This is a genomic window from Streptomyces sp. NPDC051286, assembly GCF_044455345.1.
Classification (GTDB): domain Bacteria; phylum Actinomycetota; class Actinomycetes; order Streptomycetales; family Streptomycetaceae; genus Streptomyces.
In genome coordinates this window covers 112,403-166,690 of the sequence record NZ_JBITER010000016.1, presented here as the reverse complement: position 1 = coordinate 166,690, position 54,288 = coordinate 112,403, and the positions used below count along the sequence as shown (strand labels likewise).

Sequence of the window (54,288 nt, the reverse complement as noted above, 5' to 3'; positions counted from 1 at the left end):
GTTTCGTACCGTCGCAAGTCGAAACGTAGCCGGGGTACGGCGTGTTCTGCATATCAGCCCAGGTCAACGACCCACGGAAGCGACAGGGGAGCCCCTTTTCCCACGCTGCCTGCAGCCGTGCCGCATGACGTACCAGCTGCGACGAGCCGCCGCGCGCGGCCAGAGCCGCCAGCCCGGGTATCGGCTCGGCCGCCATCGCATTGCAGCGTTCCGCGCATTCGGCGGCCACGGACAGCAGGTCGCTCAGCCCGCGCGGGGCCTGCTCGTACGCCAGCAGCGCGGGCAGCGCGGCGGCCAGCACAGTGAGCACCGTCCGGTATGCGCCGGTGGCCCGCGACGGTCGAAATGCCGTCCGCGGCCATCCCGGTCCAGTCGGCGACCCGCTGGCCCCGGACGGCTGTCCGGGGCCTCGCCCGACATCGGCTACGGGCGTCCGCTCACTGTCCGACGCGCCCCGGCTGCAGCACCGTGGTGAACAGCACCGAACCGCCCTGCGCCCGCAGCCGCACCGTCAACTCGCCGCTGTCCCCGTCGATGTCGACCTCACCGAAGAACTGAGGCGACTCCATTGGCGACACGTTCGCCCGGTCGGGCGCGCGCAGGAAGACCCGGTCGGGGCCGAAGGTGTTGTCGAGTGCGTTGGCGGGGAATCCACCGGCGGCCAGCGGACCCGACACGAACTCCCAGAACGGTGCGAAGTCCTTGAACGCCGCGCGTTCGGGGGCGTAGTGCTGCGCCGATGTGTAGTGCACGTCGGCGGTCAGCCAGACCGTGCCGGTGATCCGGCGGTGCTTGATGAATCGCAGCAGTTCGGCGATCTGCAGCTCACGGCCGAGCGGGGTACCGGGGTCGCCCTGCGCCACCGCCTCGAAGTTCGTCGGACCGTCCGTGACGACCAGTCCCAGCGGCATGTCTGCGGCGATCACCTTCCACACCGCGCGGGACCGCGAGAGCTCACGCTTGAGCCAGCGGAGCTGCTCGGCACCGAGGATGCCCGTGGTGTCGTCGGGCTGCCGGCCGGGGGAGTTGGCGTTCCGGAACGACCGCATGTCGAGGACGAACACATCGAGCAGCGGCCCGTGGCGCACCACCCGGTGCACCCGGCCGTCGCCGGACGATTCGTGCAGCGTGGAAACCGGGAAGTACTCGCGGAATGCCTGCATCGAGCGCGCTGCCAGCACATTCACGTTCTTCTCGGTGTACCGGGCGTCGTCCAGGATCTGCCCGGGATACCAGTTGTTGCGTACCTCGTGGTCGTCCCACTGGATGATCGACGGCACCTGCGCGTTGAACCTCTGCAGGTTGTCGTCGAGGAGGTTGTAGCGGAAGTTCCCGCGGTACTCGGCGAGCGTCTCGGCGACCTTCGCCTTCTCCTCGGTGGTGATGTTCCGCCAGACCCTGCCGTCGGGCAGCGTCACGCTCGGCTCGATCACACCGTCCGCATAGATGTTGTCGCCGCTGCACAGGAAGAAGTCCGGGTCGAGGCGGCGCATCTCGTCGTAGACCCGGTATCCGCCGATGTCCGGGTTGATGCCCCAGCCCTGTCCCGCGATGTCGCCGGACCACAGGAAGCGCACCCCGTCCCGGCGCCGGGCAGGCGCGGTACGGAACGTTCCGTACACCGGCTCACCCGTCCGGCGCGGATCGTCCGGGTCCGCGAGCGTCACCCGGTAGTGCACCTGCTCGCCCGCCGGAAGTCCGTACAGCGGCGTCGTCCCCGTGAAGTCCGTGCCCGGACCGACGAGCGGTCCGTACCAGGTGCGGGCCCGCCGGAACGACTCCGTCGCCGACGTCTCCACGATCATCCGGGCCGGCCGGTCCGCACGCACCCACACCAGGGCGGACGACGCCGTGACATCACCCACCTGAACGCCCCAGCCCGCGCGCGGACGGCCGGACAGGGCGAAGGCGGGGGCCGCCGCTCCCGCCACGGGAAGGGCGAGCGCGGCCGAAGCGGCGAGCGAACCGCGCAGCACGGTGCGGCGGTCGGGCGAAGGGACGCGCGGACGGTACGACATCGGGTGCCTCCGGGGGCAGCGGGGACAGGGGTACGGGTGGCCGGTCGACCGGCCCCACCTTTGTGCCCGTCGGCGGCGGGCACACCAACCTCAGATGAACACCGGGCCCCGACTCCCGTCGATGTCCTGCCCGTGCGTGTCCCGTTGGGCCCGCGCCAGCAGCCGTACGCCGCGCGCGATGTCCGGGGGCGCCAGATGCGCGTAACCGAGAACCAGGTTCACCGTACGGTCCCCAGGGCACGTGGTGCCGCAGTCGCTGAGCGGCCGCAGCGCGATGCCGCGACCGGCAGCGCGTTGAAGGAACACCGGCTCGGGACCGTACCGTTCGGGCAGGCGGGCGATGATATGAAGTCCGGCGGCGATCCCGCTGACCTCGGTGCCGGGAAAGTGTTCCGCCAGCGCCGCGGTCAGAGCGTCGCGCCGCTCGCGGTAGGCGCGCTGACAGCGGCGCAGCTGTCGGTCGTACCCGCCCCGGGTGACGAAGTCGGCCAGCACTGCCTGGTCGACGGCCGGATTACCCAGATCCATCGTGCGTTTACGGGCCGCGATGTCGTCCGTCAGTGTCGCCGGTGCGAGCAGCCAGCCCAGCCGCAACCCGGGTGCCAGCGACTTGCTCACCGAGCCGGTGTACGCGACATGCTCAGGGTCCAGACCCTGCAGTGCGCCGACGGGCGCCCGGTCGTAGCGGAAGTCACCGTCGTAGTCGTCCTCGATGATCAGCCCGTCCGTGGTCCGCGCCCAGTCGAGCAATGCACGGCGACGCGTGGCGGAGTAGGCGATTCCGGTGGGGAACTGGTGGGCGGGCGTGGTGATCACGGCGCGCACGCCGGAGTGCGTGAGCGGCGTGGGCGCCAGACCTTCCTCGTCCAGCGGCAGCGGGACGGTCGTCAGCCCCGCCGAAGCGAACAGTGAAGCATGTTCCGGGCTTCCGGGATCCTCGACGCCGACGGTCCGCAAGCCACGCCCGTGCAGAACAAACCCGAGCAGCGTCGTCGCCTGGGCAACGCCGGAGCACACCACCAGGCGCTCCGGATCAGCGACCACGCCGCGTCGCCTGGCCAGCAGCGCGGCCAAGGCCTCCCGCAGCTCGGGCAGTCCGCGCGGATCGGGGTAGCCGAGCGAGCTGTGCGGCAGCCGGCCCAGCACCGCGCGATGGGCGGTGGCCCAGGCGCTGCGCGGAAAAAGTGAAAGATCCGGCGTACCCGGCCGGAAGTCCACCGAGGCGCCAGGGGCGCGCGGAGCGAGATCGTGCGCCGCCCGCACAGCGCCGCGGACGGCACTGCTCACCCAGGTGCCCGCGCCCCGGCCGCTGCGCACGTAGCCCTCAGCGGTGAGCTGCTCGTATGCCTCGGTGACCAGACCGCGGGACACCCTCAGATCCGCGGCCAGTTCGCGGCTGGACGGCAGCCGGGTTCCCGGAACCAGGCGCCCGGAGCGGATTGCCTCGCGCAGCGCCTCCTGCAGCGCACGCCCGCGCCCCCGGGCCGGTGCGGCCGCGGCCGGAAGCAGTAACTCCCAGGCAGCAGATACGGACGCGCTCCGCTGCGCGCCACCCCACGGCGGATTGGTCCCCGAAGACGTCATGAAAGTGGACCTTAATCCGGACCGCCCCGCTGCCTAGCGTCGGTTCCATGAACGTGACTTCCGTGCGCGGGGCGCTGCTCGCGGCCTTCGCCTGCGTCCTCGTCGGCGCCTCCTTCACCGCCAACAGTGTCCTCGGCGCCTATCCGTACGCGGGCGGCCAGGCGTTGCGCTACGGACTTGCCGCGCTGTTGCTCCTGCCACTCCTCCGAAGCGGGGGACGCTCCGGCCTCGCTCCCCTCCGTACACTCACCCGCCGCTGGTGGATCCGGCTCGCGACGCTCGCAGCCATCGGCATGGTCGGCTTCAACCTGGCGGTCCTGGCCGCCGAACGGTCTGCGGAACCCGCTGTTCCGGGGGTATTCGTCGGCTGCGCCCCGATCCTTGTCGCCGTCCTCGTACCGCTGCTGGACGGCCGTCGTCCGACCCGCACCGTCCTGTGCGCGGCCTCCCTGGTCGCCGCTGGGGCCTTCACCGTCCAGGGCTGGGGCCGGACCGACGTGGCGGGCTTTCTCTGGTCGGTCGGCGCACTCGCGGGCGAGGTCGGCTTCGCCGTCCTGGCCGTACCGGTGCTGCGCCCGCTTGGGCCCAAACTGCTGTCGGCCGTGGTGTGCGCCATCGCTGCCGCCGAGTCCGCACTGCTCGGTGTCCTGCTCGACGGCAGCGGATTTCTGCGGATGCCCACACCCGCGGAGACGGCGGCGCTCCTGTGGCAGGCGGCCGTGGTCACGGTCGTCGGGTTCGTCTGCTGGTATATGGGCATGCAGCGCATCGGCGCCGAACGCGCCACGCTCTTCTCCGGGCTGATCCCGGTCTCAGCGGCACTCACCGCGCCGCTCGTCGGCACCGGTTCGTACGGGATCGCGCAGGCCGGCGGAAGCCTGCTGGTGGGTTCCGGCGTGGCGCTCGGTTCGGGTGTTCTGCGGCGCAGCAGGCGGCAGGGTTCTGCCGGTTCGATGAACGGCACCCGTTCAGCGGCTGGTGTCGAGGATGACGCGCGCCACGAGCGCGGGATCGTCGTTCATCGGCACATGACCGCAGCCGGGCAGTCGTACCAGCCTGGCACCGGGTATGGCGTGCTTGGCCCTGACCCCCTGCCGTCGCAGCAGCAGCCGGTCGCGGCTGCCCCAGGCGATGGTCACGGGCAGCCCCGGCACATCGTCGGTGAAGGCGACATTCCGTCCGACGGCGAGGGTCTCGTGGAAACCGGTCGCCTCGCGCAGGGCGACAGTCTCCGAGACGACGGCCTCGGGTGAACGGCGCCCGGGCCTTGCGTAGATGGTGCTCGTCAGCGCCGCACGCCCGGCCGTACTGCGCGAGAGCCGTTCGATCAGCGGCATCGGCAGAGCCAGTGCTCCGTGCCGTATCGCCCGCAGAGTGCCGAAGGCGTAGCGCCGCTCGCTCTCCGTCCAGAAGCCGGCGGGAGACAGCGCCGTCACTGACTGTACGAGCTTCTCGCGTCCCAGCTCCAGGGCCAGTAGTCCACCGAGCGAATTCCCTGCGACATGAGGCCGGTCCAGGCCGAGCGCCTCACAGAAGGAGCCGAGCACCGGGACCACGCTCGCCAGGTCGTACGGAACGCCGTCCGGGAGCGCCGCGGAGACGCCGAAACCAGGCAGATCAATGGCTATGACATCCCGCTCCGGTGCCAGCGCCGGCAGCACCGGATCCCAGGCCTGACGATGGTGGCCGATGCCGTGCAGCAGCAACAACGGCTCGCCGGAACCGGTGCGCTCGTACGCCACGGAGACGGGCCGCGGTCCTCCGGGTGAGTCGACGGTGAACGAGACCGAGGTGGCCATGCGGTTGCTCCCGGTGGTGTCCGGCACGAATGCGCCGTGCCTGAAGTGGCTCTGCGTGAACGGACTTAGACGTCCCGTAAATAACAATTACCGCTCAGTAGCCCGCAGTTCAAGTGGGCCGGGCGATTCGTGCTGGACACGACCCGGAGCGTCGGCTGAGATGGGACGGTGACAGCCGACACCGTTACCGACGTCTTCGAAGAACACCGCCCCGTACTGACCGGGGTCGCCTACCGCATGCTCGGCCGGATCGCCGACGCCGAGGATGTGGTGCAGGAGGCGTGGCTGCGCTGGTCGGCCGCGCCACGCGACGAGGTGCGGGAGCCGCGTGCGTTTCTCGTACGGACCACAACCCGCCTCGCCATCGACCGGCTGCGACAACTGCAGACCCGGCGCGAGGCCTACGTCGGACCATGGCTGCCCGAACCGCTTGTCACCGACTTCGGCCCTGCCGTGCCCGACACTGCCGAGCAGGCCGTCCTCGCAGACTCCGTGTCGGTCGCCGTTCTGGTCGTCCTCGAATCGCTCTCCCCGCTGGAGCGCGCCGTTTTCGTCCTGCGCGAGGCCTTCGGCTTCCCGTTCGGAGAGATCGCCACGACGCTCGACAGGACCGAGGCCGCGGTGCGCCAGCTCGCCGGGCGCGCGCGGCGGCACGTGGAGGAGCGCAAGCCGCGTTACGACGTCGACCCGGCCCAGCGCCGTGACCTCACCGAACGGTTTCTCGCCGCGGCGGCGGGCGGCGATATCGAGGAGCTGCTGATGCTCCTCGCCCCCGATGTGCGCCTGGTCGGCGACAGCGGCGGAAAGTCCAAGGCGCCGCTGCGGATCGTCGAGAGCCAGGACAAGGTCGGTCGCTTTCTCTTCGCCGTCGCGAAGGATCAGCCTGCCGGCTTCGAGATCCGGGTCGTGGAGCTCAACGGTGGCCCCGCCCTGGTGGTGCTTTCCGGCGGAAAGCCCGATTCTGTCTTCCAGGTCGACGTAAGGGATGGTGTCATCCAGTGCGTATATATCGTCCGCAACCCTGACAAGCTTGCCAACCTGGCCGTCGAATAGCCACCCGTCCCGACACCTGCCTGGCCGAAGCCCCACGGACCTTCCTTCCGGACGTGGGGCTTTGTGCTGCGCGCGCCGCACGGCACCACGAACGTCCTGTGAACGCTCTGCGACAGGGCCCCGATTCGCAGCGTGACGGAACAGGATTGGTCTTGACCAAGGGGGTGTGCCGCCCTATGGTCTCAACGTTAAGACAGGAACCTTTAATAAATAACGTCGCGGAAAAAGACGCTGGGTGATTGCGGAGGACAGGGTGGGGACCACGCAGCTGGAATCGGTGCAGGAGCCGAAGTACTGGCACCTCAAGACCGTTCTCAGTGAGGCACTCGACTCGGACTTTGCGGTGGGAGAGATCCTGCCCAACGAGCGCGAGCTCGCAGCCAGGTTCGGCGTCGCCCGGGCAACGCTCCGACAGGCTCTGGAGCAGCTCGAACTCGAAGGCAGGCTGCAGCGCCGCCGCGGCGTGGGGACCACTGTCGCCCCGCCGCGCGTGGGCGTCGCCGTCTCGACCGCACAGCACGACTGGACGGGCGGCGCCGACGAGGCCTGGCAGTCCATCGGCTGCACGACCGCGACAGTGCCCGCCCCCGTCCTCGCCATGCTCGATGTGGAGAGCGACGAGCCGGTGCACATCGTTCGCCGGATCCGGGTCACTCAGGGGCAGCCGGTCGCTGCGGAGTTGCTGTACGTGCCGTCGGCGTCCGTGCCCGAACTGTCCGCGATCGAGACCCCGTCGGGTGTCGCCTGCGCCCGCAGCGTCGTGCGGGAGCTGCACCGTCTCGGCCTCGACGGCCAGGACCGCTCGGTGGAGCTCGGCTCCGCGCGAGCGGACGACGCCAAGGAGCTCGACCGGCTCCCCGGCGCACCGGTCCTCGTCGTCACCACCCGTTACCTCGCGGCGGGCGGCACGGCTGCGGTCTCCGTCGCCACCTACCGGGCCGACACCTGCCGACTCACCTTCAGTGACTCCGGCGGCCTGGAGATCAGCCACTCCGGCCAGGAGCGCCACGCGTCGTGAGCCCGGCCGGGCCCACCGGCTTCGGACGCAACGAATGGCCCGTCGCGCTCAGCGGCGGGCCGTCACCGATCCCTCCACGGCGAAGAGCTGCTCCTCGACATGGTCGAGCGCCAGCCGCAGGGCACCCGTGGCCACTGCCGCCTCGCCCAGCAGCGACAGCGCGACCCGCGGCGGCCGGAGACAGTACCGGGCCAACTCACGGCGGAGCGGATCCAGCACTCCGTCCAGCCCGGCGGCCCAGCCGCCGATGACCACCAGCTCCGGGTCGAGCGCCAGCACCAGCGCCGCCACATCGTGCACCAGCCGCTGGATGAACCGCTCCACCGCAGCCTGAGCCCGCACATCGCCGTGCCGGGCCTCCGCGAACACCGCGGCGACCGCCTGCTCGTCCAACGGATCCAGCGGCGTGTCCGTCGTCGACAGCAGCTTTTCCGGTGTGGCCTCGCGGCCCAGCAGATGGAGTGCGCCGATCTCGCCCGCTGCACCGCCGTAACCACGATGCAGCCGCCCGCCGATCAGCGAACCGGCCCCCGGGCTCAGCCCCGCCAGGACGAACACGATGTCGTCCGAGTCGGTCGCGGCACCCTTCCAGTGCTCGGCCACCGCCGCGGCGTTTGCGTCGTTCTCCACGAGCACCGGACAGCGGAAGGAGCGCCGCAGCCGCTCACCGAGCGCGAGACCGGTCCAGCCAGGCAGCGCGGTGCCCAGGCGTACGGTCCCGTCGGCCTCCACGATCCCCGGACTGCCCACCCCGACCGCACGCAGACTGCTCCGAGCCACCCCGGAGCGCCGCAGCAGATCGGCGACGACGGCCCTCACCCGGTCGAGCCGGTCGTCCGCGGAAGCCGTCTCGGACACCTCGCGCGACCCGGCACCGATGATCCTGCCGTCCAGCCCCGACAGAAGTGCGGAGACGCGGTGCGGGCCGATCTCGATGCCGAGCAGATGTCCCGCCTCGGCGCGGAACCGGAACCTGCGGGCCGGCCTGCCCTGACGCCGGGCCTCACCCTCGTCGGGCGCCGATTCGACGACCAGACCGGCTTCGATAAGCCCCTCGACGACTCCCTCGACCGTTGGCCGGGACAGACCCGTGATACGAGTCAGGTCCGTGAGCGTGGGGGAGTGGGCGCCCCTGAGGGCATGAAGTACCACCGCGGAATTGATCCGTCTCAACAGCGACGGGTCCCCACCGGTCAACCGGCCCACGGTGTGTCCTTCCGGCTCGCGAGCATGTCAGGCGGATCGTACTCGCTGCCTGCAAGCGGAGCGACCGTGACCCGGAACACGGATCCGGGCGCCGTCGGCGTCAGCCCGGAGCCACGAATCCTGACTCGTACGCGGCGATCACCGCCTGCGTCCGGTCCCTGGCCCCCAACTTGGCCAGTACGGCGCTGACATGGGTCTTCACCGTCTCCACACCGACCACCAGCTTGGCGGCGATCTCCGCATTGGACAGTCCCCGGGCCATCAAACGGAGCACCGCCTCCTCCCGCTCGGTGAGCGCCGCGCGCTTCATGGCCGCCTTGGCCCTGCTCGTCCCGTACTCGGCGGCGAGCTGCCGGACCGCGGCCGGGAAGAGCAGCGACTCGCCCTCGGCGACCAGACGCACCGCGTGCACGATCTCCGAGGGCCGGGCCCGCTTGAGCAGAAAACCGTTCGCCCCGGCGCGCAGCGCCTCGTACACGTACTCGTCGTTCTCGAACGTCGTCACTACCAAGATCTTCGGCGGATCCGGCACCGTGCGCAGCACCACCCGGGTTGCCTCGATGCCGTCCATCAAGGGCATGCGCACGTCCATCGCCACCACATCGGGGCGCAGTCGGCGCAGCAGCGGGATCACTGCGGCACCGTCGGCGGCCTCGCCCACCACCTCGATATCGGGCTGGGCCTCAAGCACCGCACGCAGTCCCGCGCGCACGAGGGGTTCGTCGTCGACCAGAAGAACGGTAACCGGCATCCGGTCAGCGTAGGCCGTCCAGCGGGAGGCTCGCGTGCACCCTCCACTCGCCGTCGTAAGGACCGGTCTTGACCTTTCCGCCGAGGAGCGCGGCCCGCTCACGTATGCCCCGCAGTCCGCTGCCGCCGCCCGGGGTGCCTATCGCCCCGGTGAGCGGATTGGTCACCTCAAGCTCCAGCCAGCCGCCCGCGACCGTGATCCTCACCCGCACGGGGACGGACCCGGAGTGACGCAGCACATTGGTGAGGGACTCCTGCAGGATTCGGTACCCCTCGCGGGACACGGGGCCCGGCACCAGCTCCACCGGACCGGAGACTTCGGTGTCGACCTTCGCCCCCGAACCGCGCGCCGAGTCCAGCAGCCGGTCCGCCTCGGCGAGTGTCGGCCGCTGTCCCACCGGTGCTTCCGATTCCCGCAAGACCCGGAGTACCCGCTCCAGATCGTCCAGTGCCGCCCGGCCCGTCTCCTCGATCGCGGCCAGTGCCCGCTCGGTGAACGCCGGATCGTTCGCCGCCCGCGCCGCACCCGCCTGGACGACCGCCACGGTCAGGGCGTGCCCGATCGAGTCGTGCAGCTCGCGCGCAATGCGATTGCGCTCCAGCAACTGCTCGGTGCGCTCCTCCAACGCGGTCAAGCGCTCCACCGGTGACGGACCGAGCAGCTGCCGCGCCGCCGCCGTGATCACCTCACCGCATATCACGACAACTGCGAACAGCAGGAGAAGAGGCACGGGTGCAAGCAGCGCGTACCACCAGTGCGGCTCCACCCCGCGGAGCAGCCAGTCCTCGCTCGGGCCCGAACCCGACGCGGTGAGGACGAGGTCAACTGCCGTGGTGGACAACCACACCGTCGCGAACATCGTCACCACCGAGAGCAGGAGCCGCACCTCCAGCCAGACCACGGTCCGCCAGCGGGCCGCCCAGGTCTCCGCCGGGGCCACAGAGATCGCTGCGTCGGGTCTGCCGCGCTCCGACGGCGTCAGCAACAGCTGAGCCTGAACCCCCTCGGCGAGCCGCATACCGGGGACCAGGCCCGCAGGCACGGCAAAGATCGCGAGGGCCCATGGGGTGTCCATGGAGATGAACAGCCACACGCTGACGGCGGCCTGCGGAATGAGCATGTGCAGCCAGCGGGTGTAGGTGACCGGCTTGGTCAGCGGACGGAGAAGGCGACGCATGCCGCTATCGTGCCAGCCGTCTCGAAGGTGACGGCTCCCCCGAGCGAGGGAGATGAGCCCCTCCGCCGGGGGAGGGCGAGAGAGGGGCGCGGCCGCCAGGCTTGAGGACATGACCAGCATCGACGTTCATGAGCTCACCAAGGAATACGGCGCGACCCGCGCAGTGGACTGCCTCACGTTCAGTGTGCGACCCGGCCGGGTCACCGGTTTCCTCGGCCCGAACGGCGCCGGCAAGTCCACCACCATGCGACTCATCCTCGGCCTGGACCGGCCGACCGGTGGCACGGCCACTGTCGGCGGGCAGACCTACGCCGCACTCGACCATCCGCTGCGCCGGGTCGGCGCGTTGCTCGATGCCCAGGCCGCCCACGGTTCGCGGACCGCGCGGAACCATCTGCTGGCTCTCGCGACGAGCAACGGCCTTGCTGCCGGCAGGGTCGAGGCGGTTCTGGAGGAGGCGGGGCTCGGCCGGGTCGGCGGCAACCGGATCAAGACGTTCTCGCTGGGTATGCGACAGCGCCTCGGCATAGCGGCTGCTCTGCTCGGCGACCCGGATGTCGTCATGCTGGACGAACCGTCGAACGGGCTGGATCCGGAAGGCATCATCTGGATACGGGAGCTGATGAAACGGCTGGCCCGAGAGGGTCGCACGGTTCTTGTCTCCAGTCACCTGATGAACGAGACGTCGTCGTTCGCCGACCACCTCGTGGTCCTCGGCCAAGGCAGACTCCTTGTCGACCAGCCGATGCAGGAATTCCTCGACTCCCGCAGCCGTCCGCGCGTGCGCGTACGCACGACGGAGCCGGGTCGGCTCCGCGACGTGCTCGCAGGCAAGGGACACGAGCTAGTACAGAGCGACGACGGTCGCTGGATCGTCGAGGGCGCCAGAGCGGAGGAGGTCGGCGCCATCGCCGCCGTCGAGGGCATCCCCATTCTTGAACTCGTCGACGAACAGGCAACTTTGGAGCAGGCCTATCTCGATCTCACAGCCGAGGCGACGGAATTCGCGTCCGCAGCAGCGTCACCCGCTAGCCGTCAGGAGGCCTGACCATGTCGACCACCGACGTGCTCCGTTCCGAGTGGATCAAGATCAGATCGGTACGGTCCGTGGCCGGTTCCTTGATGGCGGTCTTCCTGGTGACAATCGCTGTCACCCTGCTCGCCTTCGCCACCGTTGGTCAGGCCGAGGCGGAGGGCTCGGCCACCGACCTGGTCTTCGGCGCCTTCTACGCACTGAACTTCGGCCAGATCGCTGCCATCAGCTTCGGCGCCACAGCGTTCTCCTCCGAGTATCTGAACGGTGCCTTGCGGATATCGCTCGCGGCAGTGCCACGCCGTGACCTCTTCTACGCGGCGAAGATGACCCTCATCGGCGCGCTCGCCCTGGTGGTCGGGCTCGCCACCAGCTTCACCGCGTTCCTCGCGGGCCAGCTGTTCATGGGGAAGTACGCGATCGGTCTGGGCGAACCCGGAGCTCTCCGAGCCGCCTTCGGCGGCGGGATATACCTCGCCCTCATGGCCCTGTTCGCCGCCGGCCTGACGGTGCTGCTGCGCAGTGCGGTCGCCGTACTCAGCCTGCTCATCCCGTTCGTCCTGATCGTCTCCTTCGTGGTCGGGGACATCGCGAGCGGCGTGGCGCTCTATCTGCCCGACCGGGCCGGACAGTTGGTACTGCACCAGCATCCGGAAGGCAGTCTGGGGCCATGGGCAGGGCTGGCCGTCACGGCCTGCTGGGCAGGCCTCGCGCTGCTCGCCGGCTGGTGGGCGATGAGGCGCAGGGACGCCTGAGGACCGATGTCCCGTGGCTTGGTGGGCGCATATCGGGAGGTGGTCGCGGAAGGGGCCGGGAACGGCGCCGGGCATGGGCGAGAGAGGCTGAAAGACCTTCAGTGCTCATGCCAGGGAACTTGTTGTCGGTGCCGGGCGGTAGACCGGCGGCATGGCCACCGACCATCACCTCCGCCGCATCGACGGGGCGCTCATCGAGCCTCGGATGTGAGGACGCGGGTGCGGCCGCCCCTGCGGCCCCCACCCCCTGACCTCAATTCCCCTGAGCCCCCGCAGACCTCTGGTGCTCGCTTCCGCAGTCCGGCTCAGTCCGAATGGCCGGGAGCGGTGAAGTCGGCTGCCGCGCGGAGGCGCCCGTACTCCTCGGCCATACTTTGAGCGGTCCAGTGCGCGTTGAGGCCGCTGGGGTTGGGCAAGGCCCAGACCCGGGCACCGCCGATCGTCCGGTCCTGCGGGCCGATCTGTGCGCGACGCTCGCCGAAGGCGGTGCGGTAGGCGGTGACCCCCACCACCGCCAGCCACTGCGGTCGCAGTTGCTCGACCTTGGCCGTGAGGATCAGTCCGCCCTCGCGGAACTCCTTGGCAGCCAGTTCGTCGGCTCTCGCCGTGGCCCGGGCGACCACATTGGTGATGCCCAGACCGTAGGCCAGCAGCTCGTGCTGTTCCGAGGGCTTCAACTGGCGGGGAGTGAAGCCGGACAGGTGCACAGTTATCTGCACTACGTCTTCTCGTTGGTCTCGGTGCTGGTACCCGAGATCAACGAGGAGAGCGCGAGTGGACCTGCGACATGAACTGATGGAGGGGCGAGCGGACGTCCCCCGCGTCGGGGCGGTAGTTCCGGCGAGGAGGGTGCATCCCCCGTACATCGTCCTCAACGGGTATGACGACGAGGTCGAGCCGGTCACTGCGTACCTGAGGGACCTGGCCCTGCACGACAGCAGCCCGCTGACGGTCCGCAGCTACGGGTACGGGTTGCTGCGCTGGTTCCGCCTGCTGTGGCTGCTCGGGGTCGGTTGGGAGAGGGCAACCGAGGCCGAGACCGCGGTGCTGGCCGGATGGCTGCGGACAGCGCCGAACCCTCAACGGCAGCGCAAGTCGGCTGGTGGCCTGGCCCCGGGCTCGGTGAACCTACGCACTGGGAAGCCGGTCCTGCGTGCTGGCTACGCGCCGCGGACGATCAACCACGCGCTGTCGGTGGTCAGCGGGTTCTACGAGTTCCACGCGCACCAGGGCAATGGGCCAGTCACCAACCCGGTCCCGGTCTCCCCGCAGCGGCGCCGGGCCCTGGCCCACCGCAGCCCGCTTGAGCCGATGGTGGTGCTGGGCCGGGCCCGGCTGCGCCAGAAGGTGGCAGACCGGCCGCCGCGGTCGATCCCCGATCACTTGTGGGACGAGCTGTTCGAGCGCATGGGATGCGAGCGCGACCGCGCCCTTCTGGAGTTCTACGTCACTAGTGGTGCCCGAGCGGAGGAATTGCTCGGCGTCGGCATCGGCGACCTGGACTGGGCTGGCCAGCGCGTCTACGTGATCTCGAAGGGGTCGCGGGAGCGTCAGCCTGTTCCGGCCTCTCCACAGGCGTTCGTACGGTTGGCCCGCTACCTCGACGAGGTCGGCACCCCGCCGGCGGACGAGCCTTTGTGGCGGACTCGTCGAGGGATGGACCGGCCTTTGTCCTACTGGGCGATGCGGCGAATCATGCAGCGCGCCAATGAGGCGCTGGGCACCAATTGGACGCTGCACGACCTGCGGCACACGGCTGCGAGCCGTATGGCCAACGGTGGCAAGCTCACGCTGCCCGAGGTGCAGTCCATCCTGCGGCACGCCAACATCCAGACCACCAGCCGTTACCTGACGGTGCGCGTCGAGGAGCTTTTCGACAAGCTCACCGAGCACTACAACGCTCCACGCATCGAACGGAGCTATCCCAGCGGCTATGACGCCGACGACATCGCGGCGGTGTTCGGTGCCTAAATCCCGTCTCAGCACCACCACGGGGGCCAGTCGACGGCATGGCCCGGTTGCCGAAGGTCTCGACTTCGCCAGCAGATTCGTCGGAGGAATCATCACGGCCGAACCAGCCGTCGCTGCGGCACCGCCCCGCCCGCACGGCGAGCTCGGCTCCGCCTCCTCCACTCACATCTCCCGACTTGCCGCCACAGTATGGATGGACGCGGACAAGGTGACCCGATACCAGCGAGCGCAGGCCACCGAATGCGTCCTGCAGTACCTGCGTGACTTTCCCGGTCAGACGTGGCAGGAGCGATGGGACGCCAGCCCCATCGGACAGGGGCTGGTCGCCGCCAACTCGCTAGGAACTCGACGTTCCACGGGCTTGGCCATTACCCCGGGGGTGCGGGCGCTCTACTGCCTGCGCGCCATCCAGCCGACCCTTGTTACCTTCCGGCGCAACGTGTTGCACAACTTCGCGCCGATGTTCGTCACCGGCCAGGACGACCCGCTCCTGGAGAAATACGCCGCGCAGGTTCAAGCGCAACCGATGCGGCACGTCCACCGTCGAGAGGCCATGGCCGAGCTGTGCACCCTCCTTGCGGTCCAGGGAGTGGCACTGAGCGATGTGACGCCGGAAGCGGTGGTGCACTTCACGCAAGAAAACCGCAGGGCTCGCAGTGTGTTGCAGCCCGGGAACAAGGTGGCGAACCGGCTGGTCGGCCAGGGGATGTGGAATGTCCTGCATGCCATGGGGCACTTCCCGCCCGCGACGCCCCTCACGCTCCGGGCCGCTCTAATGCGGGGTCAACGCACCGTCGAGGAGATGGTCACCCAATACCCCATCCGCAATCAGGCGGTGCGGGCTCTGCTGATCGACTACTTCACGCGGCGCCGGGCCGACACTGACTACTCCACGCTGAAGAACCTCGTCCTGCTGGTCGCCCATCACTTCTGGGAGAAGATCGAGCGCGTCAACCCCGACCAGGCTGATCTGCGGATCTCCCCTGAGCACTACGCGACCTGGCGGCAGATGATCACCGTCAAGGACAACGGCAAGCCTCGTGCCGGCCAAGACAGCATCGTCATCGCGGTCCGAAGTTTCTACTTCGACCTGCACACCTGGGCCGCGGAGGAACCAGAACGCTGGGCGGCGTGGGTCGCCCCTTGTCCTGTTCCGCCCAGCGAACTCCACGGCCTCGGGACTCGCCGACGCCGGATCAACGAACGCTCAGCCAACCGCACCCGTCAGCGCCAGCCCCTGCTGCCCGTCCTGGTCGACCACGTGGAGACGCGCTACGACCGTGCCCGTCTCCTGCTCGAACGGGCCAACAAGGCAGCGGAAGGAGAAGTCTTCACTCACGACGGGACCGACTACCGCCGCGTCATCACCGAAGCCGACCGCAAGCTCCTCCGCCACGGCGACGCGGTCCCCACCCGCGTCATCGAAGAGTCCAGCGGCCAGATCATTCATATCGGAACCGAGGAAGAAACAGCCTTCTGGGAGTGGGCCGCGGTCGAGACTCTGCGGCACTCCGGAGTGCGGGTGGAAGAACTCATTGAGCTCACCCATCTCAGCGGTCGGCAATACCAGCGGGCAAACGGAGAGGTCATCGCATTGCTGGTGATCGCCCCGTCGAAAACCGACCGCGAACGCGTGATTCCGATGTCCGCCGAGCTCTTCCACGTCATCGCTTCCATCATCCGCCGGCACACCCGCACAGGCCGCCCGATCCCCCTCATCAGTCGGTACGACCCACACGACAAGGAGTGGAGCGCCCCCATGCCGTTCCTCTTCCAACGGCAGAACGGCACCACGCCCGCCGTGTTCTGCACGGGCACCATCCAGGAGATGATCAGCCGACGCGGGCAGGCCCTTGCCGAAGCACATCCAGGGTTTCGCGGATTGAAGTTCACCCCGCACGACTTTCGAAGAATCTTCGCCACCGAACTCGTTAACAGCGGCCTACCGATCCACATCGGAGCGGCCCTGTTGGGCCACCTCAACATCCAGACCACCCGTGGTTACGTTGCGGTCTTCGACGAGGACGTCGTCCGGCACTACAAGGAGCATCTGCACCGACGGCGCGAGGTTCGGCCTGAGGGCGAATACCGTGACACGACGGACCAGGAATGGGGCGAATTCGAGGAGCACTTCGACCGCCGAAAGGTCGAACTCGGCTCCTGCGGACGACCCTACGGCACCCCCTGCCAACACGAACACGCCTGCATCCGCTGCCCGATGCTCCACATCAACCCGAAGATGCTCGACCGACTCGAAGAACTCGAAACCGATCTCCTCGCCCGCCTCCAGCGGGCCCAGGACGAGAACTGGATCGGCGAGGTCGAAGGCATCAACCTCACGCTCACCTTCCTCCGCGCCAAGCGCGAGGAAACCCAACGCCGGACACGGCGTCCCGCCGTCGATCTGGGCATCCCCAAGCCCCGAATCGTCCCCTCAACCCCGGAGGCACCGTGACGAGTCACATGCCCCCACATTCCCGTGAAGGCGAAGCAGAGGGAAGCCGGCAGGCGCCTCACCAGATGAGAACGCCCCCACCCATTTCCTCCGCGCGCCTGGCGGCATCCTCGATGTTCGCCAACCTCTCAGAGATCTGGCGCCGGAGTTCCTCGGCCGTCCTTACCGGGGAACCGCCGGCAACGATCTCCTCCAGGTTCTTGCGGAGCACGGCACACTCACGGCGGAACTCTGGCACCTGGCCGGCCTCGACCTGCAAGTCTGTGTCGGCCAGGACCGGAAAGAACTGGGCTCCCAGTGAACGGACCACCTCCGAACCCCACACGGTGGTACGCCAACTTTCGAATCCAGCCAGATCAGAGCATTCCTCCGGAACGTCCAGGACCTGCCTCTTGCCGTCCGCGCCAACGACGAAGACATCCACTGACAAACTCATGGTCGAAGTGGATCACAGTTGCCGAGTGAGGGTCCATACGATTCAGCACCCGGGGTCGGGGAGTCTGCGCGGACGACGTCACACCCGAACGGGTGAAGTGCAGAGAAGGAGCACTGGCCAGAAGCGGTTGCCGGGGCGGGCGAAATGGTGGCCCGTGGCGCCCGTCATCAGGCTCGGGTTGATTCCGCAGAACAGCACGCGCAAGCCGCCCGCAACCACATCGGGAACGATGCGATCGCGGGCGGCCTGGAGCTCTTCGGGTGTCATCCGGTCAGAGGATCGAGCCCGGTGTGTATCCCGCAGCCTCGGGGTGCTGCTTGGTGATCTCCTCGATCCGGGCGACGAGCGCGGTGACCTGGTCGCCGGCCGCTCCCGTGAAGGAGAGCTTGTCTGCCATCAGCGCGTCCAGCTGTTCCCGGTCCAGCGGGATGCGGCCGTCGGCGGCGAGCTTGTCGAGCAGCTCGTTGCGCTCCGTGCCCTGCTCGCGCATGGCCAGAGCGGCGGCGACCGCGTTCTCCTTGATGGCCTCGTGGGCGACCTCGCGGCCGACGCCGGCGCGCACCGCGCCCATCAGTACCTTGGTCGTGGCGAGGAACGGCAGGTACCGGTCCAGTTCGCGGGCCACGACCGCCGGGAACGCCCCGAACTCGTCGAGCACCGTGAGGAAGGTCTCCAGCAGACCGTCGAACGCGAAGAACGCGTCCGGCAGCGCCACCCGGCGGACGACGGAGCAGGACACGTCGCCCTCGTTCCACTGGTCGCCCGCCAGTTCGCCCGTCATCGAGGCGTAGCCGCGCAGGATCACCATCAGTCCGTTGACGCGTTCGCAGGACCGGGTGTTCATCTTGTGCGGCATCGCCGACGAGCCGACCTGACCCGGCTTGAACCCCTCGGTCACCAGCTCGTGCCCGGCCATCAGCCGGATCGTCTTCGCGACTGACGAGGGCGCGGCGGCCAGCTGCACCAGTGCGGTCACGACGTCGTAGTCGAGCGAGCGGGGGTAGACCTGGCCGACCGAGGTGAACGCCTGTCCGAAGCCGAGGTGGGCGGCGATGCGCTGCTCCAGGTCGGCGAGCTTGCCGGCGTCACCGCCCAGTAGGTCAAGCATGTCCTGCGCCGTGCCGACGGGACCCTTGATGCCCCGCAGCGGGTAGCGGCCCAGCAGGTCCTCCAGCCGGCCGTACGCCACCAGCAGCTCGTCCGCCGCGGTCGCGAAACGCTTGCCGAGCGTGGTCGCCTGGGCGGCGACATTGTGGGAGCGGCCGGCGATGACCAGCTCGCCGTATTCGCCCGCAAGCCTGCCGAGCCGGGCCAGGACGGCCACGGTGCGGTCGCGCATGAGCTCCAGCGAGAGCCGGATCTGCAGCTGCTCGACGTTCTCGGTGAGGTCCCGGGAGGTCATGCCCTTGTGGACCTGCTCGTGCCCGGCGAGAGCGTTGAACTCTTCGATCCGTGCCTTGACGTCGTGCCGGGTGACCTTCTCGCGTTCCGCGATGGAGGCGAGGTCGACCTGGTCGAGGACCCGCTCGTAATCGGTGAGGGCTGCGTCGGGTACCTCGATCCCGAGGTCCTTCTGAGCGCGCAGCACCGCCAGCCAGAGCTGGCGCTCCAGCTTCACCTTCTGCTCGGGGGACCAGAGGACGGCCAGCTCCGTGGAGGCATAGCGGCCGGCCAGGACATTGGGGATGCGAGGTTTCGCAGACACAGCAGTCACGTGTCCAGAGTTTACCTGTCGTCTTCAGTGGTTCGTGAGCGTCCACCAAGTCCATAAGGTCCAGGTCAGAGGCTCCTGGACCTCCGTCTCACACATCGCGTGCGAGACATGGGTGAGACGAAACGGCCCCGGGACGGTGACTCCAGCACCGCCGGGGCCTTGAGACGAAACCCCTTCCGATCAAGGGAGTCGAACCCGTGCAAGACCGTAGCCTCAGCGCCGAGGGGTACTGCCCCTGGGATGCTGCGGAGAAGGAGTCAGGCGGGCCGATGAGCGCGCCGCGCACCGTCATGGTGCCGACCCTTGACCACGGCCCGGTCACCTCACCTGCCCGGCTTGGTGCGCTGGCCACACCGGGCACCCGGTCGAGTGCCGGGTCGTCCTCGCTCACGCTGGCGCCGAGGGCGTCTTGACTCACGACGGCGAACCGCTCCACTTTGCCGAGCTGGTGAAGTATCCGTACGGTCGGTGCGCCCGCCGGCACGTGAGTGTCTATGTCGAATTGTCCGGGTTCGCCCGGACACTGGCGTCGGCCGAGCTGGACGCGCTGGCCGCGGCGCTCGTCGACCACGCCGCGCAACTGCGGGCCCTCGCTCGCCATCTCAGCACCCTCCGCGATGCCAAGGGAACCAGTGAAGCAGATCGACGCGGTCGCCGCTCTCACGGCCGCGGCTGTGAGCGTCCTTCTCACCGGTGCCGGATTCTGGAAGAACGCGTGAGACGACGAAGCCCCGCCGGATATCCGGCGGGACTTCGTGGCGCGGCGGGCTGCGATGGCGTGGCGCCGTTGTACTCAGGCTCTCCATTTTCGAGCACGCCGAGCGACGGGGTGGTGGCGATACGTGTCGTGCGGCTGATGCGCAGCACGCGGCACGGGAACTCCCCACGACGAACCAGGTCGTAGCCCTTCGTCCGCGAAAACCCCAACGCCCTGGAAGCGTCCTCCACGCTCCCGGTTCCGCCCCAGGTGGCACGGATGCGCGAAGGGCTGTACTGGACGCCCTGCGGTACCTGGACGGCGCTCCCGGCAGCCACGCCGGCTGCTTTCGCGCTCACGCTGTGGCTCCCTCAGGGTCGGGCGCGAGGCGAGGAACGAGGCGGCTGCCGCCCGCGCCGACGCCATCGCCGCGCTCCAGCCCCGCCGTCCGCTCGTCACCGGCCCGTCCCTCAGCTGAAGTGTGCCCCACCGTCGACCAGGAACGACTGGCCATTGATGAAGGCGGCGTCGTCCGAGAAGAGGAACGCCACCATCGCGGCCATGTCCTCCGGCTTGCCGAGACGCGGGGAACGTACCGATGCCAGGACTTGGTCCCGCCATTCCTCGGTGGTCGACGCCAGGGCCGCGGTCGTGAGGGTGACGCCGGGGGAGAGCAGATTGCAGCGCACTCCCTGCTTCCCACCGAGACTCGCAGTGTGCCGCGTGAGCCCCAGGAGGCCGCTCTTGGACGCCTGATAGGCGACCTTCGTGGTCCCACCGCCCCAGACCGCGCTCGACATCGTGTTGACGATCGATCCGCTGCCCTGCCCGAGCATGACCGGCAGTGCATGGCGGATGCCGAGCATGTATCCGGTCAGATTGATGTCGAGCGCCCGCTGCCAGAGGTCCAGCGGCACCGAGGTGACATCGACGTCGCCGTTCATCGTGGCGGGGGACAGGTCGGCCGCCACGTTGTACAGCCCGTCCAGGCGTCCATAGGTGCGTACGGTGAAGTCAATGAGGCCGGCGTACGAATCCTCGTTCGTGATGTCGAACTGCCGGGCCGTGGCTTCACCGCCGGCCTTCCGGATCTCTGCCGCGACCTTCTGAGCGGCCGACTCGTTGAGGTCGGCCACGACCACCGACATGCCTTCCTCGGCCAGCCGGACGGCGGTCGCACCACCGATGCCGCCGGGTGCTCCGCCGGCGACGACCGCCACTTTGCCCTTCAGTCCACGCATCTCGCTCTTCCTTAAGAATCTCGGGATTGGGTGTTGTGCTCGACGACCATGTCGGTGGTGGCGAAGTGGCGCAGGAAGATCTCACGTTCCCTCGCCAGTGCGTCACGGAGGGACAGTCGGCCGCTGTCCCGGATGGACTGGGTGGCAGCGATCAGGGCCGGGCCCGAGTGCCGTACGAACTGCTGCGCCCATTCGATCGTGTGGTCGACGAAGTCCTCTGCCGGAAGTACGGCGTTGAGCCAGCCGACCCGATACGCCTCATCGGCGGTGAGGGGGCGTCCGCTGAGGACCACTTCGGCCGCGATGCCGGGTCCGACCAGACGGGACAGCCGGACGGTGCCGCCCGCCCCCGGCATGATTCCGGCCGGCACCTCCGACTGTCGCAGTCGGGCGCGTGGTGAACCGACCCGCATGGTGCAGGCCAGCGCGAGCTCGCTCCCGCCGCCCGACGCGAGTCCGTCGATCGCGGCGATCGTCGGCTGCGGCAGTTCTTCGATCCGGTGGAAGGAGTCGAGGTAGGCGTCGAATCCCGGCGAGTGGATCGCTCCGTCCTGGCCCAGTGCGAGCCAGTCCGGGTGCTGTTTCAGGTCACCGTGGTTGACGAAGTACCCGTCGCTGCCGCCAGTGATCACCACCAGCTTCACCCGGTCGGTGTTTCGTGCCAACTGATCGAACATGCGGCCGAGTTCGGCGAGGGACTCCGGATCGAGGAGGTTGTCCGGCGGCCTGCGGTAGGTCAGCAATGCGATCGAATCGCGGTATTCGAGGGTCCAACTGCTCATTCTGTGTGCATCCTCAAGGACAGGGTGCCGCTGTGGCTGGGCATCACGTCGCGTGGACGTGGCGAGCGCCAGCCATAGCGGTCACCGGACGTACTCGGGCGCCGTCACTTGCCCTTGGGGCCCTGCGCCAGGACGTAGTCGATCCACAGCGCCGACGCGCCACCGTGTCGCGACAGCACGTCGGTGAGAGCGATCCGCTCCGGCGAGGTGATCTCCGGGGTCCACTCGCTGAGCAGCGCGGTCCAGTTGATCGGCCTGGCGCCGGCCATCGTGAGGCGGATCTTGGCGTCCTCGTGTGCCTCCCGGGTGACGCCGGCCGAGCAGTCGGACACGAAGAACACCTCGTACCCGTCCTTGAGCGCGCCCAGGACGGCCTGCGCGAGACAGACGTCGGTGGACAGGCCCGCCATCACGAGCTTCCGGCGCCCGGTGGCCTCCACCGCCGCGCGTACGTCGGGGTGCGACCAGGCGTTGGTGGTCACCCGGTCGATCGGCTTGTGGTCCGGGAAGACCTCGCTGATCTCCTTGAAGATCGGGTCGTCCAGCGGGCCGCCGGTCGCACCGACCGTGGTCAGTACGGTCGGCACGCCCAGGATCTTGGCCGTCTTCGCGAGCCCGGTCACGTTGTTGATCAGCTCGGTCTGCGAGGGCGGGGCTGTGACCATCGCGATGGCCGGCTGGTGGTCGATCAGGACGACGGCGGAGTTCTCGATGGTGAGTTCGTTCTGGTTCTCGGACATGGTGGTCTTCCCTTCGGTGGGTACGGCGGCGAATCCGCTGAGAAAGAGTCTGGTGAGCGGCAGCGTCGGCCACATCGGTCAAACAACTGCCGATACGCGGCAGGCGAGCGACGGTCGGATGACCGATGCCCGGACAGGACCCGAGCCCGAATCATGGTCCGTGACCATGGGCTGCCCTGCCGGACAGGCCCCAGGACGGCCCGGAAAGGCGGACACCATGCAATTCGGCATCTTCACGGTCGGCGACATCGCACCCGACCCGGTCACCGGCCACACCCAGAGCGAGGCGTAGCGCATCAGCAGCATCGTCGGCGTGGCCCAGCGGGCCGACGAGGTCGGCCTGGGCGTGTTCGCGCTCGGCGAGCACCACAACCCGCCGTTCATTCCCTCCTCGCCCACCACCCTGCTGGGCACATCGCCGCGCTGACCGAGCGCATCGTCCCCAGCACCTCGGTCACGCTCGTGACCACGAACGACCCGGTGAGGCTCGCCGAGGACTACGCCATGCTCCAGCACGTGGCGAAGGGGCGCCTCGACCTCATGGTGGGTCGCGGCAACACGATGCCGGTCTATCCGTGGTTCGGAAAGGACATCCGCAAGGGCATGGCGCTGGCCCTCGAGAACTACAACCTGCTGCACCGGCTCCGGCGGGAGGACGTCGTCGACTGGGAGGGCGAGTTCCGCACCCCGCTGCAGGGCTTCACCTCGACGCCCCGGCCGCTGGACGGCGTATCCCCTTCGTCTGGCACGGTTCGATCCGCTCACCGGAGATCGCCGAACAGGCCGCTTACTACGGCAACGGATTCTTCGCCAACCACGTTCTCGCGCCCAACCTGCACTTCAAGCCGATCGTGGATCTCTACCGCAGCTGGGGGATTCCGCACTCGGCCACCGGATCGAACGCGCCGCCACCGAACTCGTGGTTCTGCTGCGCAGCGGCATCGGCGGCTCCATCGCCGACCGTGCCTGGACCGGTTACAGCCACCAGTTCGGCGGCAACGCCACACGTGCCGAACGGGGCGTCGAGGACGTGGACTTCAGCACCGATCTCATGCGACTCACGGCCGGCGGGAAGGGGTGAGGGAGGGCGTGAACCGCCCCCGACGCGCCGACGCCAGGTCCTACCGAGGCGAGAGCATCTTCGTCAGCTACGAGCCGAACTCTGCCTGCACGGGGGTGATTGCGTGCAGGGACTGCCGGCCGGAGGTCTTCGACACCGCCCGCAGACCGTGGATCCAGCCGACGGCCGCCCCCACCGCCGAGATCGAGCAGATCGTCCGGCGCTGCCCCAGCGGTGCCCGGCAGTACCACCGGATGGACGGCGCGGGGGACGAATCCCCCACTCGACCCACCACGATCTCGCGCCGCCCGGAAGGCGCCCTCGTGATCCGAGGCGAACTCGCCGTCGACACGACGGACGGAGTGCGGCAGGAGACCTGGGCCGTACTCTGTGGCTGCGGGGCCACCCGCAACGTACCGTGCTGCGACCACAACGGGCCCAGTCGGCCGTCCCGGTCCTCGCCCGCAGACAGCAGGAGCTGAGCATGACCACACCACGTGACCTGATGGTCATAGCCCTGGACGCGGCATCAGGTCGCCCACCGGGCCGGGGTGAACTGTCGCTCGCGCTCGCGGGAGCCGAGCTGATCGACCTGGTCGCCGCCCGGGCCGCCGAGCTGGACGGCGACCACATCGTGCCGGCCGGCGGGCCCGCGCCCGACGACGCGCTGTTGCGGGCCGCCGCTTCGGTACTTGTGCGGGAGGAGCCGTACGAGTCCGTGGACGACTGGCTGTGGCGACGGGGCCGCGACCTGTCCTTGGCGTATCAGGCCGCGTTGGAGGCGGAGGGGCTGCTCACCCGGCAGCGGAGCCGCAGGCTATCGTTCCGGGCGGGCAGTGAGCCCACGCTCGTCGATTCGCCCGAGCGCCGTAGCGCGGCCGACCGCCTGACGGCAGAGGAGCCCGTACTCATCGCTCTGGCGGCGGCCGTACGAATTCATGACGAATCCGCCGTCGACTCCGTTGACTCCGACGGCTCCGCCGATTCCGTTGAATCCGTGGATCTGCCGGACGGCGTGGAGGCGGTGCTGGCCGCGCTCGGCGACGCGGAGTTGGAGCTGGCAGCCGTACGGCAGCGTCGGGACGTGGAACAAGCGGCCTTTGGTCAGGTCCTGAAGGTGCCGGCCGGACGGTTTGACCCGGCGGAGGATCAGCCGCAGGCCCTTGCTCCGGCCTTCTCTGGCGCTCAGCCGGTCAGCTCCGCGACCCCGTAGGCATCGTGGGGGCCGCCGTCTCGGTGCAGGGAGCTCTCCCAGGTCCTCTCGGGCAGCCGGGCGATCGCCTTCTCGTCCGCCTCGGTGATCGTCCATCCGGTAGTGAAACGGACCGTGCGCCGCCGCGTGTTCAACGCGAGGAGATGTTCGTGCAGACCGTGGGTGGCGCCCGCCCCGGCGGACCCGCGCTACGCGGGCCGGGGCATCGGGGGCGCACTCGTCCGGACCTCCCTCGACGAGGCGCGCGAACCTGGGCTCGCCGTGCTGCCGACCTGCTCGTTCTACGCCGGGTGGATCGCCCGTCACCCGGACTGTCAGGACCTCCTCCACCGGCGCCCGATCCGCGTCGCGGACTGACCGGGCCGGCCCGTCGGACGCCGACTCCGCGTCCGACGGGTCGGAGGCACGCCGCTACTCGTCGCCGGATTCCGCTACGAGACGCGCGAACGTGTCCAGTGCATCGCCGAGTTCGCGACGTGAGGAGATCCCGAGCTTGGCGAACACGTTGCGCAAGTGCCATTCGACGGTGCGGGCGCTGATGAAAAGCTGGGCGCCGATCTCCGGGTTCGTATGCCCGTCGGCCGCGAGCCGGGCGATGAACGCTTCCTGCGCGGTCAGGGTGTTCGCTACTCCGACGGTGCGCTTGCGGGCCGTCTCGCCGCACGCAAGGAGTTCGCGCCGGGCGCGGTCGGCGAATGCTGCTGCGCCCATGCCGACCAGCATGTCGTGGGCGGTGCGCAGTTCGGCCCGGGCGTCCACGCGGCGGTTCTCGCGGCGCAGCCACTCGCCGTAGACCAGGTGGGCACGGGCGAGTTCGGGGCGGAGCGCGGTGCGGCCGAGTCTGTCTATGGCCTCGCGGTAGAGGCGCTCGGCCGCGGCGCCCGAGGTGAGCAACGCCCGCGAGCGGACCGCGATGCCAAGCCCGGGCTCTTCCCCGCTCGCCAGGACCGACCGTTCCAGGCGGTCGAGGGCTGCACGGGCGTGGTCCGGACGGCCGGAGCGCGCGGTGGCTTCGACGAGTTCGGGGAGCGCCCACAGCGAGACGTACAGCCCCGGTGAGTCCTCGGCGGCCGCGGCCGCGAGTTCCGCCGCCTGGTCGTACCGGCCGAGGCTGTTGTGCAGAATCGCGCCGTTCCATTGGGCGAACGCCTCGGCGACGCCCTGTCCTTGTGCCCGGCCATCGGCGATCGCGGCGGTGATCAGTGATTGGGCGGCTTCCTCGTCGCCGCGCAGCGTGGCCGCCATGATCGGGATGAAGGGGGCGATGCTGGTCCCGGTTGCCGTGCATATGGCGTCGGACTCGGCGAGAAGGGCGTCGGCGGCCGCGAAGTCGCCCTCCCACAGAGTGGCCACGCCCAGCGCGGCGAGCAGGATCGGCAGCTGGTCGAGCGCGCCGGCGTTCCGGGCGTGCCGGGCCTGGCGGGTGAGCATGGCACGCCAGGTCCCGAGGTCCCAGAGGGCGCTGGCGGCCGCCTGGGCGAACCACCCGAGGTGGAGCCTCTCCGCCGTGGTGACGTCCGTTCCGGTGAAGAAGGTGACGATTTCCCGCAGCGCCGGTACGGCTGCGGCCGGCCCCTCGGTGACCAGCAGCGTGAGGGCGTGGAGTGCCCGGTCGGCCGCGACCGGCCCGCTCTCGGGCGGCCGCAGGTTCTGCGCGGCACCGGATATCTTGCGGATGTTCGTGCCGGTCCCGCGGCGTCCCGCGAAGACGGCAGCCATCCATGCGGTCAGGTACGTGTCGCGGGCCAGGTCGCGGTCCAGCGGCTCCAGGCGTTGGGCTGCTTTGAGCAGCATGGGCAGGGTGTCGCCGCCGAGCGCCGAGGCGAAGCCGACGCGGCCGCGCAGCAGGTCCACCCGGGCTCCCTGGAGCTCGTCCAGGGAACGTGCCTCGGCGCTGTCGAGCAGGTCCAGGGCTGTGGAGAACGCGCCGGCTTTCAGGCCGGCCTCCGCAGCCGACAGGATCCGTTCGGCACGGCGTACCGGGTCGACGCTCAGCACCACCGCACGCTGCAGGAACGCGGCGGCGGCAGCCAGCCCGCCGCGAGCCAGCGCCCGGCCCGCCGACGCCTCCAGCTCTGCCGCGATCGCCTCGTCCGGTCCGGATGCGCCCTGGGCGCGGTGCCAGGCCCGGCGGTCGGGATCGGCCACCGGGTCGGTGGCCTCGGCAAGGGCGAGATGTATGGCTTGCCGGTCCTCGGCCGAGGCCGAGCGGTAGGCGGCCGAGCGCAGCAGCGGGTGCCGGAACCGCACCCGCGTCGTGAACTCCACCAGGCCGGCGTTCTCTGCCGCCCCCGCCGCGGCGCAGATCGGGATCCCGAGCGGGGCGGCTGCCCGCCAGACCAGGGCCGCATCTCCGGACGGGTCCGCTGCCGCCAGCTGGAGGAGCCTCCGGCTCTGCGGCGGCAGCGCTTCGAGCCGGTGCAGGAAGCTCTCTTCGATCCGGCCGGACACGGACACCACACCCGGCAGGCCGAACCCGCCGGCCAGCTGGCCGGCCGACAGGCCGCGCGGCAATTCGAGCAGTGCCAGGGGGTTGCCGCCCGTCTCGGCGATGATCTGATCACGTATCCGCGTGTCCAGCGGTGCGGTCAGCACCGAGTCCAGCAGCGCGCCCGCATCGTCGTCGTTCAGCCCGCGCAGGTTCAGCTCGGGCAGTCCCGCGAGTTCCTCGCCGGGTTCGCGCGTCCCGAAGACCAGGCCGACCGGGTCCGCGGCGAGTCGCCGCGCGATGAAGCCCAGTGCCTGGGCGGAAGCCTGGTCCAGCCACTGGTGGTCGTCGACCACGCACAGCAGGGGTTGCTCGCCGGCGGCTTCGGACAGCAGGCCGAGAACGGCCAAACCGACCAGGAACCGGTCCGGAGTCGGCCCGTCGCTCAATCCGAAGGCGATCCGCAGCGCGTCCCGCTGCGGTGCGGTGAGCGCCTCCAGCCCCGACAGCACGGGTGCGCTCAGCTGGTGCAGCCCGGCGAAGGGCAGTTCCATCTCGGACTGCACGCCGGTCACCCGCACAACCCGCAACCCGACCGCCAGTTCGGCCGCGTGGTCGAGCATCAGGGACTTGCCGATGCCCGGCTCACCGGAGACGACCAAGGCCCTGCCGGTCCCGCCACGGACCGCGTTGACAAGCTCGGCAAGCACATCGTGCTCGGCCCGGCGGTTCGCCAGCCACAGCGGGGTACGGCCGTACTTCCTGTTTCGCTCTGCCATGCGCGGGCGCTATCCCAGGCGCAGGGTTGCAGGGGCAGCGAAGGCGCCGTCGAGGGTGTGCGGGCGTCCGTTCCTCGCCCCCGGGGCGTGCGCCCCGGCGCTGAAATTCACGTACTCCTCCGAGAGTTCGGCGTATACGGCCATCCGGCCGCAGTGCAGCGTGATTTTGTCATGCGGCTGGAGCCACGCCAGGGGCGTGCCGGACGGCGGCCGGCCGCCGTCCGCCGCCCCGGCGGCATCGTGTCAGCGCCCGGTGTCCTGCTGTTCGGCGATGAGCTCCCGGACCCGGGGGACGACCTTGGTTCCGTACAGTTCGACGGCTTCGAGGATGTCCCGTTGGCGCATCTGCGGCATGGCGATCTTGAGGTTGAAGCGCGTCGCGTCCAGTTGCGGCAGGTTGGCCGCGATCTTGCGGGCGACCGTCTCGGGCGAGCCGACGTACAGCGCGCCGTCCGGGCCGACTTCGTGCCGGAACTGCTCGATGTCCGGCACCCGGAATCCGCGAATGGGCGCGAGCTTGCGCATGGTTTCCTGCATGTGCGGGATGAACTGCTCGAAGGCTTCGTCGTCGGTGGCCGCGATGTGGCCGGGCGTGTGGAGCCCGATCGGGAGCTGCGGGCGGCCGGTGGCGGCGCGGGCTTTGCGGTACAGCTGCGTGAACGGCACGAAGCGCAGCGGGTTGCCGCCGATGACGGCCAGCAGCAGCGGGAAGTTCAGTTCGGCGGCGCGCAGTACGGATTGCGGGCTGCCGCCCACGCCGATCCAGGTCGGCAGCGGTTGTTCGTCCTCGGTGAACGGGACGATCTCCTGGTCGGTCAGTGCGGCGCGGGTGGTGCCTTGCCAGGTGACCGGTCCTCCGTTCCGGATCTGCGCGAACAGGCGCGCCTTCTCGTCGAACAGCACCTCGTAGTCGGCCAGGTCGTAGCCGAACAGCGGGAACGACTCGGTGCTGGAACCGCGTCCGATGACCACTTCGGCGCGGCCGCCGGACAGCGCGTGCAGCGTCGAGTAGCGCTGGAACACCCGAACCGGGTCGTCGGAACTGAGTACGGTGACGGCCGAGCCCAGGCGGATGCGCTCGGTGCGGGCGGCTATCGCGCCCAGCACGATGTCGCCGGCCGGCATGGGGAAGTCCTCGGTGTGGTGCTCGCCGATGCTGAAGACGTCGACGCCGACCTGGTCGGCCAGTACGCCCTGCTCGACGACGTCGCGGATGGTCTGGGCGTGGGACAGCGGCCGGCCCTGCGCGTTGCCGACGCGGTCGCCGAAGGTGTCCAGCCCGAACTCCAGCGGGAACTCCTTCGCGGCCTCGGTGTACCCGGAGCCTGCGGCGGTGGGTGTGGTCATGATGAAACCTCCAGGTCGAATCGGTCGCGGGTGAGGTCGGCACCGAAGACGGGTCCGCCGGGCTGGAACGCCCGGCCGGCCTCGAGCGACGGCAGGGTGACTGTGTCGTAGCCGACGCGGTCGAGGATTGCGGCGGTGAGGGCCACGGCCTCCTGGTCGTCGCCCGCGACGCCGAGGGTTCGGCGGTGCGCGGAACCGGCGAGGCGGCGGGACTCGTCGAGCTCGTGATAGCCGATGTGGTTGAGGGTCTTGACGACCTTCGCGCCGGGCAGATGGGCTTGCACGATCTCGCTCGAGCCCAGGGCGGGGTCCTCGAACAGGGCGTGCACGCCGTCGGTGGGCGGCCAGTAGTTCATGGTGTCGATCACGATCTTTCCGGCGAACCGGTCCGGGTCGAGGTCGGCGAAGCGGTGCAGCGGCAGGGCGAGGATCACGACATCGGCCTCGGCGACCGCGTCGGCGGCCCAGCGCGGCTTGGCGTCGGGCGCCAGGAACGACATGATCAGCGCGATCTTCTCCGGATCGCCGGAGGCCGCGATCGACACGGGGTAGCCGGCTTCGGCCAGCACCCTGGCCAGCACCGGGCCGGTGTGGCCGGCGCCGAGGACGGCGATGCGGGGCCGCGGGTCGGAGTTCGGCCGGGTGTGGGCGCTCATGCTTCACGCTCCGGGAAAATGTGGCGGCTCAGGCTGGTGAGGACGTCCGCGAGCGCGGTGAACTGGTCCGCGCTCAAGGCGTCGGCGAAATGCTCCTTGATCGCGCGGGCATGCGGTGCCGTGGCGGCACGGAACGCGGTGGCCCCTAAGTCGGTCAGCACGATCTCCGAGCCGCGGTTGTCCGTGGCGCATTCCTCGCGGCGGATCAGCCCGCGCTTTTCCATCCGGCCCAGCTGGTGGGAGAGGCGGCTGCGTTCCCAGTCCATTGCCTCGGCCAACGCCGACGGCCGCAGGCGACGGCGCGGCGCCTCGCTCAGCGTGACCATGACGTGGTAGTCGGACGGAGACAGCCCGCAGTCGGCTGTCATCCGCGCACCGAGGCGCCGCTGCAACTCGCCGGTGGTGTCGAGCAGCGATCGCCAGACGGCAAGTTCCGCCGATGTCAGTCGGCGCCGGGCGGTTGCCGCACCGGCGGGGCCCGGTCGTTCGCTCGCCATCCGCCACCTCCATATGATTGATGCGTCAACCATATGCCAAAGTGATTGACGCGTCAATCATTCGGAGGGTTCGGCCCGGGCCGGCCTCGGCCGCGCAGGCGGGTCCCGGGACACCCGGGCTTGCCGCGTCGCCGCCGCTTGGAATGCGGCGCCATGCGCACCGGAGCGCCCGGGGCACACCAGGGTGTCCTGCAGCAGGCCAGGGACTTCCACGGGCGCGAACCCCGGGGCCGGCCGAGCACGCTGGTCGTCGCGGCCGCGCGCGCGCCGAACCCGGACCGGAGACCGTCCACGGCCGGCACCCGCCGGTCCGCCCTGCGTCCTCCGGCCGTCCGGAACGTTGTCCCCGGTGCTGTCCGGGCCGCCGGCCCGCAACCTTCGGGGCCGGATCATCCCTGGCCGGATCCGGACCCGTGTGGCAGGCGGCGCGGGTCCCGGCCCGGACAACGGAAGAGAGACGAGAGCGATGAGTGGCAGCGGACCGTGGAGCCGGAGATCTCACATCGTCGGCCGCATCGAGGACGTGCAGCGGGTGCTGGAATTCCTTGAGGACGGCGCCGGGCGCGGCCGTGGCCTGCACATCGTCGGCGAGGCCGGCGTGGGGAAGTCGACACTGCTCGACGCGGTGGCCGAGGTGGCGGCCGAGGCCGGGACCCGGGTCCTGCGCGCCGACGGCGTCGAGTTCGAGGCCGACGTCCCGTTCGCCGGACTGCACCAGATCCTCATGCCGGTACTCGACGACCGCGAGCACTTGCCCGCCGAGTACCGTGCCGCCCTCGACGTGGCACTCGGCTTCGGCCCCGGGCTTGCCCCGGACCGGCTGCTCCTGGTCAACGCCACGCTGGCGCTGCTGCGCCGAGCCGCGGCCGAGACGCCGCTGCTGCTCATCGTCGACGACCTGCCGTGGCTGGACCGGGCGAGCGCCGTCGTCCTGGGTTTCGTCTCCCGCCGTCTCGGCAACCAGGTCGGCTTCGTGGCCGCCTCCCGCACTGACGGACAGAGCCTGTTCGACCACGGCGGGCTGGACGAATTCACGCTGGCACCACTGGACGAGGACTCCGCGAACCTGCTCCTCGCCGCCCGCTACCCCGGGCTCGCCGCCCGCGTGCGCGCACGGGTCGTCACGGAAGCCTGCGGGAACCCGCTGGCCCTGCTTGAACTTCCGGCCGAACTCACGGGAGCCCAACAGGCCGCGCGGGAAGAGCTGCCGACCGTGTTGCCGCTGAGCGAACGCCTGCGGTCCCTGTTCGTCGCCCGCGTGACCGCCCTGCCCGAGGCCGGGCGCCGTCTGCTGCTGCTGGCCGCGCTGGACGGCACCGGCGACCCCGGCGTCCTGCGCCGCGCCGTCGGGGCCGACCGGGACGCCCAGGCAGCCCTGGCCGCTGCCGAACGCGAACGCCTCGTCCTGATCGACACCGCCGCCCGGCGCCTCACGTTCCGTCACCCGCTGATCCGTGCCGCGGCCGTGGCCGCCTCGACGCTGGCCGAGCGCAGCGCCGCGCACCTGGCGCTGGCAGACGCGCTGACCGACCGGCCCGAGCGCATGGCCTGGCACCTCGCCGAGGCCGCGATGCAGCCGGACGAGAAGGTCGCCGGACTCCTTCAGGACGCCGGGCACTCGGCACTGCGCCGCGGCGACGCGGTCGGCGCGGTCGCGGCGCTGACCCGGGCGGCAGATCTGAGTCCTTATGCGAACGACCGGAGCCGGCGCCTGGCCGAGGCGGCGTACATCGGCGCCGAGGCGACCGGGGACGTCGCCAACGCATCGGACCTCCTGCGGCGTGTGCAGAGCGACGAACCCCTGGGGAGCGGCGCCCTGTACGCGGCGGCCGCCGCGGTGTATGTCCTCATCAACACCGAAGCCGACATCGACGTCGCGCACCGGCTGCTGACCGCAGCGATCAACGAGGCCGGACCGGCATACGACGCCGAAGACCCCGCACTCATCGACGCGATGCACACCCTCCTCCTGGTCTCCTGGTGGAGCGGACGCGAGGACCTGTGGGTGCCGTTCGTCGACGCGGTCGGCAAGCTGAAGCCGGCCGCGCCGCCGATGCTGGCGCTCGCCGCGCGGACGTTCCCGGACCCGGCGCGCACCGGTCTTGCGGCCCTGGCCGACCTGGACGAGGTACGCGAGCTGCTGCGCCGCGCGCCGGACGCGACGTTTCTGGTCCGCGGTGCAACCGCCACGGTCTACCTCGACCGGGTCGGCGAAATCAAAGACAAACTCTGGGAGTTGGTCCAGTCGGGCCGGGACGGCGGCGGGCCCGTCCGCAGACATCTCGGGGCCCTCATGCACCTGTGCATGGAGGACTTCCTGGTCGGCGAGTGGGACGAGGCGCAGCAGCTGGTCGACGAGGGCATGGCCCTGTGCGATGCCGGATACCCGTTCTTCGCCTGGTACTTCCAGTTCAACCAAATACTCCTGCACGGCGCACGGGGCGATGCCGAGGCCGGCGACGCCCTCGCCGAACGGATGCTGCGCTGGGCGACCCGGCGAGGCGTCGGTGCCGCCGCCGCGTTCGCCAACCAGGCGCGCGCCCTGGTCTGCCTGGGCAGTGCCGACTACGAGGCGGCCTACCGGCACGCGACCGCCGTCACCCCGGCCGGGACATTGGCCCCCTACACCGCGCACGCGCTGTGGGGAATGTACGACCTGGTCGAGGCGGGGATGCACACCGGTCGCACCGACGAAGCCACCGCACATGTGCGGGCCTTGCGCGAGCTTAGGATCGACCGGATGTCCGACCGGTACGCGATGCTCGTCGCGGGCGCGGCCGGTCTCTGCGCCCCCGACGACGAAGCGGTCGCACACTTCCGCCAAGCCCTGTCGGCGCCGGGCGCCGACCGCTGGGTCTTCGACGCGGCACGTATCCGGCTGGCACTGGGCGAACGGCTGCGGCGCACCAGCGAGAAGAACAGCGCACGCGAGCCGCTGACGGCCGCCTTGGACGCGTTCGTGCAGCTCGGCGCCACCCCGTGGGCCGAGCGTGCCCGCAAGGAGCTTCGTGCCTCCGGACAGCCGACCCGAGGCGCCACCAGGACCGTGCTGACACCTCAGGAGCTGGAGATCTCGCACCTGGCGGCATCAGGCCTGACGAACAAGCAGATCGGCGAGCGTCTCTTCCTGTCGCCGAGGACGGTCAGCGCCCACCTGTACCAGGTCTTCCCGAAGCTCAGGATCACCTCGCGCGCGGCCTTGCGCGACGCGCTGAACGCGCTCGAAGGCAAGGCCTGACCTCCTTCCGTGCGGCCGCGGCGGCCGGATCCGCGGCCTCGGTCGGATGACTGTGTGCACACCGCCGCGCCGTCGACGGTCGGATGACCGATGCGGGGCCGCGGCCGGTCTGCGCAGGCTTGGAAACGCGACGACGAGCGGGGCGCGCGGCCGTCTGAGTCCGGCCGCCGCCATGGACGTTCGTGCCCCCGGTGCCGACGGCGGCCGGGGCTACCCGAAAGGAGCAACGGCAGTGGACTACAAGCTCGAGGTCCTGGTTCTCCCGGTGAGTGATGTGGGCCGGGCCAAGGCCTTCTACAAGGAACTGGGCTGGCGCGAGGACGCGGACATCGCCACGGGCGCGGATTTCCGGGTGGTGCAGCTGACACCGCCGGGCTCCCCGGCGTCGGTCATCTTCGGCACCGGTGTCACCCCCGCCGATCCGGGGTCGATGCACGGCATGGTGCTGGTCGTCGACGACATCGAGGCGGCACACGCCGATCTGGCCGGCCGCGGCGTCCCGGTGAGCGGTGTGTTCCACGACGCCGGCGGGGTCTTCCATCGCGCCGGGACCGAAGGCCGCGTGGCCGGGATGGCGCCGGAACGGCAGAGCTACGGTTCGTTCCTGTCCTTCGACGACCCGGACGGCAACGGCTGGTTCGTCCAGGAGGTCACCACCCGCCTGCCCGGGCGCTGACCCGGGCACCACCACCCCCGGCGCGGAGCCCCCGCGCCCAGGCCGGACGCCCTGGACGAGGAGACCCATGGCCACGACGCACGAACCCGCAGCCCGACCGGCGGCCGCGGCACACGACACGCACCACTACGACGTCATCGTGATCGGCGGCGGCTCGCCGGGCGAACACTGCGCCGGCGAACTGGCCGACGGCGGGATGCGGGTCGCCTTGGTGGAACGCGACCTGGTGGGCGGCGAATCCTTCTACTGGGCGTGTATCCCCTCCAAGACGCTGCTCCGCCACGGCGAGTCCGTCCGGCAGGCCCGGGGCGCCCTGGCGCACGCCCGGGTCGACGCCGCGGCGGCCCTGGCCTGGCGGGACTTCATGGTCTCGGGCTACTCCGATGCGGGCCAGGAGCGTTGGCTGGCGGGGAAGGGCATCGACTTGCTCCGCGGTGCGGGGCGGCTGGCCGGGCCGGGCGCCGTCGAGGTCGGCGGCGCCCGGTACACGGCCGCGCACGTGGTCGTCGCCACCGGTTCGGAACCGATCGTGCCCCCCGTTCCCGGACTGGCCGAACTTCCGGGACTGTGGACCAGCCGCGAGGCCACCGGCATGGTGGCCGTCCCGCGGCGGCTGCTGGTCCTCGGCGGCGGCCCCACCGGCGTCGAGATGGCGCAGGCCGTGCGTCGGCTCGGCGCCGAGGTGGTGCTCGCCGCGAGCGGGACTCGCGTACTGCCGTGCGAGCCCGCGCCGTTGGGCGAGGCACTCGCCGAAGTGCTGCGCCAAGAAGGCGTCGAGGTCCTCCTCGGGGTGCGGGCGATCGCCGCACGGCGCGAGGGCGAGGACTGCGTCCTGGCCTTCGACGACGGCAGCGAGAGGCGCGGCGACCGGCTGCTCGTCGCTGCGGGCCGCCGCCCCCGAGTCGCCAGGATCGGCCTGGAGACGGTCGGCATCGACGCCGCGGCCGACGGAATTCCCGTCGACTGCAACCTCCGTGCCGGAGAAGGGCTTTGGGCGGTCGGCGACGTCACCGGCATCCGTCTGCTCACCCACGTCGGAAAGTACCAGGGCGAGATCGTCGCGGCCAACATCCTCGGCGAACCGCGTGCAGCGGACTACCGGGCCGTGCCGAACGTCGTGTGCACCGACCCGCAGGCGGCCTCCGTCGGCATGGTCGAGGACCGGTTCAGCGTGACCGTCCCGCTTGCCGAGGTGGCGAAGACGGCTACGTATACCCGGGCTTACGCCGAGTTCCCGGCGTTCTTGACCCTCCTCAGCGACGGTGAACAGCTCACCGGTGCCTACGCGTTCGGCCCCGAGGCGGGCGAGTGGCTACAGCAAGCCACCGTGGCGATCCGGGCGGCGGTGCCGCTGCGCATACTGCGCGACGTCGTCCAGCCTTTTCCCACCTTCTCCGAGGCCTACGCAACCGGGCTGAAAGAACTCCACCGCAAGATCACCGCCGCACGGGTGCCGGGTCCGACGACCTGGCACTCGGCATGAACGGAGCGCCGGTGTCCGACCTTGTGGAGATGGCCGTCGAGGCGCACGGCGGGGACAGGCGGCCGTCCCTCCCGGGACTGGCGGAACGATCGCCGTCGACATCCGCGCCCTCGGGACCCGCGCGGCTTTGCCCAGGCCTCATGGATGCCGCGCGGTTGTGAGCATCCCTGCGGCATGACACGATCGGCTGCCGTCCCGTCGAACGGCTTGGCCGCGCTAGGAATTCCCACGGGGGGATCGTGTGAGTGCTCGCATCCCACTACGGACGGGGACGGTGCAGCCACTCCGTGCCGTCGGCCGCCGGGGCCGCCGACGACCCGTAAGGTGCGAGTGATGAGCCGATTGACGGGCGAGCCCGGCCGCACGACCACCTTCGTCGGCCGGGCCCGCGAAAGAGACAGGCTCGCCCGGCTGGTGGATGCCGTCCGTGCCGGGGAGGGCCAGGCCCTGGTCGTGCGCGGCGACCCGGGCATCGGTAAGTCGGCGCTGCTGGACCACCTGACCCAGGACGCGACCGGCTGCCGCGTCCTGCGTGTTGTCGGCGTCCGGGCCGAGAGGGAACTGGCATTCGCGGGCCTGCACCAGCTGTGCGCCCCGATGCTCGACCGGCTCGACCGTTTACCGGCGCCGCAGCGCGATGTGTTGGGCACGGCCTTCGGCCTGACCGAGGGAGCTCCGCCGCAGCCGTTCCTGGTCGGGCTGGCGGTGCTGAGCCTCCTGTCCGAGGTCGCCCAAGAACAGCCTCTGCTGTGCTTGGTCGACGACCACCACTGGTTCGACCGAGCTTCGGCCGGGGCGCTCGGGTTCGTCGCCCGACGGCTCGGCGCGGACCCCGTCGGTGTTGTCTTCGGCACCAGGACACCCGGCGGCGACCTGGCCGGGATTCCGGAACTGCGCCTGACCGGGTTGTCGGACGCGCACGCCCGGGAACTGCTTCGCGCGGCGCTGTCAGGGCCGCTGGACGCGCGCGTACGGGATCAGATCGTCGGAGAATCCGGTGGGAACCCACTCGCTCTGCTCGAGTGGCTGCGCGATGCTGCGCGGAAACGACTGGCGGGCGGGTTCGGGCTGCCGGACGCGATATCCCTGTCCAGCCGGATCGAGGACGGCTTCCGCCGCGACCTGGCGGAACTCCCGCCCGAAACAAGGCAGCTCCTGCTGCTCGCCGCCGCCGACCCGTCCGGTGACGCGTCACTCGTGTGGCGGGCCGCCGGGATTCTGGGAGTCCGGCTCCACGCCGCCACGCCCGCGGTCGAGGCGGGCTTGGCCGACTTCGGCACCAGAGTGTGGTTCCGTCACCCGCTGCTGCGCTCCGCTGTCTACCGTTCGGCCTCGGTGCCGGAGCGGCACGCGGCCCATGTGGCATTGGTGGAAGCAACCGACCCGGCGTCCGACCCCGACCGGAGGGCCTGGCACCGGGCCCAAGCGCTCTCCGGACCGGACGAGGAAACCGCAGCGGAACTCGAGGCATCGGCAGCCCGAGCCCTCGCCCGCGGCGGGCCCGCCGCAGCCGCCGCGTTCCTGCAACACGCAGTCACGCTCAGCACGGATCCCCACCGCCGCGCGGAGCGCACCCTCGCGGCCGCGGAGGCCGGCCTGAAGGCCGGCGCCTTCGACACCGCCCTGAACCTGCTCGCGGCAGCCGAAGCCGGGCCGCTGGACGAGTTGCAGGGAGCCCGGGTCGACATGCTGCGCGGCCACGTCGGCTTCGCCTCGGCGCTGGACGGCACGGCGCCGCCGCAACTGCTCAAGGCAGCTCGGCGCCTGGCTCCGCTGGACCACGACCTGGCCCGGGACACCTACCTGACGGCATGGATGTCGGCCGTATTCGCCGGCGGCCTCACCGTCGGCACGGACCTCGGCGAGATATCCCGCGCCGCGCGCGAACTCCCGCCGTCGGAAGGCGCGCCGGTCACCGCCGATCTGCTCCTGGACGCCCTCAGCCTGCTGGTCATCGCAGGCCCCGCCGAAGCGGCGCCGGCGCTTCGGGAGATCAACGCCCTCTTCACCGGCCTGGACATCGACGTGCAGGAGGAGCTCCTCCTCGGCTGGTTCGCCCAGGCCTCGGCGAGCGCGGTCTGGGACCACCGGGCCTGGCACGACATGCTCGTCCGCCAGGTCGAATGCGCGCGTCTCGCGGGCGCGTTCGACCGGTTGCCCATCCTGCTGGCGGCTCTGGCCACCACCACAAGCTGGGCAGGCGACTTCGCGACGTCCGCCGCGCTGCTCGCCGAGTCCGACGCGGTCTGCGCGGCGACCGGAACCACCATCGCCCCGTTCATCGCGGTGCTGCTCGGCGCCCTGCGCGGCGACGCGAACGAGGCCTTGCCGCTGATCACGGCCGCTGCGGCCGAGGCACACGCGCGACGACAAGGCGTTGCGGCGGCCTACGTCAACTGGGCGGGCGCGATCCTGCTCAACGGCCTCGGCCGCCACGAGCAGGCGCTGGGGCTTGCCGTCTCGTCCGCCGCGGACTTGCCGGGGCTGTACTGCTCGGCATGGGCACTGGCCGAACTGATCGAGGCCGCAGTACACACCGGGCAGGCAGAGCGCGCCCGCGAAGCCCTCGACCGGTTGGTTCCATCCACGCAGGCGAGCGGCACCGACTTCGGCCTCGGGGTCGAGGCGCGCGTACGGGCCCTGCTGAGCACCGGCGACGCCGCGGAGACCCGGTACCGCGAGGCCGTCGACCGGCTCGGCCGCACCGGACTCGGCCCCGAACTCGGCCGTGCCCACCTGCAGTACGGCGAATGGCTGCGCCGCGAGAACCGCCGTGCCGACGCCCGTGCCGAACTGCGCACCGCCCACGAGGTCCTGGCCGGCCTGGGCGTCGAGGCGTTCGCCGAGCGTGCCCGCCGCGAACTGGCCGCCCTCGGCGAACGGGTCCACCACCCCAGGACCGCGCCGGCCGGCACGCTGACCGAGCAGGAGGCCCTCATCGCGCGGCTCGCCGCCGACGGGCACACCAACCCCGAGATCGGCGCGCAACTCTTCATCAGCGCGCGCACCGTCGAATGGCACCTGCGCAAGGTCTTCGCCAAGCTCGGCGTCGCGTCCCGGCGGGAACTCGCCCCGGCACTGGCCCGGCTCGGCTGAGCCCGTCCCGTGCGGAGCGCGGGACCGTCGCATCGCAGTCGGATGACCGATGCGGACCCGGACCGGGTACGGACAGGCTGGCCGAAAGCCGGGGCATCCGCTCCCGCATCCACGCAGACTTCCGTCCTGGGAATCGCCATGCCGTACATCACCGCCGGCCACGACGACAACACCGTGGTCGAGCTCTACTACGAGGACCACGGCACCGGGCAGCCCGTGGTCTTGATCCACGACTACCCGCTCGACGGCAGAAGTTGGCACCGACAGGTCCCGCCGCTGCTGGCCGCCGGCCACCGGGTGATCACGTACGACCGCCGCGGGTTCGGCCGTTCGTCGCATGCGGCGGAGGGCTACGACTACGACTCGTTGGCGGCGGACCTGGACGCGCTGCTCACCGGGCTGGACCTGACCGAGACCGTCCTGGTCGGCCATGCCGCGGGAACCGGTGAGATCACCCGCTACCTGGGTACCTACGATGCGGCACGGGTGGCCAAAGCGGTCTTTCTGGCCGGCCTGGGCCCGTACCTGCTGCGCACGGAGGAAACGCCGTACGGAATCGAACTGTCGGCGTTCGACGTGCTGATCGCCGAGGCGCGCCGCGATCCGCAGGCACGCTTCGCCGAGCTGCGCCGAGACTTCTTCAACACCGACGAGAACCTGGGCACCAGGTTCGACGCCGAGGCGGCGAAGGCCTTCCTGGACATTGCCGCCGCCGCATCACCGCGGGCGGCTGTGGCGGTGATCCCGACCTGGATCACCGATTTCCGCACCGACATCGCCGCGATTGACGTCCCGGTGCTCATCGTCCACGGCACCCACGACCGCCTGCTCCCGATCGACGCCACCAGCAGGCCGCTGCATGCGCTGTTGCCGCGCGCCGTATACGTCGAGATCCCCGCCGCACCGCACGGCCTGCTGTGGACGCATGCCGACGAGGTCAACCGGGCCCTCCTGGACTTCCTGGGCGAAGGAACGGCCTCGCGGCCTGCGGCAGTAGGTGATTCGACGGTGGACGACCGAGCGGCCGAGACACCGTCACACGACTGATTCGTCACCCCGCCCGTCCGGCCCATGCTCGTTACCAGGCAGAACACGCGCCGCGGCCCACGCCACCGGATCGGCCGCGGCGCCCCGTTACTCCGGAGGCCCATCGATCATCTTCGGCGACGGCGTCCGTCGCCTGATCAGCCTGGGCGTCGGGCGCCCGCCCTTGCGGATGCCGTAGGCAGCCGCACCGACCAGCACCACACACGCGCCCGACAGAACCGAATGCAGGGGAAGCGTGAATGCCAGGACCAGACAGCCCACCATACCGAGGGCCGGCACGGCGCGTGGAGGGCGGCCCTCGGACGGCGTGAGCGTCCAGGCGGCCGCGTTCGCAACGGCGTAATACAGCAGGACGCCGAACGAGGAGAACCCGATCGCGCCCCGGAGATCGCCGGTGGCGGCCACGAGGGCGGCGATCGCGCCTACGGCCAGTTCTGCGCGGTGCGGGACGGCGAACCGAGGGTGGACGGTGGCCAGGGAACGCGGCAGGTGGCGATCGCGGGCCATGGCCAGCGTCGTACGGGAGACGCCGAGGAGGAGGGCGAGCAGGGAACCTAGTGCGGCGAGCGCCGCACCGATGCGGACCACCGGCGCCAGTCCGGGCGCGCCGGACGCACTGACCGCGTCCGCCAACGGCGCCGAGGCGTCGGCGAGCCGGGCAGGCCCGAGCACCGACAACAGCGCGACGGCCACTGCCGTGTACACGATCAAGGTGATGCCCAGAGCGAGAGGGATGGCACGGGGGATCGTGCGGGCCGGGTCGCGGACCTCCTCGCCCAGCGTGGCGATGCGGGCGTATCCGGCGAAGGCGAAGAACAGCAGCCCAGCCGCCTGCAGCACCCCGCCCGCCGTGGCGTCCGCCCCGGGCGCCAGCCGGGATGGCTCGATCTGGCCGCCGGTCAGACACGTGGTGACGACGGCGGCCAGGACTGCGAGGACCACCGTCACGAGCACTCTGGTCAGCCATGCGGATTTCTGTACGCCCCAGTAGTTCACGGTGGTGAGAGCCACCACGGCGCCGACCGCCACGGCATGGGCCTGGCCCGGCCAGGCGTAGGCGCCGACCGTCAGGGCCATGGCCGCGCACGAGGCGGTTTTTCCGACGACGAAGCTCCAGCCGGCCAGGTAGCCCCAGAAATCTCCCAGGCGCTCACGTCCGTAGACGTACGTCCCGCCGGAGGCCGGATAGCGGGCGGCGAGCCGCGCGGAGGACGTGGCATTGCAGTACGCAACGACCGCGGCCACGCCCAGACCGATCAGGAGCCCCGACCCGGCCGCCCCGGCGGCGGGGGCCGATGCGGCGAAGACACCGGCCCCGATCATCGACCCCAGCCCGATGACCACTGCGTCGAAAACGCCCAGTCGCCGTCCGAGGCCACCGCCGCCGGACGCGTCGCCACCGCCGGACCCGTCAGCGCCGACCGCACCACCGCCTGGCGCACCTGCCACGCCACTCACTCTTTGCCTCCACTCGCAACCGCTGTCCGTAGGGGCGCACCGTACAGACCGAAGGTGACGAGGCGATGGCCTCGCCCACGCGTGGCCGGAGCCCCTCGTGCGAGGCCGAGGGGCTCCAGGGTCCGTGTGCGGGGGAGGACGGGAGTTACGGGGCCGGGTTCAGCCCGTGTCTTCGAGCAGCGCCCAGACCTCGATCAGGTCCTTCGGCTCCCCCTCTGATCCTCTGACGCGGCACTACTGGCCGGCGCCATCCACACGGCGCCACGTCGCGACCGGGCCCGGGTCGAGGACGTCCTCAGGGGTGACCCAGAATGCCCTCCCCAGCTCGGCGCTGAACTGGGCGCCGGTCCGTCCGTCCCCGGACGACCGGCCGGTCAGACGGCGCCCTATCCACGGCGCCAGATGCTGCCGCGCGAAGCGGAGATCGTCGACCCGCCGTATCGCCCACCGCGGGGGCACCGCGGCGGGGAGCGGCGTCTGCCAGTCGTGCTCCGGCGGCAGTCCGAGTGTCTGCCAGACTGCCTCGGCGACCCTGCGGTGTCCCTCGGCCGTCAGATGCAGCCGGTCGACGTCCCACAGCCGAGGATCGCCGAGTGCCGGTGCCCCGTACAGATCGACGACCAGCGCACCGTGGCGGTCCGCCAACTCGTCGACCAGGGAGAACAGCTCCTCCATGCGGGGGCGGAAGCGCTCCATGACCGGTCCGTTGCGGCCGGGGCTGCGCATCAGCACGAGCCTCTTGCACGACGGCGCGAGGCGTTCCACAGCTTCTTCCAGCTGACCGCGCACCATGCCCATGTCGCACTTGGGCCGCAGGGTGTCGTTGAGACCGCCGACCAGCGTGACGACGTCCGCCTGCATGGCGGCGGCCGCATCGACCTGCTCGGCCACGATCTGGCGGATCAGCTTCCCGCGCACGGCGAGATTCGCGTACCGGAACCCGGGGGTGCGGGCAGCGAGCCGGCCCGCGAGAACATCGGCCCAGCCGCGGTACGAGCCGTCGGGCAGCAGGTCCGACATGCCCTCAGTGAATGAGTCGCCGACCGCGACAAGACTGGTGTAGGAGGCATTCATTTCCATGGCCGTGCGATCGTATCGCGGTGGGGTCCGGCCCCTTCCGGGCCGGCGCCGCGTCCGGTGGCGGGGGCAGTCGCCGAGGGCCGGCCGCACAGGACCCGCGCGAAGGCGATCAGCCTGGCCGACCGGACGAGGCCGATCCTGGTGTGCAGCCCGGTCGGCAACAGGCCGGGAGTGAGCGTGAGGAGCTCTACGGCCAGGGCGAATGATCAGAGTGCGGGGGGAGACTGCCGCGGTCCGTCAGCCTGTCCCGGACTCCCGGCCGGCCACGTGGCGGACCCCCGCCACGTGGCCTTGCCGCTCGCGCCCCCGTCGAGGGCCACGCCCGTGAGCGCTGCCGCGTACCCCCACCGCGTACCCCCGGTCCCTCCGTCAGCGTGCCTGCGGCCGTCCGACCAGCTCGCGCAGTACATCCTCCATCGTGACCATGCCGGCGAGTCTGTCGTCCTCGCCGGTCACTGCCGCCAGATGCGTACGGCTCCGGCGCATCGCGGTCAGTACGTCGTCGAGGGGCGTCGCCGCCCGCACCCGGGCGATCGGCCGCATCGCCGTGACCGGGAACGGCACGTCATGCGGCGCGGCGTCGAGGGCGTCCTTCACATGGAGGTACCCCAGGATCCGCTGCTCGCTGTCCAGCACCGGGAAGCGCGAGAATCCGGTCTCGGCCGAGAGCCGTTCCAGCTCCTCGGGCGTCGTACCGACCCGGGCGTAGACCACCTGCTCGACCGGCAGCACGACATCCCGTACCGGTCGACGGCCCAGCTCCAGGGCGTGGTGCAACCGCTCGGCGGCGCGGTCGTCGACCAGGCCGGCGTCACCGGCGTCCTGTACCAGCCGGGCCAGCTCGTCGTCGGAGAACGTCGAAGACACCTCGTCCTTCGTTTCCACCCGCAGCAGCTTCAGCAGGGTGTTTGCGAAGGCGTTGACCGTGAAGATCACCGGGCGCAGCGCCCTGGCGAGGGTGACCAGCGGCGGACCGAGCAACAGCACGGCCCGTACCGGCTCGGCCAGTGCGACGTTCTTCGGGACCATCTCGCCGAGCAGCATGTGCAGATACGTCGCCAAGGACAGTGCGATCACGAACGAGATCGGATGGACCAGTCCGTGCGGCACACCAACGACGTCGAAGACCGGCTCCAGCAGATGCGCGATGGCCGGTTCGGCGACGATACCGAGGACCAGCGTGCAGAGCGTGATGCCGAGCTGCGCCGCCGCGAGGAGCGCCGACACATGTTCCAGACCCCAGATGACGCTTCGCGCACGCCGGTTCCCGGCCTCCGCCTGGGGCTCGATCTGGCTGCGGCGCACGGAGATCAGCGCGAACTCCGCGCCGACGAAGAATGCGTTGACGACCAGGGTCAACAGACCGATGAAGAGCTGGACGGCAGTCATCGTCGGTCCTCCGTCTCGTCGTCGGAGCCGGGCAGCGGTGCGTGCAGCAGCGCCCGCGCGGCGCGGCGCCCGGAGGCGTCCACGACGTCGAGCCGCCAGCCGGCCAGCTCGATGAAGTCACCGACGACAGGGATCCGGCCGACTTCCGTGGCGATCAGTCCGGCGAGCGTCTCGTACGGTCCGTCCGGCACCCGCAGTCCGATCGTCCGCAACTGGTCCATGCGGGCGGCGCCGTCGGCCGACCACAGGGTGCGCCCGTCGGCGTCCTCGCCGGCCGGTGCGAGGTCCGGCGTCTCGTGCGGGTCGTGTTCGTCGCGCACCTCGCCGACGACCTCCTCGACGATGTCCTCCAGTGTCACGACGCCGGCCGTGCCGCCGTACTCGTCAATGACGACGGCCATCGGGAACTTGCTGGACAACCTGTCGAGCAGCCGGTCCACCGTGAGGCTCTCCGGTACGAGCAGGGGCTCGCGCAACATCTCCGACACGCGCTTGCGGTGCCTCTCCTCGGCCGGGATCGCCAGGACGTCCTTGATGTGCGCGACACCGACGACGGTGTCGAGGCTGCCCCGGTAGACAGGAAAGCGGGACAGCCCGGTCGCCCGGGTGGCATTGGCGACGTCCTCCGCGGTCGCCTGCACCTCCAGCGCGGTGACCTGCACCCGCGGGGTCATCACGTTCTCCGCGCTCAGTTCGGCCAGATTGAGGGTGCGGACGAACAGCTCCGCGGTGTCCGCCTCCAGCGCGCCGGCCTTGGCCGAGTGGCGGGCGAGCGCCACCAGCTCCTGCGGGCTGCGGGCGGAGGCCAGCTCCTCGGCCGGTTCGAGACCGAAGCGGCGCACGATCCGGTTGGCCGTGTTGTTGAGGTGGCTGATGAAAGGCCGGAAGATCGCGGTGAAGGCACGCTGGGGGGTGGCCACGGCCTTCGCCACGGCGAGCGGCGAGGAGATCGCCCAGTTCTTCGGGACGAGTTCGCCGACGACCATCAGGAAGACCGTGGACAGTGCCGTCCCGAGTACCAGCGCCAGCGAGGACGAGACGCTCGGGGACAGGCCGGTGGCCTCCACCGGACCGCGGATCAGCTTCGCGATCGACGGTTCGGAGAGCATGCCGACGACCAGATTGGTGACGGTGATGCCGAGCTGTGCGCCGGAGAGCTGGAAGGTGAGACTGCGCGCCGCCTTCATGGCGCTCGCCGCGCCCCGTTCACCCCGCTTCACGGCCCGTTCGAGCTGGCCGCGCTCGACCGTGGTCAGAGAGAACTCGGCGGCGACGAAGGCACCGCAGGCGAGCGAGAGCAGGACCGCCACGAGCAGCAGAAGCACTTCGGTCATCGGTTCACCTCCGTCCCATGGTCGGGCAGGGGCAGGAGGCTCGCCTGGCGTCGGCGATGTCGGCTACTGGGAGGCTCGCCCATGGGCGGACGTTCACACCTTTCGGAAGGGGGCGGTGCTATGAACACCCATGGTAAAGGACGGGCAAAGTTGCATGGCGTGTGGGCGATCTTCGCGAGTGCCCCAGCCCCCGGTCTCAGTCCTTGAGATGCTTCACCCAACGGCTCCACTGAGGCTCGGGCACATACCCTGCCGCGTGCCAGGCGCGGTGTGCGAGCTCGTTGCGGTTCAGCACCATTGCATCGCCACGCCGTCCGCCCAACTGCACGAATCGTTCCTCCGCCGCTGTCAGCAGCGCCCGGCCGACGCCCTGCCGCCGCTGGCCCGGATGGACCGCGAGCCGATAGAGGTGGCACCGCCAGCCGTCGAAGCCTGCGATCACGGTTCCCGCCAGCTCGCCGGAACGTTCCGCGAGGATGAGGGCTCCGGGGTCGCGGGCGACCAGCCGTTCGACGCCGTTCCGGTCGTCGCTGATGCTGGTGCCTTCCGCCGCCACTTTCCAGAAGGCGAGGACGGCGTCGAGGTCGGCCGGTGCTGCTGCGCGGATTGCGAGATCATTCATGTCCGTACCCCATCACCGGGTCCGCCGCACCGTCGAACGAGTTCCGCCACGCGGTCAGCTCCCCGCGAGTTCCTGGAGGACCGGTGCGAACGCCTCCATGTTCGGCTCCAGCACCGACAGGTAGGAGAAGCCGTAGCGCTCCCGCTGTTCTCTGAGCTGTTCGGCCATCTGCCGGACCGTGCCCACCGTGACCAGCGGCAGGGCCAGTACCTGGTCCTCGTCGAGGTGAGGTGTCCGCGGCAGCACTTCGCGCACGGCCGCACGACGGTCGTGGGTGGCCCGGACGTGCTGGATCAGCAGATTCAGTTCGGCTGGGCTCTCCCGTCCTGCGGCGAATCGCCGGTAGGCGGCGACGCGCCCGTCGAGCTGCTCGGCGGTGAGGGGCGTGAGCGTGCCGTTCCGGTCGCCGACGGCGCCGGTGAACGCGACGATCTCAGCAAACTGTGCCGCCAGCCGCAGGACCCGGTCCCCGTTCCCGCCGATCAGCAACGGCAGCCGGGGCTTCTGCGCGGAGCTCGGCAGCTGGGTGTCGTCGCGCAGCAGGCGGTCCAACTCCTCGACCGTGTGCCGCAGATGATCCACCCGGCCGCCGGGGGAGAGGAACTCGATGCCCGCCCGGTCGTGCTCCTCGCGGACGTATCCGGTCCCGATCCCCAGTTCCAGGCGTCCCTCGGTCAGCGCATCCGTACCGGCCGCCTCGCGGGCCAGCAGCGTCGGATTCCAGAAGGCGGCATTCAGTACGAAGGTGCCGACACGGGGCCGCTCCGTGGCCTCCGCGGCGGCCACCAGTGCGGGGAAGGGGGCCGGCATGCCCAGATGGTCGGGGACCAGGATGACGTCGTAGCCGAGTTCCTCCGCGCGGCGGCATCGGGCGCGCCACTCATGCCCACCGGTCGGCGTCAGCATGTTTACTCCGAATCGAAATGGCCTCACCATGAACTCTCCTTGCGTCGGGACATTCGATGGACGGCCCATCTACTCTGCCAAGGGCGAGCCGCATCTGTACGCCGAATCGCCCCCTTGCCGGTGCTAGCAATCCAGCGCTAGCTTGGTGGTGTGCCCAAGACTCAGCTGAACGTACGAGTGGACGAGGCCACCGCCGAGGCCGCGCGGCAGCGCGCGCTGCAGAGGGGGATGAGCGTGAACCGCTACATAGAGGAGCTCGTCAAGCAGGATGCGGGCGAAGTCGGACACACCTTTGTCGAAGCGGCTGCCGACTTCATGAAGCAGTACGAGTCGGTGTTCGCCGAGGAGTTCGGCCCGGAGCGCAAAGGTAACCGTTGAACCTCAGGATCGACCTTTCCTGGCTGCTCATGGTCGCCGAGCACAAGACGCCCGGTGACCCGCAGGTCGTCGACTGGGGTGCGCTCGTCGCCGCGGTCGCCCGTCATGAGGCGGAGATCTTCGGCAGCCCCGTCTACAGCGATCCGCACTCCAGGGCTGCCGCGCTCCTGCAGCTGCTCCTCCATGTCCCCGCGCTCGAACACTCCAACGCGATGTTCGGCTCGGCCGTCGCGTACGGCTACCTCGTCGCCTCCGGGCTGAAGGTCATCACCTCGCCCGAGCAGGTGCGCGACCTGGCCCGGCTGGTCAAGGAGGGCAAGGCCGATGTCCGGGCCATCGCCGACGAACTACGCCAGTGGAGTCTGTGAATCCTTTTGTGTGAGATTCCCGGAATACCGCCTTCCGTCGTGAATCATCGTTAACGTCCGGCTCATGACACACATAAGGAACATGCGTGCGAGACGAATGACGGTCGTGGGCGCGGCGGCGGCCCTGGTGCTCGGAGTCGGCGGAGCGATCGCCGTCGCCGCGCCGGACGAGGGCTCGGCCGATCCGACCGCTGTCCCCACCGTGACGACCGAGCCCGAACCCGGCACGGGCGGGGTCAGCGGCGGCACCGATGGCGGCGACACTGTCGGCAGCACAGACGGCGGCAGCGTGAGTGGTTCGGGCGGCGGTGTCGACCCCAGCCCGAGCGAGGCGCCGAGCCCGACCGGAGCCCCGGACCCCACAGTCGGTCCGAATCCCACCGGAAGCCCCGCCCCCAGCGAACCGGCGAGCCTCGACGACCTGGAGAAGCGGATCGACGAGCTCGACAAGAAGATCGACGAACTGCCCACGAAGAAGGACCTCGCCGACGCGCTGCGGGCGTTCGCGGACCGGCTGGAGCAGGACGACTAGTGCCGTGACGGCAAGGTGTGCCTCATGAGGAGCGTCGTCCGGTGCGTGCGATCGCACGGCGGCCGGAAGGCTTTGCATGGGGTCTCCCCTGCTCGAACGGAGCTGAGAGCTCGGGGAAGGAGCTACCAGGGCTTTCGGCCAACGCAGCGAGCGTGCGTGCTGGGCGGCGCGACGGGGCAAAGCTTGCCCGGAGGGCCCTGGGGCCTGATCCGAAGGACAGGCCCGCACGCCTCAGGAGGCGTCCACCACGGTCGTCCGGCGGGCCACGCCCAGCACGCACGCTGAGGTGGGGAGCCGGATCCCCGAGTCCGGCATCTTCACCTTGCGGTACGTCTCGACCACGAACCCGGCCTCCTCGATCGCGGTGAGCGTGTCCCGCGCCGTATGGCACCCGCCGCCCAGCAGCGGCCACACTGTGCGGTCCAGTGTCCGCTGCACCGTCGCCATGGCGCGGTCATCAGCCCGCACATGCTCGAAGAAGCGCAGCTCCCCGCCGGGACGCAGCACCCGCTCGATCTCCGCGAGCGACCGCTCGACATTCCGTACGGTGCACAGCACCAGTGACGCGACGGCCCCGTCGAACGCCTCGCTCTTCACCGGCAGCGCCTCCGCGGCACCCGGCACGACATCCACCGGAATGCCGGCACGCAGCGCGGACCGTACCGCCAACTGCCGCAGGCTGCGCTCGGGTTCGATCGCCACTACTTCGGAGACGGCGGGCGGATAGTGGGCGAAGTTCAGGCCGTTTCCCACACCGATCTCGATGACGCGTCCGGACAGGCCGGCGAGCAGTTCCGAGCGAATGGCCGCCATCCCGGCTCTGGTCTCCGCCGCCACACTCATGCGGGCGTAGAACCGGGCGAAGACCGGGTGGTGGACCGCGTCCTTGGGGATCTTCGTGCTCCGCAGGTGCATGACGGACCTCCTCGACGGGACCGGCTGCACCGGACGGCTCAGTCGGGCGGGGCCGCCCGACCGGAGCTGCCCGACGTGAGAAATCCGGCCGGTAAAGTACGGCTACTTTGATTCTGCCCCGTCCCGGGCCGCTCAGCCGCGCCTGCCTGGCGACGCCGGGCCCGCACGCTCGCTGCGTTGTCGGGCTCGCCCCGATACGACCGGTATCGGGGCGACCCTCCGCCTTGCGATCGCACGCACCAGACGCCGCCAGGCCCGCCCTGCGGGCGGACGGCGCTACGCCCTAGTCGGCGGTCCGGTTCCCGCCCAACTCCGCGGTCAGCCAACTCGCCGCCCGGGCACGGAATTCGGCGGGTTTGAGGGTGCCCGCGCCCGCCGGTACGCTGCCCAGCAGCGGCGCGCCCGCCGCCACCGGCAGATCGTCGAGATTGCAACGCGCGGCCAGATCCGGTTCGGCGGGCATGCTGCCCACGACCACGCCCAGGCACTCCAGCCCGCGCGCGCGCAGCGCCTCCGAGGTCAGCGCGGTGGAATTGAGCGTGCCGAGCCCGGCGGCTACCACGACCAGGACCGGAGCGCCGAGCAGCCGCGCCGCGTCCGCGAGCGTGGCGCCTTCGTCGTCGAACCGTACGAGCAGCCCTCCCGCGCCCTCGACCAGCACCAGATCGTGCTCGGCGGCGAGCTTCTCGGCCGCCTCCGCGATCTGTTCCGGGCGCACGGGCGCCAGGCCCGCCCGTCGCGCGGCCGTGTCCGGCGCCAACGGCTCGGGGAACCGGGCCAGTTCGAGGCCGGTCACCGCCTCGCCGGCAAGCCTGCGCACCTCGAAGACATCGCCCGGCTCGCCCGGCGCAACGCCCGTCTGGGCAGGCTTGAGTACGGCGACCGAACGCCCGGCGGCGACCGCCACCGCGGCCACGGCCGCGGTGACGACCGTCTTGCCGATCTCCGTACCCGTACCGCTCACCATCAGTACCGACATCTCAGCCCTCCCGCGCCGCCGCGCACACCGCACGGCAGATTCGCGCCAGATCGTCGCCGCCCGTCACATACGGCGGCATCGTGTAGATCAGGTCCCGGAACGGGCGCAGCCACACGCCCTCACGGACCGCGGCCTCGGTGGCCGCCGCCATGTTCACGTCGTGATCGAGCTGTACGACGCCGATGGCGCCCAGAACGCGTACGTCCCGTACACCTGTGATCGCACGGGCCTCGGCCAGGCCCCCCAGCAACCTCGCTTCCAGGCGCTTGACTTCCCGCTGCCAGTCCTGGCCGAGCAGCAGATCGATCGACGCGAGGGCCACCGATGCGGCCAGCGGATTTCCCATGAAGGTCGGCCCGTGCGCAAGCACCGGGACCTTGCCGCGCGAGATACCGTCCGCCACCCGTGAGGTGCAGAGGGTTGCCGCCATCGTCAGATAGCCGCCGGTCAGCGCCTTGCCGACGCACATGACGTCGGGGGAGACCCCGGCATGCCCGGCGGCGAACAGTTTCCCCGTGCGTCCGAAACCGGTCGCGATCTCGTCGAACACCAACAGCACGTCATGGGCGTCGCACGCCTCGCGCAGCACCCGCAGATAGCCGGGAGAGTGGAACCGCATCCCGCCCGCACCCTGCACCACTGGCTCCACGATCACCGCGGCCAGTTCATCGGCATGCTGCGCGATCAGCTCCCACAGGTGCTGTACGTACGTGTCATCCGGTTCCTCGCCGAAACCGCCCGGCGGCTCGTCGGCGAAGACCTGTCGCGGCAGCACCCCCGACCACAGCTCATGCATGCCGCCCTCGGGGTCGCAGACCGACATCGGCTGCCAGGTGTCCCCGTGGTAGCCGCCGCGCCAGGTAAGCAGCCGCTGTTTGGCGGGCTTTCCGGTCGAGTTCCAGTACTGCAGACACATCTTCACTGCGACCTCGACCGACACCGAACCCGAGTCGGCGAGGAAGACATGGCGCAGCGGCTCCGGTGTGATCTCGACCAGCCTGGCGGCCAGCCGCACGGCGGGCTCATGGGTGAGCCCGCCGAACATCACATGGCTCATCCGGTCCAGCTGGCCACGCGCCGCATCATTGAGCACCGGGTGGTTGTAGCCGTGCACCGCCGACCACCAGGACGACATGCCGTCGATCAACTCGCTCTGCCCGTAGGCTGGTTCGGCGAGCCGTAGTCGTACCCCGGACGCGGACTCCACCACCAGCGGCTCCTGTTTGCCCGGCATCGGGCCGTACGGATGCCAGACGTGGTCCCGGTCCAGGGTCCTCAGCTCGGCCGGGGAGAGGGGTTCAGGCATTGGGTGCGAGATCCGTTCCCGCGCCACGACGGCGGACCGCCACCAGATCCGTTCGCGCGCCCGGCACGCCGGCCTCGGCGTCCCCCGGTTCGTCGGCCACGTCACCACAGGGCGCACAGCCCCCCGCGTGCGAGCCGCAGCCGCCACCGGTCTCCGCCTCGGCCGCCGCGTCCGTACGGTGCCGGGGCAGCGTCGTCGTACCCGCGCCCTCCACCTCGAAACCGGCATCCGCGATCATGTCCAGATCTGCCTGTCCCGCCTGGCCCTCACTGGTCAGATAGTCACCTAGGAAGATCGAGTTGACCAGGTGCAGGGCGAGCGGCTGCATCGAGCGCAGATGCACTTCGCGGCCGCCCGCGAGCCGGACCTCGACATCCGGGCAGACGAACCGGACCATCGCCAGAATGCGCAGACAGCGCTGCGGGGTGAGGTTCCACTCCTTGGCGAGCGGGGTCCCCTCGAACGGGATCAGGAAGTTCACCGGAACCGAGTCCGGGTCCAGCTCGCGCAGCGAGAAGACGACGTCGACCAGATCCGCGTCGCTCTCACCCATCCCGGCGATCAGCCCGGAGCACGCCGAGAGTCCCGCGGCCTGTGCCTGCTGGACGGTCTCCACCCGGTCCGCATAGGTGTGGGTGGTGGTGATGTCCCCGTACGTCCCCTCGGACGTATTGAGGTTGTGGTTGTACGCGTCGGCGCCCGCAGAGCGCAGCCGGTCTGCCTGCCCGGCGGAGAGCAGACCGAGGCAGGCGCACACCTCGACGCCCTCGTTCTGCTCCTTGATCGCCTCGATCGTCTGCGACACCCGGTCGAGGTCCCGGTCCGTCGGACCGCGGCCGCTCGCCACCAGACAGACACGCTTCGCACCGCCCGCCACCCCGGCGGCTGCGGCCTTCGACGCCTCGTCCGGTTTCAGCCAGGTGTACTTGAGGATCTCGGCCTTCGAGCCGAGCCGCTGCGAGCAGTACGAGCAGTCCTCGGGGCAGAGGCCGGACTTGAGATTGACCAGATAGTTCAGCTTCACCCGCCGGCCGAACCACTGACGGCGCACCTTCCCGGCCGCGGCCACCACTTCGAGCAGGTCGTCGTCCGAGGTCGCCAGCACGGCGAGGGCTTCTTCGCGGGTCGGCAGCTCGCGCCGCAGCCCCTTGTCCACCAACGTGTTCAGGAGGTCCATGGTCATGATCCTGGCTTACGGCACCCCCCGCAGCCAAGGAGGAACCGGACAATAGAGCCCACAGAGCGTGTGTGTATGGCCACACCATGACGGGCCGCGCCCCCGGTTAGGGTCTGTGGGCTGCCTACAAAAGGGACCGTCGACATGTCCTTCTCCCCGTTCGACTGGATCGATGACGAGGCGCGCCGCCGTGCGGACGCCGGGCTCGTCCGTACCCTGCGCCCCCGGCCCGCCGAGCCGGAACTGCTGGACCTCGCGAGCAACGACTACCTGGGCCTCACCCGGCACCCCGAGGTGACCGCGGCCGCCGCCGAGGCCGCGCACCGGTGGGGTGCGGGCGCCACCGGCTCCCGGCTGGTCACCGGCTCCACCGCGCTGCACGCAGACCTCGAACGCGAACTGGCCGAATTCTGCGGTTTCGAAGCGGCCCTGGTCCTCTCCTCCGGCTACGCGGCCAATCTCGCCGCGCTCACCGCCCTCACCGGTCGTGGCTCCCTGATCGTCTCCGACGCAGGCAATCACGCCTCCATCGTGGACGGTTGCCGCCTCTCCCGGGCGGACACCGCCGTCGTACCCCACGCCGATCCCGAAGCCGTCGCCAAGGAGCTGCGCGCGCACGGCGGCCGCGCCCTGGCCGTCACCGACTCGGTTTTCTCCGTCGACGGAGACGCCGCACCGCTGCAGGAACTGGCCGCCGTCTGCTGCACGGAGGGCGCCGCGCTGCTCGTCGACGACGCGCATGGCCTGGGCGTGCTCGGGGAGGGCGGGCGCGGCGCCCTCGCCGCCGCTGGTCTCGCGGGTGGTGACGGGATCGTCACCACCGTGACCCTCTCCAAGTCCCTGGGCAGTCAGGGCGGAGCGGTCCTTGGCCCGGCACCGGTGATCGACCATCTGGTCAACGCGGCCCGCACCTTCATCTTCGACACCGGGCTCGCACCGGCCGCGACGGGCGCGGCTCTCGCGAGCCTGCGCCTCCTGCGCCGGGAGCCGGCACGCGCGGACAGGGCCCGTACGGTCGCCACCGCACTGTACGAACGGCTGACCGCGGACGGGCTGACGGCCGTACGCCCCGACGCCGCAGTCGTCTCGGTCCGGGCACCTTCGCCGGACGCGGCGGTGCGCTGGGCGGCCGACTGCCGCGCGGCCGGGATCGCGGTGGGCTGCTTCCGACCGCCGTCGGTCCCGGACGGCATCTCGCGGCTGCGGCTCACCGCACGGGCCGATCTGACGGAGGCGCAGATCGAGACCGCGGTGGCGACCGTCCTGCGGACTGCGCCACTGACCTGATCTCACTCGCCCCGCCCTCCGACCACCTGCGGTTCGAGTTGTGGGGCACGCCTCACAACCTCGCGGCCGGGGAGGACATCCGGTACCTCGCGACGGACAGCCGCCCCCGCCGGCCTCAGAGCCTGTCGGGTGACCTCTGATCGGGCGGCCACGCCCTGGCACGCACGCTTCCCGCGTTGCCGAAACGCCCTAGTAGCTCTGCTACGAGGGCCTTCCAGCGCCTTGGAATCGCACGCACCAGACCGCGTCCGCTTTCCGATCGAAGGTCACCCGACAGGCTCTCAGCGCCTGCCCGCTGCCGTGCAGCAGGACGACGGACGCGGCATGGTGATCATCCGCCGTCTGGCCAACGAGTGCGGCCGACGGCTCACGGTCACGCCCACCACCGAGGGGGGCAAGACCGTCTGGATCGTGCTCCCGTGGACGGTACCCGCCCGGACCTGACTGCCCGAGCGGGCGCCGCACGTCACTGCGCGTGCCGCGTACCGCCCGCGCCATCGAGGGCGGCAGCGGCGCGGCACTCACCGCGCTGGGGCTGGTGCTGGTGACCGGACCCCTGGTGCACGTGAAGCACGTGGTGAATGGGGGCGGAGGAGAGTCGGAGGGA

At 70.3% G+C, this 54,288-nt stretch carries 44 protein-coding genes and 9 pseudogenes; 24 read left to right on the top strand and 29 right to left on the bottom strand.

Features of this window, described 5'->3' with window-relative positions; all coding sequences use genetic code 11:
* Positions 1-100: 100 nt before the first annotated feature.
* The 3 genes and pseudogenes from ACIBB8_RS18735 to ACIBB8_RS18725 form a co-directional block, all read right to left on the bottom strand.
* Positions 101-334: pseudogene (locus tag ACIBB8_RS18735) on the bottom strand (hypothetical protein); the annotation flags it as partial.
* Between the two features lie 103 nt (positions 335-437).
* Positions 438-2,018 carry an alkaline phosphatase D family protein gene (locus ACIBB8_RS18730; RefSeq protein ID WP_398953378.1) on the bottom strand — a complete coding sequence of 527 codons (1,581 nt, stop codon included), beginning with the start codon at positions 2,016-2,018 and terminating at the stop codon, positions 438-440.
* A gap of 90 nt (positions 2,019-2,108) precedes the next feature.
* Positions 2,109-3,602 carry a PLP-dependent aminotransferase family protein gene (locus ACIBB8_RS18725; protein WP_398953376.1) on the bottom strand — a complete coding sequence of 498 codons (1,494 nt, stop codon included), beginning with the start codon at positions 3,600-3,602 and terminating at the stop codon, positions 2,109-2,111.
* A 47-nt stretch (positions 3,603-3,649) separates the two neighbouring features.
* Here ACIBB8_RS18725 and ACIBB8_RS18720 point away from each other — a divergent pair.
* Positions 3,650-4,495, top strand: a pseudogene (locus ACIBB8_RS18720) (DMT family transporter); the annotation flags it as partial.
* 75 nt (positions 4,496-4,570) lie between these two features.
* Here the strand turns inward: ACIBB8_RS18720 and ACIBB8_RS18715 are convergent.
* A complete protein-coding gene (locus ACIBB8_RS18715; protein ID WP_398953395.1) occupies positions 4,571-5,401 on the bottom strand; it encodes an alpha/beta fold hydrolase in 831 nt (276 codons plus the stop codon).
* Between the two features lie 168 nt (positions 5,402-5,569).
* Here ACIBB8_RS18715 and ACIBB8_RS18710 point away from each other — a divergent pair, with 168 nt between their 5' ends.
* Both ACIBB8_RS18710 and ACIBB8_RS18705 read left to right on the top strand, forming a co-directional pair.
* Positions 5,570-6,454: an RNA polymerase sigma-70 factor gene (locus ACIBB8_RS18710; protein ID WP_398953374.1), complete on the top strand. Its 885-nt coding sequence runs from the start codon at positions 5,570-5,572 to the stop codon at positions 6,452-6,454.
* Between the two features lie 253 nt (positions 6,455-6,707).
* Positions 6,708-7,472 carry a GntR family transcriptional regulator gene (locus ACIBB8_RS18705; RefSeq protein WP_398953372.1) on the top strand — a complete coding sequence of 255 codons (765 nt, stop codon included), beginning with the start codon at positions 6,708-6,710 and terminating at the stop codon, positions 7,470-7,472.
* Between the two features lie 48 nt (positions 7,473-7,520).
* On the opposite strand, the gene ACIBB8_RS18700 is transcribed toward ACIBB8_RS18705, so the two are convergent.
* From ACIBB8_RS18700 to ACIBB8_RS18690, 3 genes are all read right to left on the bottom strand, one after another.
* A complete protein-coding gene (locus ACIBB8_RS18700) occupies positions 7,521-8,678 on the bottom strand; it encodes an ROK family transcriptional regulator (RefSeq protein ID WP_398953370.1) in 1,158 nt (385 codons plus the stop codon).
* A 100-nt stretch (positions 8,679-8,778) separates the two neighbouring features.
* A complete protein-coding gene (locus ACIBB8_RS18695) occupies positions 8,779-9,429 on the bottom strand; it encodes a response regulator (RefSeq protein ID WP_398953368.1) in 651 nt (216 codons plus the stop codon).
* Between the two features lie 4 nt (positions 9,430-9,433).
* Complete coding sequence (locus ACIBB8_RS18690; protein ID WP_398953366.1) at positions 9,434-10,606, bottom strand: sensor histidine kinase; 1,173 nt, start codon at positions 10,604-10,606, stop codon at positions 9,434-9,436.
* Between the two features lie 109 nt (positions 10,607-10,715).
* Here ACIBB8_RS18690 and ACIBB8_RS18685 point away from each other — a divergent pair, with 109 nt between their 5' ends.
* Together ACIBB8_RS18685 and ACIBB8_RS18680 are read left to right on the top strand one after the other, a co-directional pair.
* Positions 10,716-11,654, top strand: a complete 939-nt coding sequence (locus ACIBB8_RS18685; RefSeq protein WP_398953364.1) for an ABC transporter ATP-binding protein — start codon at positions 10,716-10,718, stop codon at positions 11,652-11,654.
* Positions 11,655-11,656: 2 nt separating this feature from the next.
* On the top strand, positions 11,657-12,394 hold the full coding sequence (locus ACIBB8_RS18680) for an ABC transporter permease (RefSeq protein WP_398953362.1): 738 nt from the start codon (positions 11,657-11,659) through the stop codon (positions 12,392-12,394).
* Between the two features lie 305 nt (positions 12,395-12,699).
* On the opposite strand, the pseudogene ACIBB8_RS18675 reads toward ACIBB8_RS18680, so the two are convergent.
* A pseudogene (locus ACIBB8_RS18675) lies at positions 12,700-13,101 on the bottom strand (mismatch-specific DNA-glycosylase); the annotation flags it as partial.
* 67 nt (positions 13,102-13,168) lie between these two features.
* On the opposite strand from ACIBB8_RS18675, the gene ACIBB8_RS18670 reads away from it, so the two are divergent.
* Positions 13,169-14,365, top strand: a complete 1,197-nt coding sequence (locus ACIBB8_RS18670) for a tyrosine-type recombinase/integrase (protein WP_398953360.1) — start codon at positions 13,169-13,171, stop codon at positions 14,363-14,365.
* Positions 14,328-16,820, top strand: a complete 2,493-nt coding sequence (locus ACIBB8_RS18665) for a site-specific integrase (RefSeq protein WP_398953358.1) — start codon at positions 14,328-14,330, stop codon at positions 16,818-16,820. The genes ACIBB8_RS18670 and ACIBB8_RS18665 overlap by 38 nt, the downstream gene beginning before the upstream one ends.
* 58 nt (positions 16,821-16,878) lie before the next feature.
* Here the strand turns inward: ACIBB8_RS18665 and ACIBB8_RS18660 are convergent, their stop codons facing one another.
* The 3 genes and pseudogenes from ACIBB8_RS18660 to purB all read right to left on the bottom strand — a co-directional run bounded on the left by ACIBB8_RS18660 (position 16,879) and on the right by purB (position 18,970).
* Entirely contained in the window at positions 16,879-17,244 is a 366-nt protein-coding gene (locus ACIBB8_RS18660; protein ID WP_398953356.1) for a hypothetical protein, read from the bottom strand.
* Positions 17,245-17,364: 120 nt separating this feature from the next.
* Positions 17,365-17,559 (bottom strand): annotated as a pseudogene (locus tag ACIBB8_RS18655) (uracil-DNA glycosylase family protein); the annotation flags it as partial.
* Entirely contained in the window at positions 17,528-18,970 is a 1,443-nt protein-coding gene (gene purB / locus ACIBB8_RS18650; RefSeq protein ID WP_398953354.1) for an adenylosuccinate lyase, read from the bottom strand. The gene purB and the pseudogene ACIBB8_RS18655, both read right to left, overlap by 32 nt.
* Positions 18,971-19,304: 334 nt before the next feature.
* Here purB and ACIBB8_RS18645 point away from each other — a divergent pair.
* Positions 19,305-19,565, top strand: a pseudogene (locus ACIBB8_RS18645) (DUF6907 domain-containing protein); the annotation flags it as partial.
* 572 nt (positions 19,566-20,137) lie between these two features.
* On the opposite strand, the gene ACIBB8_RS18640 reads toward ACIBB8_RS18645, so the two are convergent.
* The 3 genes from ACIBB8_RS18640 to ACIBB8_RS18630 all read right to left on the bottom strand — a co-directional run bounded on the left by ACIBB8_RS18640 (position 20,138) and on the right by ACIBB8_RS18630 (position 22,430).
* A complete protein-coding gene (locus ACIBB8_RS18640; protein ID WP_398953352.1) occupies positions 20,138-20,908 on the bottom strand; it encodes an SDR family NAD(P)-dependent oxidoreductase in 771 nt (256 codons plus the stop codon).
* An 11-nt stretch (positions 20,909-20,919) separates the two neighbouring features.
* A complete protein-coding gene (locus tag ACIBB8_RS18635) occupies positions 20,920-21,690 on the bottom strand; it encodes an enoyl-CoA hydratase/isomerase family protein (RefSeq protein WP_398953350.1) in 771 nt (256 codons plus the stop codon).
* Positions 21,691-21,794: 104 nt separating this feature from the next.
* The gene (locus ACIBB8_RS18630; RefSeq protein WP_398953348.1) at positions 21,795-22,430 is read right to left on the bottom strand and encodes an isochorismatase family protein; all 636 of its coding nucleotides are present in this window, start codon (positions 22,428-22,430) and stop codon (positions 21,795-21,797) included.
* Positions 22,431-22,647: 217 nt separating this feature from the next.
* On the opposite strand from ACIBB8_RS18630, the pseudogene ACIBB8_RS18625 reads away from it, so the two are divergent.
* From ACIBB8_RS18625 to ACIBB8_RS18610, 4 genes and pseudogenes are all read left to right on the top strand, one after another.
* Positions 22,648-23,299: pseudogene (locus ACIBB8_RS18625) on the top strand (LLM class flavin-dependent oxidoreductase); the annotation flags it as partial.
* 50 nt (positions 23,300-23,349) lie between these two features.
* Positions 23,350-23,511 (top strand): hypothetical protein, encoded by a 162-nt coding sequence (locus ACIBB8_RS18620; RefSeq protein ID WP_398953397.1) that lies wholly within the window; start codon positions 23,350-23,352, stop codon positions 23,509-23,511.
* A gap of 8 nt (positions 23,512-23,519) precedes the next feature.
* The gene (locus tag ACIBB8_RS18615; protein ID WP_398953393.1) at positions 23,520-23,972 is read left to right on the top strand and encodes a (4Fe-4S)-binding protein; all 453 of its coding nucleotides are present in this window, start codon (positions 23,520-23,522) and stop codon (positions 23,970-23,972) included.
* A gap of 2 nt (positions 23,973-23,974) precedes the next feature.
* Entirely contained in the window at positions 23,975-24,703 is a 729-nt protein-coding gene (locus ACIBB8_RS18610) for a GPP34 family phosphoprotein (RefSeq protein WP_398953391.1), read from the top strand.
* On the opposite strand, the gene ACIBB8_RS18605 is transcribed toward ACIBB8_RS18610, so the two are convergent.
* Positions 24,676-24,837, bottom strand: coding sequence for a hypothetical protein (locus ACIBB8_RS18605; RefSeq protein ID WP_398953346.1), 162 nt, complete (start codon positions 24,835-24,837; stop codon positions 24,676-24,678). The genes ACIBB8_RS18610 and ACIBB8_RS18605 overlap by 28 nt on opposite strands.
* A 46-nt stretch (positions 24,838-24,883) precedes the next feature.
* Between ACIBB8_RS18605 and ACIBB8_RS18600 the strand changes: the two are divergent.
* Positions 24,884-25,060, top strand: a pseudogene (locus ACIBB8_RS18600) (GNAT family N-acetyltransferase); the annotation flags it as partial.
* A gap of 54 nt (positions 25,061-25,114) precedes the next feature.
* On the opposite strand, the gene ACIBB8_RS18595 reads toward ACIBB8_RS18600, so the two are convergent.
* From ACIBB8_RS18595 to ACIBB8_RS18580, 4 genes are all read right to left on the bottom strand, one after another.
* On the bottom strand, positions 25,115-27,910 hold the full coding sequence (locus ACIBB8_RS18595; protein WP_398953344.1) for an ATP-binding protein: 2,796 nt from the start codon (positions 27,908-27,910) through the stop codon (positions 25,115-25,117).
* A gap of 243 nt (positions 27,911-28,153) precedes the next feature.
* Positions 28,154-29,257 (bottom strand): LLM class flavin-dependent oxidoreductase, encoded by a 1,104-nt coding sequence (locus ACIBB8_RS18590; RefSeq protein ID WP_398953342.1) that lies wholly within the window; start codon positions 29,255-29,257, stop codon positions 28,154-28,156.
* On the bottom strand, positions 29,254-29,913 hold the full coding sequence (locus ACIBB8_RS18585) for an NADPH-dependent F420 reductase (RefSeq protein WP_398953340.1): 660 nt from the start codon (positions 29,911-29,913) through the stop codon (positions 29,254-29,256). Before ACIBB8_RS18585 ends, ACIBB8_RS18590 begins: the two co-directional genes overlap by 4 nt.
* A complete protein-coding gene (locus tag ACIBB8_RS18580) occupies positions 29,910-30,410 on the bottom strand; it encodes a MarR family winged helix-turn-helix transcriptional regulator (RefSeq protein WP_398953338.1) in 501 nt (166 codons plus the stop codon). Before ACIBB8_RS18580 ends, ACIBB8_RS18585 begins: the two co-directional genes overlap by 4 nt.
* Positions 30,411-30,876: 466 nt before the next feature.
* Between ACIBB8_RS18580 and ACIBB8_RS18575 the strand changes: the two genes are divergently transcribed.
* The 5 genes from ACIBB8_RS18575 (at position 30,877) to ACIBB8_RS18555 (ending at position 39,950) form a co-directional block, all read left to right on the top strand.
* Entirely contained in the window at positions 30,877-33,648 is a 2,772-nt protein-coding gene (locus ACIBB8_RS18575; RefSeq protein ID WP_398953336.1) for an AAA family ATPase, read from the top strand.
* A gap of 232 nt (positions 33,649-33,880) precedes the next feature.
* The gene (locus ACIBB8_RS18570) at positions 33,881-34,324 is read left to right on the top strand and encodes a VOC family protein (protein WP_398953334.1); all 444 of its coding nucleotides are present in this window, start codon (positions 33,881-33,883) and stop codon (positions 34,322-34,324) included.
* Between the two features lie 67 nt (positions 34,325-34,391).
* On the top strand, positions 34,392-35,807 hold the full coding sequence (locus ACIBB8_RS18565) for a dihydrolipoyl dehydrogenase family protein (protein WP_398953332.1): 1,416 nt from the start codon (positions 34,392-34,394) through the stop codon (positions 35,805-35,807).
* Positions 35,808-36,140: 333 nt separating this feature from the next.
* Positions 36,141-38,903: an ATP-binding protein gene (locus ACIBB8_RS18560; RefSeq protein ID WP_398953330.1), complete on the top strand. Its 2,763-nt coding sequence runs from the start codon at positions 36,141-36,143 to the stop codon at positions 38,901-38,903.
* Positions 38,904-39,041: 138 nt separating this feature from the next.
* A complete protein-coding gene (locus tag ACIBB8_RS18555; protein WP_398953328.1) occupies positions 39,042-39,950 on the top strand; it encodes an alpha/beta fold hydrolase in 909 nt (302 codons plus the stop codon).
* 87 nt (positions 39,951-40,037) lie between these two features.
* On the opposite strand, the gene ACIBB8_RS18550 is transcribed toward ACIBB8_RS18555, so the two are convergent.
* The 6 genes from ACIBB8_RS18550 to ACIBB8_RS18525 form a co-directional block, all read right to left on the bottom strand.
* Complete coding sequence (locus ACIBB8_RS18550; RefSeq protein ID WP_398953389.1) at positions 40,038-41,312, bottom strand: APC family permease; 1,275 nt, start codon at positions 41,310-41,312, stop codon at positions 40,038-40,040.
* A gap of 330 nt (positions 41,313-41,642) precedes the next feature.
* A complete protein-coding gene (locus ACIBB8_RS18545) occupies positions 41,643-42,488 on the bottom strand; it encodes an SGNH/GDSL hydrolase family protein (RefSeq protein ID WP_398953326.1) in 846 nt (281 codons plus the stop codon).
* Between the two features lie 369 nt (positions 42,489-42,857).
* Positions 42,858-43,877, bottom strand: coding sequence for a hemolysin family protein (locus tag ACIBB8_RS18540; RefSeq protein ID WP_398953324.1), 1,020 nt, complete (start codon positions 43,875-43,877; stop codon positions 42,858-42,860).
* On the bottom strand, positions 43,874-45,211 hold the full coding sequence (locus tag ACIBB8_RS18535; RefSeq protein ID WP_398953322.1) for a hemolysin family protein: 1,338 nt from the start codon (positions 45,209-45,211) through the stop codon (positions 43,874-43,876). Before ACIBB8_RS18535 ends, ACIBB8_RS18540 begins: the two co-directional genes overlap by 4 nt.
* Before the next feature lie 196 nt (positions 45,212-45,407).
* On the bottom strand, positions 45,408-45,833 hold the full coding sequence (locus tag ACIBB8_RS18530) for a GNAT family N-acetyltransferase (RefSeq protein ID WP_398953320.1): 426 nt from the start codon (positions 45,831-45,833) through the stop codon (positions 45,408-45,410).
* A gap of 54 nt (positions 45,834-45,887) precedes the next feature.
* Positions 45,888-46,769 carry an LLM class F420-dependent oxidoreductase gene (locus ACIBB8_RS18525; protein ID WP_398953318.1) on the bottom strand — a complete coding sequence of 294 codons (882 nt, stop codon included), beginning with the start codon at positions 46,767-46,769 and terminating at the stop codon, positions 45,888-45,890.
* Positions 46,770-46,889: 120 nt separating this feature from the next.
* Here ACIBB8_RS18525 and ACIBB8_RS18520 point away from each other — a divergent pair, with 120 nt between their 5' ends.
* From ACIBB8_RS18520 to ACIBB8_RS18510, 3 genes are all read left to right on the top strand, one after another.
* A complete protein-coding gene (locus ACIBB8_RS18520; RefSeq protein ID WP_024493431.1) occupies positions 46,890-47,117 on the top strand; it encodes a hypothetical protein in 228 nt (75 codons plus the stop codon).
* Positions 47,114-47,485 carry a fic family toxin-antitoxin system, toxin component gene (locus ACIBB8_RS18515; protein WP_366695697.1) on the top strand — a complete coding sequence of 124 codons (372 nt, stop codon included), beginning with the start codon at positions 47,114-47,116 and terminating at the stop codon, positions 47,483-47,485. The genes ACIBB8_RS18520 and ACIBB8_RS18515 overlap by 4 nt, the downstream gene beginning before the upstream one ends.
* Before the next feature lie 64 nt (positions 47,486-47,549).
* Complete coding sequence (locus ACIBB8_RS18510) at positions 47,550-48,017, top strand: hypothetical protein (protein ID WP_398953315.1); 468 nt, start codon at positions 47,550-47,552, stop codon at positions 48,015-48,017.
* A 231-nt stretch (positions 48,018-48,248) separates the two neighbouring features.
* Here ACIBB8_RS18510 and ACIBB8_RS18505 read toward each other — a convergent pair whose 3' ends face one another.
* The 4 genes from ACIBB8_RS18505 to bioB form a co-directional block, all read right to left on the bottom strand.
* Positions 48,249-48,932 carry a class I SAM-dependent methyltransferase gene (locus tag ACIBB8_RS18505; RefSeq protein WP_398953313.1) on the bottom strand — a complete coding sequence of 228 codons (684 nt, stop codon included), beginning with the start codon at positions 48,930-48,932 and terminating at the stop codon, positions 48,249-48,251.
* A 283-nt stretch (positions 48,933-49,215) separates the two neighbouring features.
* On the bottom strand, positions 49,216-49,911 hold the full coding sequence (gene bioD, locus ACIBB8_RS18500) for a dethiobiotin synthase (protein ID WP_398953311.1): 696 nt from the start codon (positions 49,909-49,911) through the stop codon (positions 49,216-49,218).
* Between the two features lies 1 nt (position 49,912).
* The gene (locus ACIBB8_RS18495; RefSeq protein ID WP_398953309.1) at positions 49,913-51,217 is read right to left on the bottom strand and encodes an adenosylmethionine--8-amino-7-oxononanoate transaminase; all 1,305 of its coding nucleotides are present in this window, start codon (positions 51,215-51,217) and stop codon (positions 49,913-49,915) included.
* Positions 51,210-52,394, bottom strand: a complete 1,185-nt coding sequence (gene bioB / locus ACIBB8_RS18490) for a biotin synthase BioB (RefSeq protein WP_398953387.1) — start codon at positions 52,392-52,394, stop codon at positions 51,210-51,212. Before bioB ends, ACIBB8_RS18495 begins: the two co-directional genes overlap by 8 nt.
* Before the next feature lie 144 nt (positions 52,395-52,538).
* On the opposite strand from bioB, the gene ACIBB8_RS18485 reads away from it, so the two are divergent.
* The 3 genes and pseudogenes from ACIBB8_RS18485 to ACIBB8_RS18475 all read left to right on the top strand — a co-directional run.
* Positions 52,539-53,681, top strand: coding sequence for an 8-amino-7-oxononanoate synthase (locus ACIBB8_RS18485; protein ID WP_398953307.1), 1,143 nt, complete (start codon positions 52,539-52,541; stop codon positions 53,679-53,681).
* Between the two features lie 267 nt (positions 53,682-53,948).
* Positions 53,949-54,125 (top strand): annotated as a pseudogene (locus tag ACIBB8_RS18480) (ATP-binding protein); the annotation flags it as partial.
* Between the two features lie 25 nt (positions 54,126-54,150).
* A pseudogene (locus ACIBB8_RS18475) lies at positions 54,151-54,243 on the top strand (LysE family translocator); the annotation flags it as partial.
* Between the last annotated feature and the right edge of the window lie 45 nt (positions 54,244-54,288).

Bases quoted from the DNA above. Each gene is read 5' to 3' on its own strand.
- ACIBB8_RS18635 (WP_398953350.1), bottom strand. From the start codon at position 21,690: ATGAGCAGTTGGACCCTCGAATACCGCGATTCGATCGCATTGCTGACC.
- ACIBB8_RS18580 (WP_398953338.1), bottom strand. From the start codon at position 30,410: ATGGCGAGCGAACGACCGGGCCCCGCCGGTGCGGCAACCGCCCGGCGC.
- ACIBB8_RS18560 (WP_398953330.1), top strand. From the start codon at position 36,141: ATGAGCCGATTGACGGGCGAGCCCGGCCGCACGACCACCTTCGTCGGC.
- ACIBB8_RS18555 (WP_398953328.1), top strand. From the start codon at position 39,042: ATGCCGTACATCACCGCCGGCCACGACGACAACACCGTGGTCGAGCTC.
- ACIBB8_RS18510 (WP_398953315.1), top strand. From the start codon at position 47,550: ATGACACACATAAGGAACATGCGTGCGAGACGAATGACGGTCGTGGGC.
- ACIBB8_RS18540 (WP_398953324.1), bottom strand. From the start codon at position 43,877: ATGACTGCCGTCCAGCTCTTCATCGGTCTGTTGACCCTGGTCGTCAAC.
- bioD (WP_398953311.1), bottom strand. From the start codon at position 49,911: ATGTCGGTACTGATGGTGAGCGGTACGGGTACGGAGATCGGCAAGACG.
- ACIBB8_RS18585 (WP_398953340.1), bottom strand. From the start codon at position 29,913: ATGAGCGCCCACACCCGGCCGAACTCCGACCCGCGGCCCCGCATCGCC.
- ACIBB8_RS18545 (WP_398953326.1), bottom strand. From the start codon at position 42,488: ATGGAAATGAATGCCTCCTACACCAGTCTTGTCGCGGTCGGCGACTCA.
- ACIBB8_RS18715 (WP_398953395.1), bottom strand. From the start codon at position 5,401: ATGGCCACCTCGGTCTCGTTCACCGTCGACTCACCCGGAGGACCGCGG.
- ACIBB8_RS18575 (WP_398953336.1), top strand. From the start codon at position 30,877: ATGAGTGGCAGCGGACCGTGGAGCCGGAGATCTCACATCGTCGGCCGC.
- ACIBB8_RS18610 (WP_398953391.1), top strand. From the start codon at position 23,975: ATGACCACACCACGTGACCTGATGGTCATAGCCCTGGACGCGGCATCA.
- ACIBB8_RS18495 (WP_398953309.1), bottom strand. From the start codon at position 51,217: ATGCCTGAACCCCTCTCCCCGGCCGAGCTGAGGACCCTGGACCGGGAC.
- ACIBB8_RS18730 (WP_398953378.1), bottom strand. From the start codon at position 2,018: ATGTCGTACCGTCCGCGCGTCCCTTCGCCCGACCGCCGCACCGTGCTG.
- ACIBB8_RS18590 (WP_398953342.1), bottom strand. From the start codon at position 29,257: ATGACCACACCCACCGCCGCAGGCTCCGGGTACACCGAGGCCGCGAAG.
- ACIBB8_RS18595 (WP_398953344.1), bottom strand. From the start codon at position 27,910: ATGGCAGAGCGAAACAGGAAGTACGGCCGTACCCCGCTGTGGCTGGCG.
- ACIBB8_RS18725 (WP_398953376.1), bottom strand. From the start codon at position 3,602: ATGACGTCTTCGGGGACCAATCCGCCGTGGGGTGGCGCGCAGCGGAGC.
- ACIBB8_RS18680 (WP_398953362.1), top strand. From the start codon at position 11,657: ATGTCGACCACCGACGTGCTCCGTTCCGAGTGGATCAAGATCAGATCG.
- ACIBB8_RS18485 (WP_398953307.1), top strand. From the start codon at position 52,539: ATGTCCTTCTCCCCGTTCGACTGGATCGATGACGAGGCGCGCCGCCGT.
- ACIBB8_RS18530 (WP_398953320.1), bottom strand. From the start codon at position 45,833: ATGAATGATCTCGCAATCCGCGCAGCAGCACCGGCCGACCTCGACGCC.
- ACIBB8_RS18665 (WP_398953358.1), top strand. From the start codon at position 14,328: ATGACGCCGACGACATCGCGGCGGTGTTCGGTGCCTAAATCCCGTCTC.
- ACIBB8_RS18525 (WP_398953318.1), bottom strand. From the start codon at position 46,769: ATGGTGAGGCCATTTCGATTCGGAGTAAACATGCTGACGCCGACCGGT.
- ACIBB8_RS18565 (WP_398953332.1), top strand. From the start codon at position 34,392: ATGGCCACGACGCACGAACCCGCAGCCCGACCGGCGGCCGCGGCACAC.
- ACIBB8_RS18640 (WP_398953352.1), bottom strand. From the start codon at position 20,908: ATGCGTGGACTGAAGGGCAAAGTGGCGGTCGTCGCCGGCGGAGCACCC.
- ACIBB8_RS18690 (WP_398953366.1), bottom strand. From the start codon at position 10,606: ATGCGTCGCCTTCTCCGTCCGCTGACCAAGCCGGTCACCTACACCCGC.
- ACIBB8_RS18535 (WP_398953322.1), bottom strand. From the start codon at position 45,211: ATGACCGAAGTGCTTCTGCTGCTCGTGGCGGTCCTGCTCTCGCTCGCC.
- ACIBB8_RS18695 (WP_398953368.1), bottom strand. From the start codon at position 9,429: ATGCCGGTTACCGTTCTTCTGGTCGACGACGAACCCCTCGTGCGCGCG.
- ACIBB8_RS18685 (WP_398953364.1), top strand. From the start codon at position 10,716: ATGACCAGCATCGACGTTCATGAGCTCACCAAGGAATACGGCGCGACC.
- ACIBB8_RS18630 (WP_398953348.1), bottom strand. From the start codon at position 22,430: ATGTCCGAGAACCAGAACGAACTCACCATCGAGAACTCCGCCGTCGTC.
- bioB (WP_398953387.1), bottom strand. From the start codon at position 52,394: ATGGACCTCCTGAACACGTTGGTGGACAAGGGGCTGCGGCGCGAGCTG.
- ACIBB8_RS18505 (WP_398953313.1), bottom strand. From the start codon at position 48,932: ATGCACCTGCGGAGCACGAAGATCCCCAAGGACGCGGTCCACCACCCG.